This is a genomic window from Pontibacterium granulatum (assembly GCF_029961155.1).
GTDB lineage: Bacteria > Pseudomonadota > Gammaproteobacteria > Pseudomonadales > Balneatricaceae > Pontibacterium > Pontibacterium granulatum.
Map to the genome: position 1 here is coordinate 1 of NZ_JASBRH010000024.1, position 57,671 is coordinate 57,671.

A 57,671-nucleotide genomic window follows, 5' to 3' on the forward strand; every position below is an offset into this window, starting at 1 on the left:
AAAACGGCTAAAAAACCACCAATACCAAACCAATACCAAACCAATACCGGTCATTAAGCAACCAACCCTGAACGACAGGCACAAAAAAGGCGCCTTTCGGCGCCTTTAAAGATCATTGGTGAGTGATGTTAGTCGCGATGGTTTGTTTCCTCTTCATGCATCGCGTCTTCGAATTCTTCATCGAACTCGTCGTCATCTTCATCCTTGTTTTTTTTGACCAGGATACGTCCCATCAGAATACCCAGCTCAAAGAGCAGCCACATCGGTACTGCAAGCAAACTTTGGGAGATGATATCCGGTGGAGTCAACAGCATGCCCAACACAAAGCAACCAACCACCACATAGGCACGCTTTTCCGCCAGACTGTTAGGCGTGGACACGCCGGTCCATATCAGCAACAGGGTAGCTATCGGGATCTCAAACACGATACCGAACGCAAAGAACAGTTTGAGCACAAAGTTCAGGTAACTGCTGATGTCGGTCATTACGTCGACATTCTCAGGGCCAACACTGGTGAAGAACCCAAAGATCAGTGGGAATACAACGTAATAGGCAAACGCGATCCCGGCGTAGAACAGGAACACACTGGATACCAACAAGGGTACCGCCAGACGTTTTTCATTCTGATACAGCCCCGGTGCAATAAAGCCCCAGATCTGGTGCAGAATCACTGGCATCGCCAGGAAGATGGAAGCAACCAAAGTTAACTTAAACGGCGCGAAGAACGGCGAGGTTACATCCGTCGCGATCATACTGGTCCCTTCCGGCAACAGCGCAGTCAGCGGTGCGGAAAGGTAGGTGTAAAGATCATTAGCGAAATAGAACATCGCCAGGAAAATCAGAAGGACAACCAGCAGGACGCGCATCAGACGCTGACGCAATTCCAAAAGATGAGAGATTAGCGGTTGTTCCTGATCCTGGTCGGGCAGATGATTTGTGTCGGTCATTATTTCTCTGCCTTGGTACCGGGTTCAGAGCTGCCGGTGTCTGCACCGGAGGACGGAGTCGTTCCCTGCGCAGGCGGCGCAATACTGTTTTCAGAGGAAGGCTCGTGCTCTGCCCTTTGTTGCTTGGACTGCAACTCTTCCGAACTGGAAACACTGTCACCAAACGGTGAGTAACTGGATTCGGAGCCAAACGGCGTACGCATCTCTGCCAGCTCTTGTTCCAGCTCCTCTTTCTTGATCGCTGCGGTGCGGCGCATCTCGTCGATACGTAGTTCTTCCGAGATCTCGCTTTGAATACCACTCAGGGTACGGCGAATGCGACCGATCCACAGACCCGCCGCCCGCGCCGCCGTTGGCAGCTTTTCGGGCCCAAGGACCACAAGCGCCACCACGGCAACGATCAGCAGTTCAGCAAAGCCGATATCAAACATTTATGTCCGCCGGCTTATTTGTCAGACTTGGTTTCTTCTTTCTTCGCCGCAGCGGAGTCCGCTTCGTTGAAGTTAGCGTCTTCTTTGTCGAGCTGCTTAGGCTGCTCGTCTTTTTTCTCGTCTTCGTTGACCGCTTTCTTGAAACCTTTGATTGCGCTACCCAGGTCACCGCCCATACCACGCAGTTTCTTGGTACCGAACAGAAGAACAATGATCAGCGCTATGATCAACAGCTGCCAGATACTGATACCACCAAAGCCCATACTAAAACTCTCCGATTTTTTCTTATATCGCGGGCAGTTTTCCGCCGCCCATCAGATGAAAATGGATATGGCAAACCTCCTGACGCCCACCCCGTCCGGTATTGGTCACCGTACGGTAGCCATCAGTCAGACCGTTCTCTCGCGCTATTCGCGGAAGGGTCATCATCAGGTGGCTGATCAAATCAGCGTCAGCCATCTGCAGGTCATCTAAATTCCGTATATGTTTTCGCGTTATCACCAACAGGTGGATAGCCGCTTTTGGCGCCCTGTCCCTGAACGCCACAAGGTGCTCATCCTGATACACAATCTTTGCAGGCGCGTTACCTGCGGCGATTTGGCAGAAGATACACTCCGCCATCTGCTTACTTATTGGTGCGGGATGCTTTTTCTTCAAGGCCTGACATGTCAAAACGACGCGCCAGCTCATCCAACACTGCCTGTGGGCTTTCCCCCAGATGGGAGAGCATCACCAGGCTATGGAACCAGAGATCTGCCGTTTCGTAGATCACCTCTTTATTGTCACCACTGTGCTTGGCATCCTTGGCGGCAATAATCGCTTCCACAGACTCTTCACCGACCTTTTCCAGGATCTTATTCAGACCTTTGGCATGCAGGCTTGCCACATAGGAGCTTTCAGAGGAGGCGTTTTTACGCTCTTCCAGAATTACACCCAACTGGGTTAATACATCACTCATCAATGCAGCCTACTTTTTGTAAATGTTATCTGGGTCTTTCAGTACCGGTTCAACCGGCACCCACTCTTCATCTTGCAGCACGCTGTAAAAGCAACTTTGACGGCCGGTATGACAGGCGATACCCCCCAGCTGCTCTACCTGCAGCAGGATCACATCAGCATCACAGTCCAGGCGGATCTCATGCAGTTTCTGCACATGGCCAGACTCTTCACCTTTGCGCCACAACTTCTTGCGGGATCGGGACCAGTAGATGGCTCGCTGTTCCTGAACGGTCAGCGAAAGCGCTTCTTCGTTCATCCACGCAACCATCAGAATACGGCCGGTTTCATGATCCTGGGCGATGGCTGGAACCAACCCGTCGCTATTCCATTTAATCTGCTCAAGCCAAGGTGCTGACATCTGCTTACTTCTTTAGAGAGTGCTAATTCAAAGCCGAAAGCATACCGCAACAGATACACTTCCACCATCCTTTACCGTTTATGCCCGGAGTAACAGGACGCTAGCGTCGTAACGCCAACCAGCCTCCAATCGCCACCACCAACCAACTGCTTGCCGGCAACTCACTCAACCACTGCAAGCTCTGCTCATTCCCGGCCAGTAGCGCCACGGCAATCAGGCCAATACCGATATAACGGCCTGGTCGACGCTTTTGCTCCAATTCTGCTTTTGCCGCAGCATAAGCACGCAGGTCACGGGTTCGGTTATCGTCCAGACGACGCACTTGGTTGAGAGCATCAAACACCAGCTGTGGCATATGAGGCATCTTCTCGAGCCAATCTGGCGCCTGCTGCTTGATGGTACGGTAGACTGCTTTAGGCCCCATCCGTTCCTTCATCCAGCCTTCCAGGAATGGCTTGGCGGTCTTCCACAAATCCAGCTCCGGATAGAGCTGACGCCCCAGACCCTCAATGTTGAGCAGGGTTTTCTGCAGCAATACCAGCTGAGGCTGTACTTCCATATTGAAGCGACGTGCAGTCTGGAACAACCCCAGCAACACCTGACCGAAGGATATCTCCTTCAGCGGCTTCTCAAAAATCGGTTCACACACACTGCGGATCGCCGTTTCAAAGGCATCTACATTGGTGTCAGACGGCACCCAACCGGAGTCCACGTGCAGCTGTGCCACCTGACGGTAGTCACGCTGGAAGAACGCCAGAAAGTTGCGCGCCAGATAGCTCTGGTCTTCCGGCGTCAGAGAACCCACGATACCAAAATCAACGGCGATATACTGCGGTGACTGCGGATTCTCGCGGGACACAAAAATATTGCCCGGGTGCATATCGGCATGAAAGAAGCTGTCGCGGAACACCTGGGTAAAGAAGATCTCTACACCGCGTTCGGCCAGCTTTTTCATATCGGTGTTCTGTGCCAGCAGCTGATCCACATCAGCCACAGGGATGCCGTGAATACGCTCCATCACCAACACGTTGGCGCGGGTATAATCCCAGTAGATTTCCGGCACATAGAGGATATCGGAACCGGCAAAGTTACGGTGCAGCTGGGAGCCATTGGCGGCTTCCTTACGCAGGTCCAGCTCGTCGAAGATGGTCTGCTCATACTCCGCAACCACCTCAACCGGACGCAGGCGACGACCATCCGCCCAGATTGCCTGCACGATCTCGGCTACGCCGTAAAGCAAGGCCACGTCTTTCTGGATGGTACGCTCAATACCCGGCCGGATAACTTTTACCACCACATCACGGCCATCACCCAAAGTCGCTTTATGGACCTGAGCAACCGACGCGGAGGCCAGCGGCTGCTGTTCAAACTTGGCAAACAGCTCACTCACCGGCTGACCTAGCGACTGCTCGATAATCCGTTGCGCTTCGGCACCTGCGAACGGCGGCACCTGATCCTGCAGTTTTTTCAGTTCTTCCGCCACATCATCCGGCAACAGGTCTCGGCGGGTGGAGAGCATCTGACCAAACTTGATGAAGACAGGCCCCAGCGCTTCCAGCGCAAGACGTAAACGCTCACCGCGTGGCTTGTCCGCTGCGATCAGATAGCGCCACGGCAACATCATCAGCAAGACGCGCAGGTAGATAGGCAGGTTCAGGCCGTCAAAAAACGTATCAAGACGGTAGCGAGCGACGACCCGCAGGATTTTAAAACTTCGCAGCAGACGTTTCACAAACAGGAGATCCCGTAATTCAGCTAATTCGGCGCGACAATGCTACACCATTCCCGCAGAAATGCATTGTCGGATATCAGCCGATCAAGACCTGGTTACGGCCGTTGGCCTTGGCTTTATAGAGCAGTTCGTCGGCACGGCTGAACAACGACTCGCCGTTATCCCCCTCCAGGGCTTCGGTCACCCCAAAGGACATGGTCACACCCACTGGCTTACCGTGGAAGTTGAACGGACTTTTGCTCACCGCCTGACGGATTTTGTCGATCGCTTTGTGTGCTTCGACCGCAGAGGTGGAAGGCATGATAATGACAAACTCTTCGCCGCCGTAACGGGCGATAAAGTCAGCGCCACGCAGCTTCAACCTGATAACCTTGGCGATAAGGCGCAATACCTTGTCTCCCGCCAGGTGGCCGTAGCTGTCGTTGATACGTTTGAAGAAGTCCAGGTCGCCCACGGCAACAGAGAAATGTGTTTCGTAGCGGCGCCAGCGCTCCACCTCTTCGGTGATACGCTCGTCGTATGCAGCACGATTGGGCAAGCCGGTCAGCGCATCGGTGGTTGCGCGGGCTTTTTCCGCCTCCATATGCGCCCGCACCTCGCGGGTCTCCTTTTCCATCTGCTCGACTTTATCAAGCAGATTTTCATAACGTTCACGCAGGCGCTGCTCGCGCTGGTCTTCGTCACGTTTGAAATCATCCATCGCCTGAACCACGTGCTGCAACTTCCCGGCAACGGCTCTTTTCAGTTCGTTCAGGTCATGGGTACTTTTCACAGTTTCGTGCAGCTGCTGCACATTGGTACGCACCTGTAGGTCCAGCTTGCGCTGGTTCTCACCGATACTGTTCTGTTCTGACTGACTGTCCTTGATGAAGTTTTCCACTTCACTCAGCTGAGAACTCAGGTCCAGCAGGTAGGATTCAAATTCTTCACTGCCGCTGCTGTAGCTTTTGCCCACCAGCTTGATCACCTGGCGCAAAATTTTTGGCAGATCTGAGAGCATAATGCCATCATCAATACTGCGTATCAGCTTGCGGTTTTCTTCAGCGTCTTCGCGTGCCAAAGACAAACCGGAGAGCAACGTATTCAGCTCTGTAGCTATAGCTTGCAACAAGCGGACCTGTTCTTCGGCGGAGTCGCCTTCGACTGTAGCAGGGGTAGTACTTTCTGACGGTTGCGGAACAACATTAAGGTCAGCAGAAATACCTGCCTGCAGCTCAACCAGATCACTCAATAGGGACGGTAGCTCGTATATCGCCGTGGTCAGGTTGTGGCTACGCTGCTCACAACCATCAAGCAGGTTTTGAACAGTGCTTTCATCTGAGGAGTAACGCAGCTGGCGAATCCAGCGCTGTACTGCCTCGAGGATAGAGCTGGCGTGTTGCTCGCGGGATTCGTCGCGATGACGCAGGTGTTTATCGAGACCTTTGGCAATACGCTTAAGTGCACGGGTGTCATCCGTATGCACCAGATTGGCTTTCAGTTCATTCAGCTCCAGATCCAGCTTGGCATCTTCCCCTTCCAGGCCCAATACCATGCTACCGATAATCTGGTTGAGAACACTCTCCTGTTTTTCAAATCGGGACTGATTGTCCTCGATTTCAAGCGCTAACTCCCTGTATTTCTGCTTCCAGTCTTCTTTCTGTGCTGACACAGTCCACTCCAGTCGAAACAGCTGCACAATCTATAACACGTATCTCCCTATGGTAGAGGAAGCGTGAGCCCAACTCTAGCGATATAAAACAACAAAACGGCACTCAGACATAAAAAAACCGCCCATAAAGGACGGTTTTTTCAAACAGAGGAGATCGATTACTGATTACTGCGCAGCCTTGCGCTCTTTCTCCACCAGGAAGTCTACAACTTCCAGCATCTTCTGGTGACTCCCCGCCATTTGCGCTGTAATGCGGTACTTGCCGTTTACAACCATGGACGGCACGCCATCCACGCCGTAACCACGAATCTTGGAATCACCCTGACGCAGTTTCATGGTGACCGCGAAGGAATCAAACATCTTGCTGAACTTCGCTTTATCCACGCCCAGCTGACCGTAGAAATCTGCCAGCTGTTCTTTATTACGGAAACGACGACGCTCTACATGCACCGCATTAAAGGTAGGCACATGCGTTTTTTCGACCGTTTTCATCAGTTCAGAGCTGTAGTAAGCACGGGCAAACGGCTCCCAGCTGCGCCCAAATACCACCGGAATGCGCACGAAATTCACATCGTCCGCATTCTTCTTTTCCCAGTTCTGGATCAGTGGCTCAAAGCTGTTACAGTGTGGGCAGGGGTAACCAAACGCCTCAACCACTTCAACACGGCTCGCATCGCTCGTTTTCACCGGAAACGGCAATGAAACGTAATGAACCCCTTCTTTAAATTGTTCCGCAGTTGCAACTCCAGACACCAGAGGCAGCATCAGGGCAACCAGCATCATTCCTAGTTTTTTCAGCATTTTTAACTCCACAACACACTCGGGCAGCAATCTGAGACCATGCCCGTTATCAATAAGTTCGATTCTGCCAATAAAAAAGGCAGCTTACGCTGCCTTTTCTTTATCAAGCCTGAATGTCGCTTAGTTCAGACCCTGAATGTAAGCAGCAACCGCTTTGATTTCGGCATCACTCAGTTTAGCAGCGATATCGCGCATCATGCTGTTAGGATCGTTAGAACGCTCAGCGTTGCGGAATGCCTTCAGCTGTTTCTCAACGTATGCAGCGTGCTGACCGCTAACGGCCGGGAATGCAGCAGATGCGTTACCCGCACCGTTCGGATTGTGACACGCCGTACAAGCCGCTACACCCTTGTTCGCGATGCCCGCACGGTAGATTTTCTGACCGGCTTCAACCTGATCTTTTGCTGCGTGACCGATCTGAACACCCTGCTTACCAAAGTAAGCGGCAATATCAGCCATATCCTGATCGCTCAGGTTATCCAGCAAACCGGTCATCTCTACAACCGGACGCACACCGTTTTTAATGTCCTTCATCTGCTTAACCAGATACTTTTCGTTCTGGCCAGCCAGCTTAGGGAAGTTAGCGATTGCACTGTTACCATCGGCACCGTGGCAAGCTGCACAAACTGCAGCTTTCGCCTGCCCGGCAGCAGCATCACCTGCCGCGTGAGCTACACCAGTGATACCCAGGGTCAACAGCATGCTGATCAGTAGTTTATTCATCGACGAGAACCCAGACTCTTGATTTTAATAAGTTTTTTGACGAGAACCGACAGTGTTCAGGACTGTTTTACGGCACCCGTGAGAACCTCACTTGCCTGCGACACTAGAGCCTTTCGCATATCGCAGGTAAAATTTGGCGCAATTATAACCTAATATCCATACAAACTGGAACGGCAATCTCCGGTCCAACAAGATGCGAACTCCTATCCATGTCAATAAAACGCTCTCCGATCAGCTACAACTCAGCACGTTTTAATAAAAGTGCGGCCAAACTCAGCCAGTGTCCGGAGGACATCGGCGCGGAGGTAGCGTTTGCCGGTCGCTCCAACGCGGGTAAGTCCAGCGCTATCAATACCTTGACCAACAACAGCAAGCTGGCCAGAACCTCGAAAACCCCGGGTCGTACGCAGTTGATCAACTTTTTCGACCTGAATATCGAGAACCTACGCATCGTCGATCTGCCCGGTTACGGCTTCGCAAAAGTGCCGCTGGAGATGAAACTGCACTGGCAGAAACACCTGGATAACTACCTTCAGAAACGCGAATGTCTGCGTGGGGTAGTACTGGTGATGGACATCCGTCACCCGATGAAGGAATTCGACCAAATGATGACGGAATGGTGCAAAGCCACCGGCATGCCGATGCACGTATTGCTTACCAAAGCCGACAAACTGAAGAAAGGCCCGGCCCAGAGCACCATGCTGAAGCTGAAGAAACAGCTGAAAGCCGAACTGGGTGACAAAGTGACCGTACAAACCTTCTCCGCCCTGAAACGCCAGGGCATCGACCAACTGACCCAACGTATCGACAGTTGGCTATTGGAGGATATGGAGCAGGAAACGGAAACTCAAGAAACCGAAGAGTGATCGGCGGATTCGTACGGCACACTGAATTTCAGACAAAAAGAAGCCCTGGATACCTGGAAGGGGAACAAGGGGATATCACAGGGCTTCAACGCATGCTTGTTTTTGAGAGCCACTACCATGGCACAGTCTTATGTGACTCACCTATGTGACCGGTACGATTCCGGAAAGTTCAAAAACCGTACAGATTAAAATGGTATTGCTGATAAAACAGGCACTTAGTGTGCCTGTTCCCAGTTGTCACCAATACCGGCATCCACCACCAGCGGTACATCCAAATCAGCCGCAGCCGCCATCTTCTCTTTCACCGCAGCCACAAACGCCTCCACCTGATCTTCGCGCACCTCGAACACCAGTTCATCGTGCACCTGCATGATCATGCGGGCATCCATCTCGCCGCTTGCCAGCCAGCTGTCCACCGCCAGCATCGCTTTCTTGATGATATCTGCAGCCGTACCCTGCATCGGCGCGTTGATCGCCGTACGTTCAGCCGCCTGACGACGCATGGCGTTACGCGCCTTGATCTCCGGCAGGTAGAGACGGCGACCAAACAAGGTTTCGACATACCCCTCCTCAGCAGCCTTGGTGCGGATATCGTCCATGTAGTTCTGCACACCCGGATACGTTTCGAAGTAGTGCTCGATGTACTGCTGTGCTTCGTTGCGCCCCACACCCAACTGTTTGCCCAGACCAAAAGCGGACATACCGTAGATCAGGCCGAAATTGATCGCCTTGGCACGGCGCCGCTGCTCGGCTGTCACGTCCTCTACACGGGTCTTAAATACCTCAGCCGCGGTAGCACGGTGCACATCATCCCCGTGGCTGAACGCATTCAACAGGCCTTTATCCTGGGACAGGTGTGCCATGATACGCAGCTCGATCTGGGAGTAATCCGCTGCCACAATCTTGTAGCCTTCAGGCGCGACAAACGCCTGTCGGATACGGCGGCCTTCGGCATTTCGCACCGGGATGTTCTGCAGGTTCGGATCGGAGGAGGATAGACGTCCGGTTGCCGTCACCGCCTGGTGGTAGGAGGTGTGGATACGACCGGTCTGCGGATTGATCATCAGCGGCAGCTTGTCGGTGTAGGTGGACTTCAGCTTACTCAGACTGCGGTGCTCCAGAATCAGTTTTGGCAGCGGGTAGTCCAGCGCCAGCTCCTGCAACACCTCCTCAGCCGTGGACGGTGCACCTTTGGGTGTTTTCTTCAGCACCGGCAGTTTCTTCTGCTCAAACAAGATAGTCTGCAGCTGCTTGGTGGAACTCAGATTGAACGGTTCCCCCGCCTCATCGTGGGCGGCTTTTTCGATCTCCTGCAGCCGCTCGGCGATCTCCAGGCTCTGCTGCCCCAGCAGGGTGGCGTCCACCAGCGCACCGTTACGCTCGATGTGCGACAGTACTGGAATCAGCGGGCGCTCTATCTCCTCGAACACCGTTTTCACCGCCGGAGTTGTCTCCAGCTTCGCGGCCAACGCCTGGTGCAGACGCAAGGTGATATCCGCATCTTCTGCCGCATACGGCGCCGCCTGTTCCAGCTCAATCTGGTTGAACGTCAGCTGCTTCTTGCCCTTACCGGCAATATCTTCAAAGTGGACGGTTTTTACGCCCAGGTATTTATCGGCGAGGCTGTCCATATCGTGGCGGGTGGCCGTGGAGTTGTAGACGTAGGACTCCAGCATGGTGTCGTATGCCACGCCGCGCAGCTCGATGCCGTAACGTGCCAGCACGTTCATGTCGTACTTGATGTGCTGGCCCACCTTCAGGTGGTCTTCGCTTTCCAGCAGCGGCCTCAGTTTTTCCAGCAGGCGCTCGCGGCTGATCTGTTGCGGCGCGCCCATGTAGTCGTGTGCCACTGGGACGTAGGCCGCCTTGCCCGGTTCCACCGCGAAGGAGACCCCCACCAGCTCCGCTTCCATGTAGTTGAGGCTGGTTGTTTCCGTATCAAAGGCGAACAGTTCGGCCTTCTCCAGAGCCTCCAGCCAACGGTCCAACGCGGCTTCATCCAGCACGGTTTCGTATTCGACATGTTCCGGCGCCTGAGGCTCGGTATCACCTGCAGCTGCATCTTCGGCCGAGGGGGCTTCGCCGCTCAGTTCGCGTACCCAGCTGCGAAACTCGAAGGTGGTGAACAGCTCTTTTAGCGCTGCGGCATCCGGTGCAGGCAGGACAAAGTCTTCAACTTTACAGTCCAGCTCCACGTCGGTTTTGATGGTGGCCAGCAGGTAGGACAGCTCCGCCGCTTCACGGTTGTCTTCCAGCTTCTTCGGCATGGATTTGGAACCGCGGAACCCGAGGGCGGGTATCTTCTCAAGGTTTTCATACAGATCTTTAATTCCCCCCACGCCCTGCAGAAGTGCCAGCGCGGTCTTTTCACCCACGCCCGGCACGCCCGGAATGTTATCGACCTTATCGCCCATCAGCGCCAGGTAATCGATGATCAGGTGCGGCGGAATACCGTACTTCTCTTCCACACCGGCCACGTCCATCACTGTATCGGTCATGGTGTTGATCAGGGTGACATGTTTGTCCACCAACTGCGCCATGTCCTTGTCGCCGGTGGAGATCAGGGTATCCACGCCTTTACGGCTGGCTTCAACGGCCAGGGTACCGATCACGTCATCCGCTTCCACGCCTTCTATCGCAATCAACGGCAGGCCCATCGCCTTAACGATGTTGTGGATCGGCTCTATCTGCAAACGCAGGTCATCCGGCATCGGCGGGCGGTGAGATTTGTAGTCGGGGTAGATGTCGTCTCGGAAGGTTTTTCCCTTGGCATCGAACACCACCACAACCGGGCTTTGTGGATACTGCTTGATCAGGCTGCGCAACATGGAGGTCATCACTCGCACCGCGCCGGTTGGCACCCCGTCGGAGGTACGCAAGTCCGCTTGCTGGGAGGCAAAAAACGCGCGGTATAAATAGGAGGAGCCGTCAACTAGAATGAGGGGGGAGTGTTGTTCGCTCATGGCGGTATCCATGTTGGTTGCAGTTCGATCGGGTTCAGGGCGACAATCATAGTCCATATCGATGCAGCCAAACACATCAAAGGACATATTATGAAACGATTGCTGCTTACTGCACTGTTACTCACCGCACCAATGGCGCAGGCGGAGTCCCTGCCCCAGTTCGATGAAAATGAACCGGAGATCACCATCCGTCACGATGAAGGCTCCACCTTCTACGAATACCGTATAAACGGTGAATTACGTGAAATTAAGGTGGTGCCAAAAAACGGCAAGCCGTACTATCTGGTTCCGGCTGATGGCGATGAATTTATCCGCGAAGATCAGTCAACCCTGTTAATTCCGAAATGGATTCTGTTCCGCTGGTAATTTTGTGGCTGTATATACCGAAGTAACCCCAAACAATCTGGACCTGCTGTTGAAGGACTTTGACCTCGGCACGCAGGTCGCTCTGGAAGGTATCCAGGGCGGTATTGAAAACACCAACTACTTTGTCACCCTCGAGCAGGACAAACAGCAGCAACGTTATGTGCTGACCCTGTTTGAAGAGCTGAGCGAAGAGGAGCTGCCGTTTTTCGTCGAGCTCGCGCAATGGCAGGCAAAGCGTGGTATTCCTCTACCCTACGGTATCACCGACCGCAACGGTATCGCGCAGAAACGCCTGAACGACCGGCCGGCACTGCTGCAGCCCTGCTTCAGCGGCCGTATTATCGATCGCGCTCAGCTGACACCCGAGCACTGTGCCCAGGTGGGCACCGCGCTGGCTCAGTTCCACAAAGCGGGTGAGGATTTCTACCTTAAGCGCCAGGCGCACCGCGGTGTATTCTGGTGGCGCAGCGAAAGTAGCCGTATCCAGTCGCACCTGCCGGAAGAAGACGCCAAGCTGCTGCTGGCCGAGGTTGCTGCCTTTGACGCGCTGCGCGAACACGCCGATAAACTGCCAAGCGGCGTGATCCACGGTGACCTGTTCCACGACAACGTGTTGTTCGACGGTGACCAGCTCAGTGCAATCCTCGATATCTACAACGCAGCGACCGCGTTCTGGCTGTTCGACCTGGCAATTGTGGCCAACGACTGGTGCAGCCTGCCGGACGGCAGCATAGACAGCGAGCGTGAAAACGCCCTGCTGAGCGCTTACCACGCCGAGCGTCCGTTTGTAGAGTTCGAGTACGAAGCCTGGCCAATCCTGACCCGTACCGCCGCGATGCGCTTTTGGCTCTCCCGCCTGCTGCCGGCGTTGGGCCTGGAGGATAACGGCGACAACGACAAGAAGATCAAAGACCCGGACGAGCTGAAGCAGATCCTGCTGAGCCGTATCCGCACCCCTAGCGTGCTGCCACGCTAAGCGCGACGCGTTCGCTTATCCGCAAACGCGGCAATCCAACTGTAAACATATACAGTATCAGAGGGTATAATCGGTACCCTCTGCTTTTAACTTTCACAGACAGCGACAGTTCTATGGACGTTACCCACATCATCGAATCCCTAAATGACGCCCAGTGCCAAGCGGTAACCGCACCGGTGCAAAACATGCTGGTCCTGGCTGGCGCCGGCTCCGGTAAAACCCGCGTACTGGTGCACCGTATCGCCTGGCTGATCCAGACCGAAGGGATATCGCCCTACTCCATCATGGCGGTGACCTTTACCAATAAGGCCGCACGCGAGATGCGGGGGCGTATCGAAGAGTTGCTGGGAATCAACCCCCAGGGAATGTGGGTCGGGACCTTCCACGGCCTGGCGCACCGCCTGCTGCGCTCCCACTGGCAGGACGCAGGCTTGCCGGAAAACTTCCAGATCATGGACAGCGACGACCAACTACGCCTGATCAAACGTCTGGCGAAGGAGATGGGGCTGGACGAGAACCGCTGGCCGGCCCGTCAGTTCCAGTGGTACATCAACGAGCAGAAAGATGAAGGCCTGCGCTCCCAGCATATCGAGCCGTCCGGCGACCAGTTCAACCAGGTGATGCTGAAGATGTACCAGGCCTACGAACAGGCCTGTGAACGCGGCGGCATGATCGATTTCGGCGAACTGCTGCTGCGCTCCCTGGAGCTGTTGCGCGACCGTCGCCCGAACCTGCTCGCCCACTACCAGGAGCGCTTCCGCTATATCCTGGTGGACGAGTTCCAGGACACCAACAGCATCCAGTATGGCTGGTTGCGGCTGCTCGCCGGTAACGACCGCAAGTTGATGGCGGTGGGTGATGACGACCAATCGATCTACGGCTGGCGTGGTGCGAAGATCGAAAATATCCAGAACCTGGAACAGCATTTCCCAGGGCTGGAAACCATTAAACTGGAACAGAACTACCGTTCCACCAACACCATCCTGCAGGCGGCCAACGCGGTGATCCGCAACAATATGGGCCGCCTGGGCAAGGAGCTGCGTACCGACTCCAGCGACGGCGAACCAATCTCGCTGTACGCCGCGTTTAACGAGCAGGACGAAGCACGCTTTGTGGTCGACCAGATCGACCAGTGGGTTCGCGATGGTAACTCACGCCGAGAATCGGCAATCCTGTATCGTTCCAACGCCCAGTCCCGCGTGATGGAGGAAGCGTTGATCCGTGCCGGGATGCCGTACCGCATCTACGGCGGCCAGCGCTTTTACGACCGTCTTGAGATCAAAAACGCCCTCGCCTACCTGCGCCTGATTGCCAATCGCGACGACGATACGGCGATGGAACGGGTGATCAACGTGCCCACCCGTGGCATCGGTACCCGCACCGTAGAGGTGATCCGTGAACACGCCCGCACCGAACAGATCTCCATGTGGCGTGCCGCTACTGAGGTGGTGGGCCTTAGGAAACTGCCGGCCCGTGCCAGCAACGCTCTGGTGGTGTTCCTCGACCTGATCAACGACCTGACGCGCGAAACAGAAGGTACCGAGCTACACGAACAGACCGAACACGTGATCCAGCGTTCCGGCCTGATCGAGCACCATATGAAAGAGAAAGGCGAAAAAGCCCAGTCCCGTATTGAGAACTTGGAGGAACTGACCAACGCCGCCAAGCAATTCCTCAACCAGTGGGACGAGTCTTTTGAAGACGCCTTCACCTCCCCGCTGGCCGCATTCCTCGACCAGGCGGCCCTGGATGCCGGCGATGCCCAGGCGGATGAACACCAGGACAGTGTACAGCTGATGACCCTGCATTCGGCTAAAGGTCTGGAATTCCCGCTGGTATTCCTGGCGGGTATGGAAGAAGGTCTGTTCCCACACAAGATGTCGGTGGAAGAGCCGGGGCGTCTGGAGGAAGAGCGCCGCCTCTGCTACGTAGGTATCACCCGTGCGATGCAGAAACTACACATCACCTACGCGGAATCCCGCCGTCTGCACGGTCAGGAGACCTTTAACCGTCCGTCACGCTTTATCCGCGAGATCCCGGACGAGATGCTGGAGGAGGTGCGCCTCAATGCCACTGTCTCCCGTCCGATGTCCGCCCGTCCGGAGAAATCCAGCCTGTTTGGCGGTGGCAGCTCACTCTCCAGTGCGGAAGTCCCGGCCACCAACCTGGCCTTGGGTCAGCGTGTCCTTCACCAGAAGTTTGGCGAAGGTACCATCACCAACTTTGAAGGGTCCGGCCCCAAAGCGCGGGTGTATATCAACTTCGACTTCGAAGGTCCGAAGATCCTGATCGCCGGCTTTGCCAACCTGCAGCCACTCTGATCAGAGCGCGTAACTAGATAAAGGAGGCTTCATGCCTCCTTTTTTGTCGCTCTTTTTTGCTCCGCTCCAGCAGCAACCCCACCAGCACCGACTGCTCGCATAAGACCAAACCGCTGAAAAAAGAAAACCTTAGGCGGGCAGCCCCCGCGTGCTTTGATCTGAGTCCCATCCTTAGAAAAACTAGGCCTGATCAATTCACACACAGCTATCCCCCAGCACGCAGCTCTTGCGTCAAGTCCCGATCCGCCTCCAGCCGGCAATGATTCTCAAACCGACTTCAAATTCCAACGTTTCCGGCCAAAGTACACCGTGGCAGGCACGACACCGTCGTCACCATGAAAAGATCACACGACTGGATACACAAAACCGCCACCTTTAGCAGCCCAGACAGGACGCGGCCTGCAGCGTTGCCATTAGACAAACTAGGGCATTTCCCCGAAATGCTATTAGAAAATCTCAGCTTTTATAACGCTGCTGACACATTGCGCTCCTAGGATTCCCCCCATCGAATCCCCCCGTAGTGAGGAGCAAAGCACCGTGGGCAAACTCATCATGATCATGATCGACGGCATCAACGCCGATCATTTTGAACAGTACCGTCAGCACCTGCCAAACCTCGACCGTCTGGCACGCACCGGCACGCAGCTGAAGGGAATGCGTCCGGAGATGTGCGGTACCTCCTGCCCGGGGCGCACCTCCATCATCGCCGGCGTTGCGCCATCCGAGCACGGCGTCTACGGCAACTTTATCTTTGCCGACGGCGGTTTCCGCTGGGCCAACCCATACGACGTAAAAGTCGACACGCTACCAGGTCTGGCCAAACAGCAGGGTCTGGATGTGGCCTGTATTGGCTACGGCATGGTGCGCCCGGAAGATTGCACCCTGTACCACGGCCCATGGTGGGCAGACGAAATGCTGATGCGTGGCAAAGACGCCGAACCACTGCCTGCCGATATGCAGTGGCAGCACGCCGGCAAAACCTACGATCCTGAAGGCCGTATCAGTGCGCTGAACTGCGAAACGCCGGAAGCCCCCAACCACAACCCGGACATTAAACTGCAGCTGGGTATGCTGGCTGATCAGCAGCTGCTCGACATCGCAGCCGGACTGGCCTGCTCCGAACAAGCGCCGGATTTCATCCTGCTGGAGATCGCCATCACCGATTACTTCCTGCACAAGTACGGTCCGGATCACGCCCTGACCCGCTGGTCCCTGCGTACGGCAGATGCACAGATCGGTACGTTGCTGGCCCGCCTGGATGCAGCCGGTAAAGGTAACCTGTACAACTTCGCCATTGTCAGCGACCACGGCCATGCCGGTATGCCACAGGGTCTGTACGTTGACCGCCTGCTGGGTGACGACGTGATCTGGTCCAGCGAAGGAGGTGTGCTGCTGGTGAAACCACATGATGCGGTTCATGCACTGGAAGTCAGCGATAAGTTGCTGGCGGAAGGTATGGAGATCTGCAGCACCGACTTTATGCCAGCCGAGCAGCAGGAACAGCTGATCGCCTTCATGGTGCCGGCCGGTTCCGATATCAGCTTTGAAACGGCCGTACCGGGTACCGAAGGGATCTGCGGCCCGTCCAAGTACACCTCCAACCACGGCATGCGCCCGGGCACCTGGGCTGACTTCCGCTTCTGCATCTTCAGCGGACCGGATGTACCCCAGCAGCAACTGGGCATCGCCGACAACACCCGTTTTGCCCCAACCATGGCCCACATCCTGGGTGTGGAGACCCCATGGCAGGCCACGTCCCTGCTGGAACAACCGCCGGAAACCCACGATTTCTCTGAATACCTGTTGCAGTCGCGCTAACGCGGCTGCGCAGTTCAAGTTCGACCGTCCTCGACTCTCAATTTAGACAGACTCTTGAAGTTACAGGAGACCACAATGAAACACCTGATGACCTCCCTGGTCGTAGCGACCTCCCTGATCAGTACTGCAGCTGCTGCCGGTACTTTCCGTCTGGCCCACGACGTAGGTTACGCCGGTGCCGAATCCCTGGACCCGATCTCCCCAAGCCGTTTCTTCTACGCCAACCAGATGCTGTACAGCCGCCTGGTACGTCAGGACGCAAACGGTCAGCCAAGCCCGGACATCGCCACCCAGTGGTCTGCATCTGCCGATGCGAAAACCTGGACGTTTGAACTGCGTAAAGGCGTTAAATTCCATGACGGTTCCGACCTGACGGCAGCCGACGTGAAATACACCCTGGAGCGTATCAAAGACCCTGCGATCGACTCTCCGGTCGCGGCCGTACTGGGTGTAATCGAGAAGGTAGACGTGATCAACGACCACAAGGTTGAGATCAAGCTGTCTGCCCCACACGCGGACCTGCCGCTGCTGCTGATGGACTACCGTGTCCGTATGATCCCGGAAAACAGCGGCAACACCATCGCCAAAACCGGTATCGGTTCCGGCCCGTTCATGCTGGAAGAGCTGGACGCGGAAGGAACCACCGTACTGAAAGCCAACCCGAACTACTGGGAAGGCGCACCTGCGGCGGATGCTATGGAGATCATCGGTATCCCTGACTCCCAGGCGCGTGTACAGGCCCTGATGGCGGGCCAGATCGACTTTGAAGACAGCGTCCTGTCCCAGCAGAAGCGTCTGTTCACCAACAATCCACAGTTCAAGATCCAGAGCATCGCGACCGGAGAGTGGCGCGCCCTGGTGTTCCGTACCGACACTGCGCCATACGACAACGCCAAGGTACGCAAAGCGCTGCGTCTGGCCGTTGACCGCGAAGAGATGATGAAGCTGGTATCCGGCGAAGGTGCAGGCACCGTGACCTGTGACCACCCGGTATGGTCAGGCGACCAGTACCGCACCGAGATCAACTGTGACCAGAGCATCGACGAAGCCAAACGTCTGCTGAAAGAAGCCGGTTTCGAAAACGGTATCGATGTAGAGATCAGCGCTGCAGACAACGAGCCGGAATGGATCCGCATGATCGAGGTGTACCAGCAGCAGGCGAAGAAAGCAGGCATCAACATCAAGCTGAACATGGTGCCGTCTGACGGTTACTGGAGCGACGTATGGATGAAGCACCCGGTGGTAGCGACCCGTTGGTCTCAGCGTCCGGCTGACCAGGTTCTGAACGAAGCGTTCCGCTCTACCGCTGCGTGGAACGAAACCTTCTTCAAAAATGCGAAGTTCGACTCCGCCCTGGACGCTGCACGCAGCGAACTGAACTTCGAAAAACGTAAAGGCCTGTACGCCAACCTGCAGAACACCCTGTGGGAAGAAGGCGGTGCAATGATCCCTTACCATCTGAACCAGACTCGTGTACTGCGTAGCGCGGTAACAGGCCTGGATCCGGTTGAAATCTTCTCTATCCGCTGGAACAAGGTCGACGTGAACTAAGACCCGCCTTAACCCTGCCCGTGATCGAGCTATACCGTCGGTCACGGGCATTTTCATTTTGATCGAGTAGCTATGTTTAAACTGATTCTGCAACGACTTGGCCTGGCAGTATTCACCCTGTTCACTGTCTGTGTACTGGTGTTTGGTGTCACCGAAGCACTGCCTGGCGACGTCTGTACCGCATACCTTGGGCGTGATGCTCAGGGCATCCGTCTGGACAACTGCCGACAGGCCCGCAATCTGGATCAACCCGCACTGCAACGCTTTGCCGACTGGGGCAAGGGTGTATTGCAGGGTGATTTGGGCACGTCCCTGAAACGGGACAAGCCGATCAATGACCTGGTCTCCACTCGGATGCGTAACACCGCAGTATTGGGCTTGGGCGCCGCGCTCATTGGCATTCCCCTGGCGATATTTCTCGGTGTGCTGGCCGCCCTGCGGCGTGACCGCACCCCCGATATGGTGATATCGGGCAGTTCCATCTTCGCCATGACCATCCCCGAATTCGTCACCGCCACGGTGTTGATCTACGTTTTTGCCATCCAGCTGCAGTGGTTCCCGGCAGTTACCACCGTGCGCCACAACGCCCCACTGGAGCAACTGATTCCTAACATCATTCTGCCGATGATCACCCTGGCACTGGTGATGATGGCGCATATCCTGCGCATGATACGCAGCGCCATGATCGATGTGATGGCCGGTGACTTCGTGCAGATGGCGCGCCTTAAAGGTGTACCTTACTGGCGCATCGTGTTCCTGCATGCACTGCCAAGCGCCATGTTGCCGGCGATCAACATTATCGCCCTGACCATTGCCTGGTTGCTGGGCGGCGTGGTGATTATCGAGCAGGTGTTCAACTACCCGGGCATCGGCACCCTGATGATCCGCGCGATTTACGACCGCGACCTGCCGCTGGTGCAGGCGATCGCCCTGATTCTGGCGGCGGTGTATGTGGCCTGCAACCTGCTGGCGGACCTCTCGTCCCTGGCGCTTAACCCACGTCTGCGCAGCGCGCGATAAGCAGAGGAGAACCACGATGACTGCAATTACCGCGAACACCACGCTGCCAGAGGTGCAGACACAGTCCCGCTGGAAACAGGTGTGGAAAAATATGCGCCGCTCTCCGGCCGGTATGGTCGGCCTGTTTGTGCTCTGCGCCCACCTGATCATTGCCGTGCTGGCACCGTATATCGCACCCTACGATTGGACCCTGCAGAACGGCTACATCATGCTGCAGGCACCGAGCGCCGAATACTGGTTCGGTACCGACAACATGGGCCGCGACCTGTTCAGCCGCACCCTGATGGGCGGCCGTGAAGCGATCATGGTGACCCTGCTGGGCACCCTGCTGGCCATTGTCTGGGGTGGCCTGGCCGGAATCACCCTGGGGTTTGTCGGCGGCAAAGTCGATGAGTGGTTGATGCGTATCGTTGACGCTTTATTAGCCATTCCTTGGTTGCTGTTCCTGCTGCTGATCATCGCTCTCACCGGACAGCAGAGCTGGACCCTGATCCTGACTCTGGGTTTCTTCTACGGCATCGCGGTGATCCGCGTGGTACGTGGCGCCACCCTGGAATATGTGCCACGCGACTTCATCGTGGCCGCCAAAACCCGTGGCGAATCCCGCCTCACCATCGTGGTAAAAGAGCTACTGCCCAACGTACTGGATGCCCTACTGGTTGAAGCCGCGATGCGCTGGGCCTGGATGCTGCTGGCGTTCAGCTCCCTCTCCTTTTTGGGTTTTGGCGTTGTACCACCCACCCCGGACTGGGGCCTGATGATCGCCGACACCCGCGGCATGATCTCCATCGCTCCGTGGGCGGTAATGTTCCCGGCCCTGGCACTTTCAACCCTGATCATCAGCATCAACCTGACCGCGGACTCGTTTGCCAAAGCGATCGGTCTGGACCGTGCCAAGGCACCGGTTTAATTGGGGAGGACACACAGAATGACAAGTAAGATGATTCTCGAAGTAAAAGATTTCTCCCTCGGTTACACCGCTGCCAACAGCCAGTTGGTGAGTGTGCTGCGTAACGTGTCCCTGCAGATCAAAAAAGGGGAAGCGATCGGCCTGGTGGGTGAATCCGGCTGTGGTAAAAGCACCCTGGCACTGGCGATGATGGCATTTCTGCGCAGCGGCTCCCAGGTACAGAATGGTGAGATCCGCTACCACGGCGACAACTTGTTTGAAAAATCAGAGAAAAAGCTGGGAAAACTGCGCGGTGGCCTGATCGGCCTGATCCCACAGAACGCCGGCCAGTCGCTGACCCCGACCATGAAGATCCGCACTCAGCTGTTCGAAGCGCTGCAACTGCACTCCGATGTGCCCCGCAGCCAGTGGCAGCAACGTGCTATCGAGCTGCTCAAGCAGGTACGCCTGCCCGCACCGCAAGCGATGCTGAACCGCTATCCACACCAGCTCTCCGGCGGTCAGCAGCAGCGTGTAGCGATCGCCATGGCGTTGGCGGGCAGCCCGGACCTGCTGGTACTGGACGAACCAACCACCGGTCTGGACGTGACCACCCAGGCACACATTCTGGAACTGCTGGGTAACCTGCGTGCTGAGCTGGGCATGACCATGGTCTTCGTCAGCCATGACTTGGGCGCCGTCGCCCGTATCAGCGACCGCATCGCCGTAATGTATGCCGGTGAGATTATCGAGCTGGGCACCTGTGCCGACGTGCTGCGCACCCCGGCCCACCCGTATACCCGCGGCCTGCTGGGTTCGATCCCACGCCTGGATCAGACCGGCCTGCCGCCGTCATTGCCGGGTTACCCGCCCAAAGTAGGGTCTGTTAAGCAGGGCTGTGCCTTTGCTCCACGTTGCAAACATGCCAAAGATCACTGTGTGGCGGAAAATGCCCCGGTAATTGCACACGACAGCCATCAGGTACGTTGCCATCTGGCGGACGAGCTGCCAGAAACTGGCAACAACGTTACCGTACTCAAGCCGGTAACCCGCAGCACCGACGAAACCCTACTGGATATCCAGAAGCTGCAGATCAGCTACCACAAGCCGGGCTTATGGGCGCAGCTGCGCGGCACCGAACCACCGGTGGCGACCGTGGATGATATTGATCTACTGCTGAAGCGTGGCGAGACTCTGGCCCTGGTGGGTGAATCCGGCAGCGGCAAGTCCACCATCATGCGCGCCATCAGCGGTATCCAGCCGCCCCGACAGGGCAAGATCAAGCTGCTCAAGGAGAATTTGAACGAGCCGGTGGAAAAACGTGACAGCCAGCTTAAACGTCGCGTGCAGATGATCTTCCAGAACCCGGACGCCTCTCTAAACCCACGTCATACCGTGGCGCAGATCCTGCAGCAGCCACTCAAGCTTTACTACGGACTGGACGCCCAGGCCTGTCGCCAACGCGCCGCCGAACTGCTGGATCTGGTGCGCCTGGCGCCGCACTACCTGGACCGCATGCCGGGCCAGCTCTCCGGCGGTGAAAAGCAGCGTGTGGCGATCGCCCGCTGTTTTGCCGGTGATCCGGAGCTGATCCTCTGTGACGAGGTGACCTCGGCGCTGGACGTCTCCGTGCAGGCCGCAGTACTGAAACTACTCAAGGATCTGCAGCAGGACAAAGGGGTGACCTACCTGTTTATCGCCCACGACCTGGCGGTGGTCAAAGCGATTGCCGATCAGGTGGCGGTCTTGTATCAGGGCCGTCTCTGTCAGGTCGGCCCGGTAGATGAGGTATTCAACGGCTACCACCACCCGTATACCCAGGCGCTGCTGAATGCAGTACTGGAACCCGATCCGGATCATGTGCCCCAGCTGTCCGGTGACGATGCCTCCGAACAGCACCCACCGGCACAGGGTTGCGCCTATCAACGCCGCTGTCCGATGGCGACCCGTATGTGTAACGAGTGGACACCACCGTGGCAGGAAGACGGCAACAACCGCATCCGCTGCCATTACACACTGCGCGAGCTGGAACGGGGTGACGAAGAGGCGCAACTGATCAGGTTCGCCAACGCCTGAGTTGTACAACAACACACCGTTTTATGATTTGAGACTCTGACGAAGGAAGACCCATGGCACTGGTTATTTACGATCTGGACGACACCCTGTTGAACGAGGATGCATCCAGACTCTGGCTGCAGTTTATCGGCGATCGCGGCCACGCCTGCCGCGACACCCTGCTGCAGGAAGAAGCCCGCCTCGATGCCCTCTACAAACAGGGCAAGCTGGATATGTGCGACTACCTACTGATGCAACTGGGCCCCCATATCGGCCAGTCGCTCGATGCAGTATGCGCAGAGATCGACAGCTTTATCAGTGACTACGTCATGCCCCATGTGCGCCCGGCCGCACTGGACAACATCCGCGAACACCAGGCCAACGGTGACCGCTGCCTGGTGATATCCGCCTCCACCGCCTTTCTGGTAAAACCGATCGCCAAACGCCTGGGCATCAACGATGCCATCGGTGTTGAGATCGAACTGGACGACGGCGTGATCACCGGCCGTCCGGACGGCGTGATCAGTTACCAGGAGGGCAAGATTATCCGCCTTCAGGAGTGGTTGGAGCAGGAGCAGGAGGCACTTGCAGATAGCTGGTTCTACAGCGATTCCCGCAACGACCTGCCACTGCTGGAGCTGGTTTGCAACCCGGTCGCGGTCAGCGCCGATCCGCACCTGCGTGCCGTGGCCAGCGAACGCAACTGGCGCCAGGTCGAGTGGCACTTTTAAGGGGCTGCTAAATCTCGTTCCATGCTCTGCGTGGGAATGCCTACAGTTTTTGTTATTGGCGTATTTGTAGGGCAGCGTTCACGCTGCCGGCAGTCTGAAGGACTGCCCTACACGGTCCAGTGTGAACCACCTCACCAAATTCCAGGCACCAAAGGGTGAGATCCACCGGATCTCGCCCTTTTCTATTTATAGGCAGTCACATTCGTCAGGTTACATCCGGATATACTGCTCTTCGCTTTCCAGGGTAGCCTGCAGCCAGTCTCGGAACGCAATCACTTTGGGTGATGGCGGTTTGTTGGGCAGCACCAGGTAGTGGGCGCCGGACGCCTTCAGGGTATAGGAGTGTGCCTGCACCAGGAGGCCGCGATCCATCATCGGTTTCAGGTTGAAGCTGCGTGCCAGCAACAAACCAATGCCATTGCAGGCCGCATCAAACGCCGAGGTGCTGGTATCACACTCCAATACCGGCATCGGCATCAGGTTGCTCAGGTTCTGCTTGCGGAACCATTGCTGCCAGTTTTCACGATCACCGATAATGCTGATCAGCGGCAGCTGCAGGATCTTCATCGCATCGTCGTTGATCTCGTAGCGTTCCAGGAACGCCGGGCTACCCACTACGATCAGGTTTTCCCGCGTCAGGCGCTCCACCTGCATGCCGGTCCAGTCGCCAAAACCGTTGGAGATCTCAACATCCGCTTCCTCCACCTCGTTCTGCGACGGCCAGACAGAGGACATCAAACGGATGCGGATACCCGGATGCTTGGCATAAAAGTCGCTTAAACGCGGCACCAACCACTGCTGCATAAAACTGGTACCGCACTTAATCGTCAACAACGCGCGGTGATCGGTCCCAAACAGCTCGTTGGTACTGGCCAGCAGGTTATTAAACGCATCGGTCAGCACCGGCAGGTAAGCACGCGCCGCATCGGTCAGCTCCAGGTTGCGCGGTTTGCGAATCAGCAGCTGTGTATCCAGGTACTCCTCCAGCAGTTTGACCTGCTGGCTCACCGCCCCCTGAGTCACATGCAGTTCCTCCGCCGCACGGGTCAGACTGCGCAGGCGCGCAGCGGCCTCAAATGCTTTCAGTGCTTTAAGCGGTGGCAGGGGTTTGCGGTTATTTTTCATGGGGACACTTCGATACTATCTGGATGAAGACTGCGCAGGGACAGGCTGGATGCCGGCAGGATAGCGTTACAGGCGTTCGCCGCAAGAGCCCACATCCAGCCTCATAAAAAAGCTGTCTTCTTATAACAGAGCAAGATGACAGAAATACTGCAGCAGCCCCAATCGCCAGAAGTAAAAAAGCCCCGGTTTACACCAGGGCTTCTTGTCTGAATCTGCGATCTTAGCAGGACAATCCCACCATCAACGGCGGCAGGCTTTCATGCTGCCAGCGCTGTATGCAGTATCCTTCAACCACCACCACTTCGCATTCGTCCCCATTGTTGAGTCTGCCCTGCATATGGCCTTTCAGGATATCAATCAGCTGGTCGGTATCTTCTGCGCACACGAAGCGGTTCACAAAATGACTGAAACCATAAGCGTCATCGTAGATACTCAGCACCACCCGGTTTACCGCACGCACGCTTGGCGCATGGCTGAAAATATCCTGCTTGCGATCGAAGTCACCCTGATGAATCCATAAACAGGGTTCCGGATCGAGAATCTCAAGCCCATGCTTGGTGGTCATCATGTATTCCCAGAGACGGAAGTTTTCCATCTCCACGAGTCGCATCCGCTGCTCCCCTTCGCCGTTTGAAGTGAAACACTGCACCAGCTTCTGGGACTGCTGATATTCCAGAAGAGGTAAGGTATTCAGTTCTGCCTCAAACGCTGTTTTCTTCGTAGTACTCAAGACGAAGTCTCCTATTGAATCTTCCGGCAGGTCGTCCTGACCTCACAGGGTGCCAAACAGTCTAGGTGCTGAAGGGTATATCCGCAATCCGTTGACCTCACCGGGAGTGACCAGCATCAAACAACCCCGGTATTCACCTTACCATATCATATTCAAGTAGCAGATTAAGGGGGCGTACAGATGCTGTTTGCACGGATACAAAGGAGAGGTGCGTCAAAACGCAGAGATGGCCATTGGGGACACCCTTGCCAGGTTATCCCCAACGCATAGACGCTTAGCCGAAGTTGATGGCACGGATGTGCCCGTGGCCGTCGATCGCAACCTGCACACATTCGGCTTCGGTCACCTTACGCAGGTCGCTACCATCCGGGCAACGCCCCCAAACCTCAACGCGAATGCGCAAAGAGCTGCGGCCGGATTCCAGCACGCGGGTATAAAAGGAGAGTACAGTGCCCACCAGAACCGGTGACATAAACTCCATGTTGCCGACTGACACTGTGGCAACACGGCCACTGGTTACCTCAGCCGCCTTAATTTCGGCCGCCAGCACGATTTGGGAAGCCACCCAGCCGCCATATACATCACCAAACATGTTGGTGGCCTGGGGATCTGCAGGCAGGGTCAGGGTCAACTGACCTTCCGGTGACAGAATCTGATCTTCTTTTTTATCTACCATGGTGCAGTTTCCACTCAAACTACATTTATAGGATTCGTCAGCACCGGCGTTAAACATGTCCGGTACACAGCATTTTACCGCTCTAACAGAAGAGCTTTCTATATAGACAGCAAGACCCGCGACTTTACTGAGTCCGGATATTGATTGTGCTGCAACGGTATCATTCGGTTACAACTTAAGTCTACCGATTATATACCGCCACAACGGTGCGTAGGATCAGTTCTTTTTACACAAGCCAAAAATTGGATGCGCCGCTGTCACAACTCTGTCACAAAGCACTTCTATAGTAGGCCCCATATTATTACTTCAAACCAAAAACTTCTCTCTCTGGAGATAAAGATGAAACCAATGAAGAAGCTGTTTGCAGCTGTTGCTATCTCTGCAACCTGCATGACTGCAAACGCTGCAGACCTGCTGGACAAAAACCTGCCTGTTTACCAGAAAGCTTCCGGTGTATCCGGTAACCTGTCTTCCGTAGGTTCCGACACTCTGGCGAACCTGATGACTCTGTGGGCTGAAGAGTTCAAGCGTAACTACCCTAACGTTAACATCCAGATTCAGGCTGCCGGTTCTTCTACTGCTCCTCCAGCGCTGACCGAAGGTACTTCTAACCTGGGTCCTATGTCTCGTAAGATGAAAGACAAAGAGATCGAAGCGTTCGAGAAGAAGTTCGGTTACAAGCCAACTCCAGTTGCTGTAGCAATCGACGCACTGGCTGTATACGTACACAAAGACAACCCAGTTAAAGGCCTGACTATCCCTCAGGTTGACGCAATCTTCTCCTCCACCCGTAAGTGTGGCGGCGCTGAAGACATCACTTCTTGGGGTGGTGCTGGCGTAGAAGGTTCCCTGGCTTCTAAGTCTATCCAGATCTTCGGTCGTAACTCCGTATCCGGTACTTACGGTTACTTCAAGAAGAAAGCTCTGTGTAAAGGCGACTACAAGAACAACGTAAACGAGCAGCCTGGTTCTGCTTCCGTTGTACAGTCTGTTTCTACTTCCCTGAACGGCATCGGTTACTCCGGTATCGGTTACAAAACTTCTTCCGTACGTGCAGTACCACTGGCTAAGAAGCCTGGTCAGAAGTTCGTAGAAGCTAACCCAGAGAACTCTCTGAACGGTTCTTACCCACTGGCTCGTTCCCTGTACGTATACGTGAACAAGAAGCCAGGTCAGCCTCTGTCTCCACTGGAGCGTGAGTTCCTGAAGATGGTTATGTCTAAAGTGGGCCAGGAAGTTGTTGTGAAAGACGGCTACATCCCACTGCCAGCTAAGCTGGTTGAAAAACAGATGTCTGCTCTGGGCCTGTAAGCCCGCAGAAAATCTGACGAGATCGTAGGGTCTCAATGAATCAGGGGGGGTCCGAAAGGATCCCCCCATTTGCGTTAGTGACGTCTCTGTAACATAAGCGTAACAAAATTGCCTTATTGTACGCCCGACGCTAATTTCAGGACCTCTCAGGACCTTTGTGCCATGAGCATTGATAACACAAACCTAGCCACTGAACTCGATTTCGACACACCAGCGGCCAAACGTCTGCGCAAGTTCCGCGCCTTTAAAGACAAGTCGGCCTCTGTAGGTATCGCCTTCGGCGGTATCAGTGTCATCATCGCTATCCTGCTGATCTTCTTTTACCTGCTGTATGAAGTAGCTCCGCTGTTCCACTCTGCCGAGATTAAGCCTTGGCAGGTAAACGGTAAGGCTGCAGCACCCTACGAAGCACCAGGGCGCGGAAAAACCGTTTATTTAACCATGGAAGAGCAGGCTGAAATCGGTCTGCGTGTCACGGATCAGGGAGAGATCATCTTCTTTGATACCCGCAGTGGCGACGTGTTGCAGCAGTCCAGCATCCCGGTTCCCGCCGGCGCTGAGATCACCAGCTTTGCCCTGGCATCCGATGCCAGCCACATCTTTGCGGCAGGCCTGAGCACCGGTGAAGTACTGGCGATCAAGCATAGCTACAAAGCGACCTACCCGAATGGCACGCGTGTTATTACCCCGTTCATCGAATACCCATTTGGTGAAGCGCCACTGGCGGTCACCGACAGTGCCATCACCGAGCTGGCGCTGAACGGTGGCGAAGAGGCCTGGAGCATTATTGCCAAAACCGAGCAGGGACTTGCCGTAGCCAACCTGTCATTTGAAGAGAATTTCCTGACCGGCGAAGTGGAAACCAGCATCGACACTGAGATGCTGCCACAGCTGAACATGCCGGTTAAGAAGCTGCTGCTGATGCCGGATCGTCGCTGGTTGCTGATCTCCGGTAACAACAATAAGCTGGCCGTGATGGATCTGGCGTCCGCCGACACCGAAACCACTCAGGTTCTGGAAGCCTCCTCCGGCAACATCACAAGCTTCCAGCTGCTGCTGGGCGGCAACTCCCTGATGGTTGCGGACGACAAGGGCAACATCAGCCAGTGGTTCCTGGTACGTGATGATAACAACGTATGGCGCCTGACCAAGATCCGCGAATTTGAAAGCGGCTCCAAACCGGTTAACGCAATGTCCATGGAGCACCGCCGCAAGGGCTTCGCGACCGTAGACAGCGAAGGCACTCTGCGTCTGTACAACTCCACTGCGAACCGCAACGTTCTGGTTGAGCAGGTTGCTCAGGGGCAAGCCGATTCTATCGCCCTGTCGCCACGTTCCAACGCGCTGTTGGTTGAGAAAGACAACACGCTGGCGTTCTGGCTGATCAACAACGAGCACCCGGAAGTGTCCTGGGATGCCCTGTGGGGTAAGGTTTGGTACGAAGGTTACCAGGAGCCGGAATTCACCTGGCAGTCCTCTGCGTCTACCAACGACTTTGAACCCAAATACAGCCTGATGCCACTGGCATTCGGCACCCTGAAAGCAGCCTTCTACGCTATGCTGCTGGCGACCCCGCTGGCGATCTGCGGTGCGATCTACACTGCGTACTTCATGGTGCCGGCGCTGCGCCGTAAGGTGAAGCCGTTCATCGAGTTGATGGAAGCGCTGCCAACAGTAATCCTGGGCTTCCTGGCAGGCCTCTGGCTGGCTCCATTCATGGAGACCAACCTGGCCGGTATCTTCGTCTGCCTGTTGCTAATTCCGCTTGGTATCCTGGCGTTTGCATTCGCCTGGGCACGTGCACCTAAACACGTCCGTTACATGATCCCGGAAGGTTGGGACACCGTGATGCTGATCCCTGTTGTGATCCTGACCACCCTGTTGGGTCTGTGGATTGCGCCGGGCGTGGAAGCGGTACTGTTTGCTGGCGATATGCGTCAGTGGGTAACCGACGACCTGGGCATCGCCTATGACCAGCGTAACGCTCTGGTGGTGGGAATCGCGATGGGCTTTGCAGTAATCCCGACCATCTTCTCCATCACCGAGGATGCGATCTTCGCCGTACCTAAGCACCTGAGCTACGGTTCCCTGGCGCTGGGCGCAACCCCGTGGCAGACCCTGGTACGTGTGGTAATGCCAACGGCCAGCCCGGGTATCTTCTCTGCGGTGATGATCGGTATGGGCCGTGCGGTAGGTGAAACCATGATCGTACTGATGGCGACGGGTAACACCCCGATCATGGATATCAACATCTTCGAAGGTATGCGTACTCTGGCGGCGAATATCGCGGTCGAGATGCCGGAATCCGAGGTGGGCAGTACCCACTACCGTATTCTGTTCCTGGCAGCTTTCGTACTCTTCCTGTTTACCTTCATGGTGAACACCCTGGCAGAGACGATTCGTCAGCACCTTCGTAAGAAGTATGGCTCTCTGTAACACGGCTTGATTGAGGAATAAAACCGATGCGAGTTTCATTAAAAGAATGGACCAAATCCGGCGAGCCGTGGGTATGGTTGAACGCTGGTGCCGTCGCGATCTGTATGATCATGGTTGTTGGCCTGCTGTCCCTGATTGCAGTGCGCGGTCTGGGTCACTTCTGGCCGGCGAATGTCTACCAGGCAGACCTGGTCGAAAACGGCAACACCATCCGTCTGGCGGGTGAGCTGGTCGACTCCGAAAATGTACCGGCCGCCCAGCTGCGCGACAGTGGTGTCGCGGTACCAGAAGGCGCTGAATTCATGCAGCGTGACCTGCTGAAGATCGGCAACCGCGATGTAGGCGGCTCCGACTTCATCTGGGTGCTGGATGAGTTTCTGGAAAACCGTAGCCAGCCTGAGATGATGTTTGCGGCAGAACGTCGCGAATGGGGTAACTTCTACGGTTACCTGCGCAGCCTGAAGGAAAACGGTCAGGTTGTAGCAAGCTACGACGGCTACGAGAAAAACGCCGAGTACATGCAACTCTGGAACCGCTTCCAGGAAAGCATCGATCGCGCGCTTGAGCTGCACGACGAGATTGTTGAGATCGAGAAACACGAGATCGGCGCAATCAACTACGAGCTGGAGCGTCTGCGTCTGAAAGAGCGTTCCCTGCAGCTGAAAGAAGTAACTGACCAGTCCCGCTACGCGGAGATCGATCAGCGTCGCAAAGAGCTGGATGCCGAGTACGAAGTCCTGCAGAAACAACTGCTGGACCTGTACACCCAGTTCAACCGCGACTCTTTCACCGCTGAAACAGCAGGCGGTAAAACCCTGGAGATTGGTGTGTCCAAAGTTGTACGTGCATTCCTGCCGAACAACATGAGCATCACCGAGAAGGTTGTACACTACTTCGCGAAGATCTGGGAATTCATGTCCGACGAACCGCGTGAAGCGAACACCGAAGGGGGTATCTTCCCGGCTATCTTCGGTACCGTGATGATGGTAATCCTGATGTCCGTGATGGTTACCCCGTTTGGCGTGGTTGCCGCAGTTTACCTGCGTGAATATGCCAAGCAGGGTTTTGTGACCCGTCTGATCCGTATCGCGGTAAACAACCTGGCAGGTGTACCTTCCATCGTATACGGTGTATTTGGTCTGGGCTTCTTCGTTTACTTCCTGGGTGGTCACATCGATGACGCCTTCTTCCCGGAAGCTAAACCCGCGCCAACCTTCGGTACGCCTGGCCTGATGTGGGCATCCCTGACCCTGGCACTGCTGACCGTGCCGGTGGTTATCGTGGCGACCGAGGAAGGCCTGTCCCGTATCCCACGTGCAGTACGTGAAGGTTCCCTGGCACTGGGCGCAACCAAAGCGGAAACGCTGTGGAAGGTGGTACTGCCGATGGCATCCCCGGCAATGATGACCGGTGTAATCCTGGCGATTGCCCGTGCTGCGGGTGAGGTCGCACCGCTGATGCTGGTCGGTGTCGTGAAGCTGGCGCCAAGCTTGCCGCTGGATGGCAACTACCCGTACCTGCACCTGGATCAGAAATTTATGCATCTGGGCTTCCACATCTACGACGTAGGTTTCCAAAGCCCGAACGTTGAAGCGGCCCGTCCGCTGGTATACGCAACCGCGCTGTTGCTGGTTATCGTAATCGCCCTGTTGAACATGTCTGCGATTGCAATTCGTAACCACCTGCGTGAAAAGTACAAAGCACTTGAAATGTAACGCTGGATAGCGGAATTTATTAGAAAGGTTTTAAGCCATGACTAGCGAAGCAAAAACCCACGCCATTGATATTTCTGCCATGCAGCGAGATAACCGTATTCTGCGACTGGAAGACGAAACCTGCACACTGCAAGTGAAGGACCTGCGTCTTTCCTACGGTGAGAAGGAAGCCCTGCACGGTATCGACATGACGATCCCGAAGAACCGCGTAACGGCGTTCATCGGGCCATCCGGTTGCGGTAAGTCTACCCTGCTGCGTTGCTTCAACCGTATGAACGACCTGGTGGATAGCTGTAACATCACCGGCCAGATCCTGATGGACGACCAGAACATCTACGACCGCAGCGTCGACGTAGCCGAGCTGCGTCGCCGTGTCGGTATGGTGTTCCAGAAGCCAAACCCGTTCCCGAAATCGATTTACGAAAACGTTGCCTACGGTCTGCGTATCCAGGGCATCAAGAAAAAGCGTGTGATCGACGACACCGTAGAATGGGCTCTGCGCTCTGCGGCACTGTGGGATGAAGTGAAAGACCGTCTGCACGAAAGTGCACTGGGTATGTCCGGTGGTCAGCAGCAGCGTCTGGTTATTGCCCGTACCATCGCAGTAAAACCTGAAGTACTGCTGCTGGACGAACCGGCATCCGCACTGGACCCGATCTCCACGCTGAAGATCGAAGAGCTGATCCACGAGCTGAAGAAAGACTTCACCATCGTGATCGTAACCCACAACATGCAGCAGGCAGCACGTGTATCCGACTACACCGCCTTCATGTACATGGGTGACCTGATCGAGTTTGGTGTAACAGATACACTGTTTACCAACCCGAGCAAGAAACAGACCGAAGACTACATCACCGGTCGTTACGGTTAAGGTCCAACGTGATATTCCTGGGGGATGGTCTATCATCCCCTATCGTCTATTACAGATTCACTCCTTATTACGGAGAGTTCAGACGTGAATTTTGAAGATAATTACTCAACCCATATCTCTCAGCAGTTTAACGAAGAGTTGGAACAGATTCGTACTCAGCTGCTGACCATGGGTGGCATCGTTGAGCGCCAGGTTCACGATGCTGTTGAAGCATTGCTGAACGGCGATGCTGACCTGGCTGAAAAGTCTCGTCGTACCGACCAGCAGACCAATGAAATGGAGCTGATGATCGACGAGCAGTGCACCACAATCATCGCCCGCCGCCAGCCTGCTGCCAGCGACCTGCGCCTGATCACTGCGATTTCCAAGGCGACTTCTGACCTGGAGCGTATCGGTGACGAAGCGAGCCGCATCTGCCGCCACGCCATTGACCTGGCAGAAGATGGCAATTCCCAGCGCGGTTACCAGGAAGTCCGTCACATAGGTACGCTGGTACGCGACATGGTTAAAGATGTTCTGACCGCATTCGCGCGCAGCGATACTGAGCTGGCATACCGTGTTGCTAAACAGGACAAAGCGGTTGACCAGGAGTACCGTACCGCGATGCGCTCCCTGATCACCTACATGATGGAAGATCCACGTGCGATCTCCAGCAGCCTGAATGTGATCTGGGTCCTGCGTAGCCTGGAGCGTATCGGTGACCATGCCTGCAACATGGCGGAGCATCTGGTGTACCTGGTAAGTGGTACCGACGTACGTCACGCCTCCCTGAAAACCATGAAAGCAGCAGTGCAACAGGGCGACGACTCCCCTGCTGAATAAGCCCCTCTCCGACGTGCGTTTACCTGGTTAAAGATCAAGTAAACGCACGTTTCATGCCCTCTCCCACTTGTGGTAACGTTGCCCTAAAGCCCAGCTGACTTCGGGAATCAACATGCTGCGATACGTGGTTTACGCCGATCTTAACTGCCCTTTCTGCTACGCGCTGCAGGAGCAACTACACGCGCTGAATCTGCTGGACCAGGTCGACTGGCGGTTGATCGAACACGCCCCCGACACCAGCGTCTTCAACACCACCCCCGAAAGTCAGGCTGAACTGGCCAGCGAAGTTTTCACCGTGCGCAGCCGCGCCCCACAGGTACAGGTTGCCCTGCCGCCCGTGCGCAGTGACAGCCGCTTCGCCAACCTCTGTGTGATTGCCGCCCGTGACATCGACGCGGACAAGGCCCGCCAGCTGCTGGTCAACCTGTACCGCGCCCTCTGGATTGAAGGGAAGGACATCAGTTCCACCGCCGTGATCTACGACTGCATCGTGGCTGCCGGCCTGCCGGGTGAACTGTCTATCGAAGAACCGCACGAGCACTGTCTGCATAACTGGCAACACCAGTGGGAGCGCGGCAGCTACAACCTGCGTATCCCGGTGCTGACCAGCAGCGGCGAGGATGAAGTACGTACCCTGCGGGGTCTGCCAAGCCAGGAACATATCAGCGCCTTCTTCGGCGGTGAGCAGCCTGCCGGACCGATCGGCAGCTTCGACCAGTGCCACGGCCGCGACCGACAAACCATCGCTTTCTATGGCCACGACGGTGTGCAGTCGATCTGGAACGTGATCGCCGCTGTACGTGACAACTACAACATCCTCCTGCCGGCCTCCGTACAGGAGCTGCGCAAGATGCTGAACCAGCCGGGCGAATCCCCGGATCTGATTCTGCTCAACAGCATCAACCATTTTCAGTCGATGCTGGAAGACACCACCGAGCTCGTGCACCAGGCCGCCGAAAGCCACACCCCGGTCGCCCTGGTGGGTGATCCGCTCAGCGATACGGAAGAGATCAAGGTATACGAGACCGGCGCCGCCGACTATCTGATCAAGGACCGCGCCAACGGCATCCTCCAGGCCCGTATCCGCACCCTGCTGATGCTGAAGCGCAGCCACGACCTGCTGGAGCGTGCCGCCCGTATCGACGGCCTGACCCAGATCTACAACCGACGCGAGTTCGAACGTAGTCTGGAAGTGGAGTGGTTACGCGGCCAGCGGTCCAAACAGCCGCTGAGCCTCATCATGCTCGATGTGGACCACTTTAAGGACTACAACGACCACTACGGCCACCTCACCGGTGACGGCTGTTTACAGCACGTGGCGACCGCCATTACCGAGAGCGTTCAACGCGCCCAGGATATGGTATGCCGCTTTGGCGGCGAAGAGTTTGTGGTGTTATTGCCGGAAACCAGTGCAGAGGGAGCCAAGGTGCTGGCGGAGAAGATCCGCAAAACGGTGGAAAACCTGACCATCGAGCACGCCCGCTCATCGGCGGGTCACCACGTTACCATCAGCCTGGGGCTCGCCAGCCTTAATCCGGCGGACAACAACAACCCACGCGCACTGATCCAGCTGGCCGACGAAGCCCTCTACCGCGCGAAACGCCACGGTCGCAACTGCGTCGCCGAATAACTCAAAAGAGGTGATTGAATTCGGGACTCGTTAGTTCCGGATATAGTCTGCAAATGGCGGGAAACGTGCGATCAGGCCGTCCCGTCCCAGCTCCCGCATCAACGCCATATTGCGCTCCGGGATCTCATCGGGATCACCGTAGTTCATCAGCACACGGCTCATCATCCCCTCACGGATCAGATGGAAGGACGGGAACGGGGAACGGTTGGTCCAGTTGGTGATGTCATCCGCCTCGACACCGGCAAACTGGTAGTTGGGGTGGAAACTGGCCAGCTGAAAGACGCCGCCCAGCCCGGAACGGTCCAGCAATCCCTGCAGAATATCCAGCATATCCAGATACTGCTCAAAGTCCGGCAGGGCATTTGGCGTCACCAGCAACGTGGTGGCCAGTTCATCCTCCTCACTCGCCTGAATCCGATCCAGCTCCGCCAGAAAAGCCTGTATCACCGCTTCATCTTTGTCACCCATCTCAATGGCGTAATGGATGGTCGCCTGTTTCACAACGGGGGCGGCAAACGGACAGAGGTTCATGCCAACCACCATCGCATCCACCCATGCTTGGGTGAGGGCTGCGGCATTCTCTGGAGAGTATTTGAGTGAGTGTGTGGTATTCATAGCGGCGATGCTACCTGAAGGCCCCGAACAGGCAAAGGCCGGATCACCAGAGTGTTGACGTACAGCAGACTTTTGCGGTCCGGCGGTGATAACATACGCGCAGTTTTTGAAGGAAACAGACCCGTGCCCATTGCCCGCGCCCTCACCGAACCGAACTTCGACACCCGCTGGACCTCCCTGCGCCGCCCTAGTGTCACCCAGACGCCGCACATCTGGCGCAATTGGTTGACCGATGCCGGCTCCCTCACCAAGCGTCTGGTGGCGCTGAGCGAAGGCGACTTCGAGGTTAAGGTGGTGCGTCAGGGCTGGCAGACTCCGACCCGCTCCGAAGCTAAGGCGCTGCGTATGGGCACCCGGGAAAAAGCACTGGTGCGCGAAGTCCAGCTGGTTGTTAAAGGCGAACCCCTGGTGTATGCCCGTACCATCATTCCGGCGACTACACTGACCGGACGGCAGCGAACCCTGAAGCTGCTGGGGAACCGCTCGCTGGGTTCCATGCTGTTCTCCGACCCCACCATGCGCCGCAGCCCATTGCAGTTCAGCCGCCTGCGCCTGCAGGACAAACGCACCGATGTCTGGGCCCGCCGCTCACTGTTCTACCTGTCAGAGAAACCGCTGCTGGTGTGCGAGGTTTTTCTGCCGGCCCTGCAGCAGTTAAAATAACGGCATCGAGTTAGAGAAACAGTGAAGATGCAGTCACAGGCCCATCAGACCCTTACCCTAAAAGAGAAGCTGACCGCGTACGTGCAACTGATGCGGATGGATAAGCCGATCGGCACCTACCTGGTGATGTGGCCGGCGCTGTGGGCACTGTGGATCGCCGCAGAAGGTGTGCCGAATCTGAAACTGTTGTTTATCTTTATCGCGGGCGCATTCCTGACCCGTTCCGCCGGTTGTGCCATCAACGACTTTGCCGACCGCAAGGTAGATGGCCACGTTAAGCGCACCCAGCACAGACCGATCCCCAGCGGCCGCGTTTCACCCAAGGAAGCGGTACTGCTGTTTGCCGGTTTTATGATACTGGCCTTCGTACTGGTACTGTTCACCAACTGGCAGACCATCTTGCTGTCGTTTGGCGCCGTCGCCCTGACCGCCGTGTACCCCTTTATGAAGCGTTACACCCACCTGCCACAAATTGTGCTGGGTGCAGCGTTTGCCTGGGCGGTACCGATGGCCTTCAGCGCCGTGACCGGCACCGTGCCTTGGTATGCCTGGCTGCTGTATGGCGCCACCCTGCTCTGGACTATAGCCTACGACACCCTTTACGCGATGGTTGACCGTGACGACGACCTGAAGATCGGGGTGAAATCCACCGCTATCCTGTTTGGCAATGCCGATAAGCTGGTCGTTTCCATCCTCAAGATCCTCACCCTCACCCTGCTGGTCGGGCTGGGTCTGCATCTACAGCTGTCGGTCTGGTATTACTTGGGCCTGGTGGGCGCGGCGATCCTGTTCATCCGCCAACAGTACCAGGTGCGTAACCGCGAGCGTGAACTGTGTTTCAGCGCCTTCCTCAACAACCATTATGTGGGTTTGCTGGTCTTTGCCGGTATCCTGGCGCACTATCTGAGTACGTAACCCCTCTGATCTGACTGGATTTCCACCGAATGCGCACCTGCATTAAGGAAATGGCGTGCGCGTCATATTAGTGTAACAATATTGTCTTGTAATAATGCCGTCTTTTATTAACCCCAAAAGAGGCAGACGTCATGTCTTCTACGAAAAAGGTGCTGATCGTTGACGACGAAGCACCGATTCGCGAAATGATTGCGGTCGCACTGGAAATGGCCGGTTACGAGTGTCTTGAAGCAGAAAACGCCAATCAGGCACATGCACTGATCGTAGATAGCAAACCGGATATGGTGCTGCTCGACTGGATGATGCCAGGTACCAGCGGTGTCGACTTCGCCCGCCGACTGCGCAAGGATGAACTGACCGCCGACATGCCGATCATCATGCTGACCGCCAAAGGCGAAGAGGAAAATAAGATCAAAGGTCTTGAGTCCGGCGCCGATGATTTTATCACCAAGCCATTCTCACCGCGTGAGCTGGTTGCCCGCCTGAAAGCAGTATTGCGCCGCACCACACCAAAAGGTGTTGAAGAGCCGGTGTCTGTTGATGGCCTGACCCTGGATCCGATCTCTCACCGTGTGACGGCGGAAGGCGCTCCAATAGAACTTGGTCCGACCGAATTCCGTCTGTTACAGTTCTTCATGACCCACCAAGACCGTGCATACTCCCGTGGCCAGCTACTGGATATGGTGTGGGGTGGTAACGTTTATGTTGAGGAACGTACAGTGGACGTACACATTCGTCGCCTGCGCAAAGCGCTGGGTGAACGTCACGACTACTTGGTACAAACCGTACGCGGCACCGGCTACCGCTTCTCTGCCAATGTAGCCTGAGGGTATAACATGCAGCACAACCGCCACTCAATGCTAAGTAACCTGTTTCTGTTTGCCGGAATTGGGTTGTTTGTGGGGTTTGTGTTTGGTTATCCGGCAGAACTCCTATCTGCCGGTTTGTTGACCTGGTCTCTGCTACAGGTGAAACAGTTTAGCCGCCTGAATGAGTGGTTACACCGCGACAAATCAGATGCCGAACCGCCTGAGTGCACCGGTCACTGGGGTGATCTGTTTGATGATTTTTCCCGTCAGCAGAAGCGCACCGCCTCCCGCGAAGCATTCCTGCGCAGTGTGATCAAACGCTTCCAGCAGTCCTCCGCAGCACTGCATGACGCGGTGGTAATCATTAATGACCAGAATAACCTGGAGTGGTGGAACCGCTCTGCCGAGCGCCTGCTGGGCTTCAAAACCACCACTGACCGCGGCAAGCCAGTCATTAACTTACTGCGTGATCCGCGCTTTATCCGCTACTACAAGCGGGACAGCTACGAGGAACCGCTGCAGCTGCCTTCACCGGTCAACCACGAGATCGAGCTACAGTACCAGATTACCCGTTTTGGTAAAGGGGACCGCCTGCTGGTTGCGCGCGATATCACACAGATGCTGCGTCTTGAACAGACCCGACAGGACTTTGTAGCCAACGCCTCCCACGAGCTGCGCACGCCGTTGACCGTAATTCTGGGGTACCTGGAAACCTTCCTGGATCAGGAGCTGCCACGTCCGCTCCATCGGGGTATGACCCAGATGCAGCAGCAGGCGCGTCGTATGCAGAACCTGGTTTCCGACCTGTTGCTGCTCTCCCGTCTAGAAGCGACCCGTCAGGTCACCGATGAGCATCCGGTACAGATCCAGAGCCTGATCCAGAACATCCACGACGCCGCCACCGAGCTGGCACGCGGCAAAGGTCATGAATTTGAGCTGGACCTGGACCCACAGCACGACCTGCTGGGTCAGGAAGTTGAGCTGCACAGTGCCTTCTCCAACCTGGTGTACAACGCTGTGCGTTATACCCGCGAAAACGGCAGGATCAGCATCCGTTGGTGGGTGGATCAGGAAGGCGGTCACTTCTCGGTAACGGACAACGGCATCGGTATCGATGCGATCCATATCTCCCGTCTGACCGAACGTTTCTACCGCGTGGACGAAAGCCGTTCCTCCGAAAGCGGTGGCACCGGCCTGGGTCTGGCGATTGTGAAGCACGTTCTGTCCCGTCACGGTGGCCACCTGACGATCAAGAGCAAGAAAGGCGAAGGCAGTACCTTCACCTGTCACTTCCCACTGGACCACCTGATGCTGGTATCAGTGAGTGAGGACGATGATTTGCAGGATGCGGGCTGAGCCCCAAGCCGATTCTCCAGACAAATAAAAAAGGCGCTCCAGATGGGCGCCTTTTTAGTTAAGTCCGTCCCGTCCTGAATAACGTTGACACTTTTCGAGGCTCATTCATTGTAGGGTAGGCTCTGCGTCATCTTTGGTGATCAGCCTACCGGCAGCGTGATCACCTTCGATGACGACGACGCTGCCCTACAGTAGTCCGGAGAAGGCGGACCGATCAGAGATTGATAAGAGGAGTTCAGCAACTCCCCTTATCTCGCCCAAGTAAGGTTTATAGGGGCATTAATTGATGCAGAGTGTGATCAACGATCCAGCCGAGGCCGTGCTGAGTTCTCAGCGCCCAAATGATCACCGATATGCTCCTCCACCCAGTAGCAGGTTGCCCCCACCACCGCCGCAGGCATCAGCACCAGGTTCAGTACCGGAATCATCATCCCCAGTTGCACCAGACCACCAAAACCTACCGAGGTCAGGCGACGTGCCTTCAGCAGCTCTTTCATCTGCTTGAAGCTCACCTTGTTGTTATCCATCGGGTAGTCGCAGTACTGGATCGCCATCATCCAGGCCCCAAACAGGAACCACAGAAACGGCGCCGCGATATTGAGCACCGGGATAAAGGTCAGTACCAGCAGAAGAACAAAGCGCGGCAGGTAATACGCCAGCTTCGACAACTCGCGGCCGATAGCACGCGGCACCAGCGCAATAATCGCCTGCCAGCCCTCATCAGTCACCACTTCACCACGCAACTTGCGTTCCACCTTCTCAGACAAAAAGCCGTTGAACGGCGCCGCGATCAGGTTTGCCACCAAGGTAAAACTGTAATAAACCACCACCAGCACCATCAGTGCGAACAGCGGCCACAACAGAAACTCCAGGAACGAGGCCCAGTCCGGCAGGTAGCCCAACAGGAAGTCGATCCAGACATCAAACTGGGTGATCAGCAGCCAGATGGCGCCCACAAATAACAGAATATTTACGATCAGCGGGATCAGCACAAAGGGGCGGATGGCCGGGTCCGGCAGCATCGACAATCCCTTCAGCAGATAACCCGCGCCTTTAGCGGGATTTCCTTTCATAACACCTATCAACTCATAAAGTATGCGTACAGACGCAGCACAACGGCTACGATCATCATACTAAGACCTGCACGGTTCACTTTAAATTCCACAACATTGAACTCAATATTCGGCTGCCAGAACATCAGCACAGATTTGAAGTCCTTGGTCCGTCCTGCGTAGAGCGCCAGAGACACCAGAAACACCGCCAGTCCGCCCCAGAACAACAACTCTTCGATCATTGCCAGATACATCATACTCGCCTTACGTCCACTTTCTGCTAAGTTTCTAGAGGCAACAAGCCTAACAAAAATTAGATGTAACGGCTGCAATCCCTAGGTCCAAGGCACCCTGTTTGCACCCTGAGTCGCACCTGCGATGGAGAGACAGATGAGAGCGATACAGATCCACGAATTTGGCGATACCAGTAAGCTGAAGCTGGAAGAGGTGGATTCCCCTAAGCCCCAACGCGGCGAAGTTCTGGTTCGAAATGAGGCCTGCGGGGTTAACCCGATCGACTGGAAAACCTGCGCCGGAGGGGGTGCAGCACCGTTTATTGGCGAACTGCCGTTTATCCCGGGCTGGGAGTTTGCGGGAGTGGTCGATAAGCTGGGCGAAGGCGTCAGCGGTTTCACTCCCGGAGACAAGGTATTTGGCATGATCCGTTTTCCGGAACGGGCGGGGTGTTATGCAGAGTTCATTGCTGCGCCTGCCGCTGAGATCGCCAAACGAGGCGAGGGCCTCGACAGCATTACCGCAGCAGGCATCGCCACCGCCGGCCTGACCGCTTGGCAGGCACTGTTTGATAAGGGCAGCCTGCAAGCGGGCCAACGGGTGCTGATTCTGGGTGCGGCCGGCGGTGTGGGTCACCTGGCGGTACAACTGGCCGCTTGGGCCGGAGCCGAGGTCTATGGAACCGCATCGGGCCGCAACCACAGCTTTCTACGCAGTCTGGGCGCGCATAAGCTGTACGACTACCATCACGACGACGTCACCCAGGCACTGAGTGACATTGACCTGATCATTGATGCCGTAGGCGGTGACACTGCGATTAATGCCCTCCCCTGCCTGAAACCGGGCGGTGTGATGGTCACCCTGCCCTCCGTTACCAAGGATCAGGTAATCGCGGCCGGTGACGAGGTTGGCCATGCGGTGCTGCCGATCCGCTGCGAAGCCAACTCCGACCAGCTCGCCGAGCTGGTGACATTGCACAAAGCAGGTAAATTAAGGGTTGCGCTGGCTGAAGCTTTACCGTTAGAGCAGGTGGCCGAAGCGTTCCGCCTCAGCCAGGAGGGCCACGTACGGGGCAAGTTAGTGCTTACTCTCTAAATATCGCAGTAAAAAGGCCGCAATAGCGGCCTTTTTACTGCATGACGACGTGCAGCAATTTAACCAAGCTTCATCAGGATCTTCACCGATTCGCGCAGACGCTCGAACGCTTCAGCCAGACGCTGGATTTCATCGTTGGAGTTGATAGTGATTGCGGTCTCCACCTCCCCCTTACTCAGCTTGTCAGCCGCCTGGGTCAGGTAGATCAGTGGACGGGTCAGGGAGCGGGACAAGGTTTTGGCGATCACGAACGCCATCACCACCGCGACAACCACAAACACCCCCAAAGCAATCACGAAGTTATCCAGCAGCTTCAGGACCACGGACTTGGGTGCAATTGCTACCAGACGACCCATCACGTGTTGCTGCTGCTCGTCTGCATACAACGGTGTCACCGCCACCAGATCATCACTCAGGTCAACCTGAGCGCTGCCACTGACCGCCAGGACCTCACGCGCCAACAGCGGACGATCCACCGGCATCGACTTGCCGTGGTTCAGGTCACGGGTGCTGCCCCACTCCAGTTCGGCATTGCTGTTCGCCAGGTAGTAACCGTGGTCATCCACCAGCGCAAACTGCACACCACCCGGGGTAGAAGCATCCTTGATCTGATTCAGGAAGGCGTTGGCATCCACATTCAGGATCAGCACACCCACCAGACGATTGCCCACCGCGAAGATTGGCGTGGCAAAGCGGATGGTTGGGCGGATCGGGTCTTCCAGTTCGCCGTCTTCACGGTTCAGGTCGACCGGGGATACGTACGTCTGCCCAAACTCCAGCTTGGACGCTTCACGGAAGTACAGGCTGTTGCTTTTGTTGCGCAGCTGATCCGGCTGTAAAACACGGCTGTAACCTTGCTCTTCGTTGTGCTCGACACGGATCAGCTCCTGCCCGTCGGCAGCGACAAATCGCAGCTGATTGTAGATGCGGCGGTTCTTGGCCAGGCTCAGGAAATCACGTGCCAGGGCGCGGCCGTTCACATCCAGATTATTCTGATCCTTGATCACCAGGGCACGGCCGTACTGGAACATGGACGCGGAATCACGCAGGTAACTCAGATCACCCGGGACATGTTTCAGCACCCCAAAAGCGGAGCCGGACAGCAGCTGAACCTGACGTTCCAGGTTGCTCACACTGGCACTTTTCAGGGCATCAGTGGTGGAGTAGTAGACGTAACCCGCCAGTACCAGCACCGGCACCAAGGCAACCAGTATCAGGGCACGTTCAACTTTCGACTTGATCGTTTTCACCGCGTTTCTCCGTCTTATCCTTTAGGCAGTGATGCGTTGGCACGGCGGAGGAACTCCGCTCGTTTCTGTTTGTTATCGATAAATTCAGCCAGACGGATGCACAGACCGGTCAGCGGTTCGCCCGCCGCCTGCCAACTGTTTTGTGCACGCCCAAAGACCACCCGTGCTGCCGGACCGATCTGTTCGGCCAGCAACAGCTTGAGCTTCTCCAAATGCACATCCAGCACTTCCGCCGGCATCGCCTCCGATGCGCTGGACAGCGGCCCCCCGACTGGCTCGTCGCCTGCAGTTCCCTGCACCGCCGCAACGGGAGCCGCTGCAGGTGCCGAGTCTGTCGAGACCACACTTTCGTTCAACGTGGCCAGCAGCTTCGCCGTCGCAGAACGGACCGCGGTCTTGATCAACGCAAGGTTGATGTTTTTCTCTGCCAGAAGCGCGAGGATTGCGCCGTTTTCCAGGCGGTACCCGATCAGCAAGTTGTCTTCGAGTTCCACGTGAATTTCGCGATGGTTACGTTGCATCCCCTCAACGCCCATAAAAATCTGGGTCATCACCTTGGCGACACCGGTGAGGTTGTCGTTGAGGATGCTCGGGAAGGTGGAGGCCTGTACTTGATCCTGATGAATCACACAGCCGTGCTGTACCCCCCCCCAGGATCTCAAGATCTTTCAGTATGCTTTGCATCGCCTGTTATCCCCACTGCAGCAGGTCATCGAGCTGCTGGCGCAAAATACGGACGGAGGTGCGGTTGGACGATACAACCCCCAGGACCTGTTCCTCTTCTACATACACCGACAGGTTTTCGCTGGTGTCGCTTTTCAGCACCACACTCTGCACCTGGCCAAGATCGGATACCTGTTCAAAGACCGGCACGATGCCCGCCATAAAGCCGATAAAGTCATCCAGCTCGGTATCGTCCAGTGACGAGGTCACGATATCGCCCATCGCGGTCGCCAGTGCCGCGCCCTCTACGCCTTTGATGTTCAAGACGTCATCCACTATGGAATCTTTCATGACGATGTTCTCTCCAAGGTAATCGCTGACCTGAGACGGTGCCTGCTCAACCGCAGGTAGGGACCGCTCGGGCGCGTTTTCGGCATCGGCCAGCAGCTGCGACCAGTCCGCATCCACGCGGTCACCGATAAAACGCTGCAGCAATGTCAGCACGTCGCTTTTGCGGCGTGCATCCAAAAAGACCACCTCTGCGGTGAGCCCCAGCTCCTCCACCCAGCTTTCGTATTGGGCGCGCTCGGGTTCGGCCCGCAGATCTGAGCGGGTCACACCGATGATCAGCTTCTTACGTGTAATCAGGTTGGAAAACTCCTGCGCATAGTACTTCAAGTCCCGTAAGGGGGACGCCCGACTGTTGTCAATCAACAACACCAGGCCTGCGCAGTCTGCCGCCAGTTCGTTAGCCAGCAGTTCCCACATAAAGCGAAAACGCATCTGCCCGGGGGTACCGTACAGGTGGATTTTCTGGGTTTCGTTTAGAGCCAGACATCCATAGTCCATCGCGACGGTGGTGGTCGCCTTGCGCGACGCCGTAACATCGGAAACCGCTTTGTCTGTGTTCAGGCTGGGTTTATCACTGAGGACATTGATGGCCGTGGTTTTGCCTGCACCGACCGGTCCTGCAAAGATAAGTTTGAGATCTGACATACGCCTGTGTAATTCCGCTTGCGGTCCGACACGGGGCATTCCTCTGCCCCGCGAATGAAAATCAAGAACGCAATGGAACCACCGGGATGTGACGTTAGTATGACGTACAACCAGCGATCAGTTGTGCACCCCAGATATGAGGCGCAATACAGAAGAAAGCTACAAATTACTGCAGCTAAAGGAGAGCGTTACCCCAAGGCGTTGCTTGGGTTACGCCAATCGACGGTTTAAGAAAGCGGCTGGGGATTAGCCGCGATGAACCAGTTCGCGGGTCATCACCACGGATTCTTTCAGGAACTGCTCGCGCTGGTCGCCAGACAGTTCCGCCGCTAGCAACTTGAGCAGCGCCGGCAGCTTGTACTTGTTCATGCCGTTCTGGCGCTTCCACTCGTTAAGAATACGGTAGAAGCTGATCGCACCGGAGGAGCCCAGCAGGTCGACCATCTTGTCGCACAACTTGTTCATCAGTTCGCTCAGGGCCGCAGCATATTCCTGATCCTGCACCGCTCCCGCCTGGATAAAGCCGGTTTCGCCCACCGGGAACACCGGCTCCAGATCGGACGACGGCAACTCGGCGGACTTGCTGAGCGAGTCGAGGATACGCTTTTTCACCGAACGAACCGACGTGGCCATCAGCGCCATGTTAATCCCTTTACGGGTCAGCATCAGCAGGGTGCATTCATCCGCAAGCCGGTAGGCGAGCAGCAAGTGTCGATCCAGCTCCAGGTGTAATTCAGCGTAGTTATGACCACAGTTGTTAATGCCCGTAAACAGCTGAGCCACCACACTCTGACTGCGGATAAGGTCCTGTTGCAGGTCTGCCGGACAGGTTGAGGCGATCAGATTACCCTGCCAGCTTACCCCACTGTGCTGTGCGCCACTGTAAGCTTCGAGATCATGCAGAATACTTAACACGCTTACCCCCACTGCAGCAGATCGTTCACCTGCTGACGGATCATGCGGGTCGATGTTTTTCGGCTGGAAACCACGCCTAAGGCCATCCCCTCCCAAACAAACACCGACAGGTTGTTTTCGTGGCGGTCTCGGAACACCACGTTGTTCACCTGTCCCAATGATGAGTTCTCACCCTGGTCCGGCACAATGCCGGTGACCAAGGCGATAAAGTTCTCCAGCTGACTGCCCTCCAGCGAGGAGGTCACCAGGTCGCCGTTGGCGTCGGTAGCGGCTAAGCCCAGCACGCCTTCGATATTGAGCAGGCCGTTGACCACGCTTTCCTTGATCACCACCTGTTCGCCCTGGTATTCGTCAATCTCCAGCTCGGCACCGTTGCTGGAGAACTCCATATCCTTCTGTTCGGCTTCGGCCAGACGCTTCAGCGTGGCCCATTCGGAGTAGTCGCACTGCCCTTCAAGGATCAGCTCAACCAGACTGAGCAGATCCGATTTACGGCGACCGTCGATAAAACACACGGCGGCTTCTTTACCCAGCTCCTTCAACAGACCGTGGTATTCCTCCACCGAAGGACGCATACGCAGGTCGGACCGGGTCACTGCAATCACCAAGCGTTTATTGTCGATGACATTGGCAAATTCACGGGCATAGTATTTCAGATCGCGCATCGGGTAATTGCGGGTGTTGTCGATCATCATCACCACACCCGCACAATCTTTGGCGATCTCTTCGGAGAGTAGCTCCCACATGAAGCGGAAACGGGCCTGTCCTGGGGTGCCGTACAGATGGACACGGGACTCTTCGCTCAGGGTCAGGCGGCCGTAGTCCATCGCCACGGTGGTGGTTTGCTTGCGGCGCCCGGTCACGTCAGACACCTGCGCTTCGGTATCAAGGCAGTCGATGTCGCTGATCGAGCGGATGGCGGTGGTCTTACCTGAACCCACAGGTCCGATAAAGAGAACTTTATGGTTTTCCATGCAGAATCTACTTCTCAAACATGCTCTATTTCTCCACGGATGGAGCGCTTACACACCGGTCACCCGCAAGGGCTCTGCCCGTTCCAGTCTGAACCAGAGCACCCTCTTCCCCTATTAATACTAGTCATTTGCGTCTGATCCAGATACTACAGGAATATGGGTTAAGTCATGTTGAGAGAGGTCAGTTTGCCACCAGCTTAGGGGCTGCAAAACAGCTGCTGCTGGCGCATCAGTAAACGGCAATTGTCGCCGCGAATGTTTTTGTCCAGGCAGTAGTCTTTGGCCCACTCTTTATCGTCTTCGCTGGGTTTCTCGCGAAATTCCGGTACACCGTCGCAAAAACCTTCACTGGAAGTGGCCTTGCTCAGACAAGCCTTCAGGAAACGCCCGGACGCCACGGTGCATTGATAACCCAAGCAGCCGTCGAAGTCCGCCAGTGCCTGATCCAGGCACTGCTTCTGGTTGGCACGCGTGCCGAACTGCAAACCTGCTTCGGTGCGCTCCTGCAGCACCCGGTTCTGCTCGGCATTAAAGTCATCCACCCAACCGGTGTTATACATCCACGCCAGCACCAGTCCGCCGAGTACAACCAGCGCCAGCAGCGCCATCCATAGTTTCTTTTTCATCGTGAAAATCCTTAGAGCTTTCCTAGGAGTCGGTTGGGCTTAACCAATCGTTAAGTGTGACCGGCTCCTTTACTTAGCGGGCGCGGGTGTATAAACCGGCCAGGCAGCAGAACAGGCCCACCACGGAGAGAAGCATGCCGCCATTCACCAACAGCGGGTTGCGCACCATAAACGGGCTAAAGGCGTGCGTTTGCGTCTGATCGCAGACCGCATTGACGTAGTCGTAGGAACCTCCGGCGCCGAGGCATTCCTTCACTGCCGAAAGTTCATTCAGATAAAGCCCCATCATGACCACGCCGGGCACAATCAGCAGTAACAATCCAATTCGCAGTATCATTCGCTGTCAGTGATCCCTATGTTGCTGAAGCCTTCGTTGTGCGCCAGCTCTCTCAGCGCAGCGATGAGGTCTTTATTTGGCTTTTTGCTGGCGGTCACACGCTCCAGCACTTCCTCCTGAAACGCCTCTTCCTGCTCCATCATCTCGTGGGTATTGATCAGGCGAACCACCTCTTCGTCGGAGAGCTGATCGTCCGCTTCGCTGATCTCGATAAAACTGGCCACACATTCACGGGACAGGAGAGCCACGTTGGCGGCCTCTTCCGGATCGGCCGCCAGGATAATATTCAGAGTGGAGAACAGAGCGACCACTGCATCGTTAGCAGGCAACGCACCGTACATGGTGAACTCTTCCAGGTCCGGAATATTGGCTTCCACCTTGTCCAGTTGCACCTCGAAGTTCATCTTGGCACCCGTGTTACCCAGCTTGTCCCATACGCCATTGAGGATCTGGCGCAACTGCTGTGCGTTGCCAAATTCAACCAGGCGCGAGAAAAGCGCAAAGTTAGGGAACATACGTTCACTCAGGGCTGCACTGAAGGCAACCAGCTGCCAGTCTTGCAGCTCCGCCAGCTGCTTTTTCATAGACTGATCGGACATAGTCTCTGCTCTCCACCGATAGGGACTCATTAGTTCCGCCTATTGTACGGTTTTTCCAGCAAATATCCGAATAAGATCCAGTTACGTGATACTACGAATGCCGCTAAATTGAGCAAAATTGTTATACTTCCGAGCTAACAATAAAAAGCTTCATAGGGTAATCAACCGTATGACCTCCTCTAACACCTCAGCTCTAAGCACGATTGTGCGTCTGATTGATGCGATCAGTGAGTGGTCTGGCCGGGCTATCTCCTGGTTGACCCTGGCCATGGTGCTGGCCACGTTTACCATCGTGGTAATGCGTTATCTGTTTAACGTGGGCAACGTTGCCCTGCAGGAATCTGTGATCTACATGCACAGTTTCGTATTCCTGCTCGGTGCGGCGTATACCCTGAAACACGACGGCCATGTGCGCGTCGATATCTTCTACCGACCAATGAGTGAAAAGGGTAAGGCGATCATCAATATGTTCGGCACCCTCTGCCTGCTGATTCCGGTAGCGGCATTTATCTTTTATATCTCCTGGGAATATGTAGCGACCTCCTGGGAATTGAGCGAAGGCTCGCAGGAAGCCGGTGGTATCCCACTGCGCTACGTCCTGAAAACCAGCCTGTTGCTGATGCCGGCGATGATCATTCTGCAAGGTATCGGTGAAGTCCTGCGCAGCATTCTGGTGCTGACTGGAAAAGGACATCTGTTAGAGGAAGAGGAGGGCCACGCACTATGATGGAGTTTCTGCCGCTGCTGCTGTTTATCGGCGCTGTTGTTATCCTGTTGCTGGGCTACTCGGTTGCCTTCTCCCTGGCAGGTACCGGCCTGCTGTTTGCCGCGATCGGGGCGTACACCGGCCACTTCGATTCCGTCTTCCTGGAGGCGATCCCCAACCGCCTGTTTGGCATCATGAACAACGAGGTACTGATCGCGGTACCGCTGTTTGTGTTCATGGGCGTGATGCTGGAGAAATCCAAGATCGCCGAAGAACTGCTCGACACCATGGCGCTGCTATTTGGCCCGATGCGTGGGGGCTTGGGTATCTCCGTGACTCTGGTGGGCATGCTGCTGGCCGCCTCGACCGGTATCGTGGGTGCGACCGTTGTGACTATGGGTCTGCTATCCCTGCCAACCATGCTGCGCCGAGGTTACGATCCGTCGATCGCCACCGGCACCATCTGTGCCTCCGGCACACTGGGTCAGATCATTCCTCCGTCCATCGTTCTGGTACTGCTGGGTGATGTTATCTCCTCCGCCTATCAGCAGGCACAGCTGGATCAGGGCATCTTCTCGCCGGATACGGTAACCGTGGGTGATCTTTTCCTGGGCGCGTTGATCCCGGGCCTGCTGCTGGTTGCCGCCTACGTGCTGTACCTGGTGTTCAAGGCGATCACTAAACCGGATTCCGTACCGGCAATTCCGGAAGAGGAACGTGCAGCGGTCGAGAACCTCACCGGGCGAGTGATGCGTGCACTGGTACCGCCGGTGCTACTGGTTGCACTGGTACTGGGTTCCATCCTGGGTGGTCTGGCAACGCCAACCGAAGCGGCCTCTGTGGGTGCAGTGGGTGCCATTGTGCTGGCAATGCTCCGTAAGAGCTTCAGCCTGAGTATTCTGCGTGAAGTAATGCGTTCCACCACCCAAGTGAGCTCCATGGTGTTTATCATCCTGGTGGGTGCATCGATTTTCTCGCTGGTGTTCCGTGGCTACGGCGGTGACGACATGGTACGTGACTTCCTGCACGACCTGCCGGGCGGTGTATTTGGCGCGATGCTGCTGGTAATGCTGGTGATTTTCCTGCTCGGCTTCTTCCTCGACTTTATCGAGATCACCTTCGTGGTGGTGCCGATCGTTGCCCCTATCCTGCTGAACATGGGCCTCGATCCGGTGTGGCTGGGTGTGATGCTGGCGCTGAACCTGCAAACCTCCTTCCTGACACCGCCGTTTGGTTTCGCCCTCTTCTACCTGCGTGGTGTGGCACCGGACAGCATCACCACCATGCAGATCTACCGGGGTGTGATACCGTTTATCATCATCCAGCTGGCCGCTCTCGCTCTGCTGGCTTACTGGCCAAGCCTGGCAACCTGGTTGCCGGAAGTGGTGTACGGCTAGATCCATTTTGCCGCAGCATCTAGCGGGTGCTGCGGCTTCTACGGACATAAAAAAAGCAGGCTAAAAAGCCTGCTTTTTTATTGCACGAGACCTCACTTACAGGGTACGTGCGTTCAGGTAAGCCTGCTCGGATACTGCGTGCCATGCAGTCGCCTGCTCGCGGAACTTGATGAAAGAGTCATACACTTTCTGAGCCATCGGATCTTTCGCCGCTTCCTCTTTCACCACCTCATCGGACAGTGCTTTCAGCTTGGTCAGTACTTCGTCTGGGAACTTACGCAGTTCCACGCCGTGCTGATTAACCAACTGATCCAGCGCACGGTTGTTCTTCGCTGTGAAGTCAGCCAGCATGTCCTGGTTTGCGACGCGGATCGCGTTGCGTACTGCAACCTGCAGGTCTTTTGGCAGCGCTTCGAACGCTTCTTTGTTGATGAAGCTTTCCAGGGTAGTGCCCGGCTCGTGCCAGCCTGGGTAGTAGTAGTACTTAGCCGCTTTATACAGGCCAAACGCCAGGTCGTTGTATGGACCTACCCACTCGGTTGCGTCGATTGCACCGGACTGCAGCGCAGGGAAGATCTCACCACCTGGCAGCAGTACAGGGGTACCACCGGCACGTTTCAGGACTTCACCACCCAATCCCGGCATACGCATCTTCAGGCCTTGAAGGTCTTCCAGGCTGTTGATCTCTTTGTTGAACCAACCACCCATCTGTACACCGGTGCTACCCGCAGCCCCCGGTACCAGACCAAACTTCGCGTACAGCTCTTCCCACAGCTCCATACCGCCACCGTGGTACAACCAGCTGTTCATCTCCTGAGCGGTCAAACCGAACGGTACCGCTGCAAAGAACTGTGCCGCTACGCTTTTGCCTTTCCAGTAGTAGGCTGCGCCGTGGCCCATCTCTGCAGTACCGCGGGAAACCGCGTCAAAAATCTCCAGCGCACCTACCAGTTCTTTGGCACCGTACACTTTTACCTGTACACGGCCACCGGTCATCTCACCGATCAGTTTTGCCAGATAGTTGGCACCGGTCCCCAGCCCTGGAAAGTTCTTTGGCCAGGTGGTGACCATTTTCCATTTAAATTCAGGTGCTGCCTGGGCAGTGCCGGATGCCAATGCGCCCGCTGCAAGTGTTGCAGCGCCTGCGCCTTGTAGAAATTGACGACGTTTCACTAGCCTACTCCCTTAACATTATTTTTCTTCATCGGTTTGAAAAAATAGCACTGCAGAGGCTTGCCCGCAATTGGCTTAAAACAGCGATCTTTCAGAGATACCGAACTGGTACCACCGTAATTCAACAAATTGTGTTACATAAATGACACATGGAGACTCCAAAGCGCCGTTAAGGAGGGTCCCTAATGTACGTAAGCTTGTTATACTTTTGCCGTTTGTTGTTCCGTGGGGAAAAACGTTGAACTCCTTTAACCTGTTGAAGTCCATTGCCGATGCCCGCCCTAAGCTGCGTAAGTCAGAGCAGAAGGTGGCCGACTTTGTGCTGGCACATCCCAATGACGTGATCCACATGCGTATCGTTGACCTGGCCTCCGAAGCCAATGTCAGTGAGCCTACCGTGGTCCGTTTTTGCCGTGCGCTCAACTACGATGGCTTCCAGGATTTTAAGCTCACCCTGGCACAGGGTGTAGCGACCAATCCCAACTTCGAGCAGTTCTCCCTCAACCGCACCGACACGGTCACCGAGTTCAAGACCAAGATCTTCGACTCGATGATCGGCAACCTGATGAATATCCGTGAACAGTTGGATCCGCAGATCCTGGAAGATGCGATCGCGGTACTGGCCAAGGCCTCCCGGGTTGAATTTTACGGCTTTGGCGCGTCGGCACCGGTCTGTACCGACGCCCAACACAAGTTCCACCGTATGCAGATCAACGCGACCTCATACTCCGACCCGCATATGCAGACTATCTCGGCGGTGACGCTGAAAGAGGGCGATGTGGTGGTGGCGATATCCCAGACCGGTCGCACCAAGGACCTTCTGCACACCGTTAAGCTGGTGAAAGAAACCGGTGCCACCGTGATCTCCCTCTGCCCGGGCGGTACACCGCTGGCGGAGATGGCGTCCATCGCCATTCCGATCGATCTGGAGGAGGATAAGGACCTCAGCACCCTGATGTCCTCCCGCGTGGTCCATCTGGTGGTGATCGATGTCCTGGCAGTAGGTGTAGCGATGAAGCTGGGACCGGGCTTGCTGGATCACCTGAAAACCATCAAACGCAGCCTGCGCTCCCTGCGCCAGAACGACAAGCGGCCACCGATCCGACGCACCGATCGAAGCACACTGGATCGCGGCTAAGACCTGATATGCAGGTGATTCCGTGCAGTCACCTGCAGCTTACCCGCCAACCTCATACTAAGGTCTATTCAGTTCTCTCAGGCTTTCATTTTTCTGCAATGGAGAGCCTTTAGCATCCCTTCCTGTCTCGCGGATTGATTGATATTTGTTCATATCTGCGATAAAAGAAAAACTAAGGGATGACTGCTTCCGCTGATTTCCCCATACGCCAAGGGCGTATCTGCTTGGAACGGACCAGCGTTGTTATCCCTTTCTGTAGGCTGTCTCAGTGAGATCCCCGGTCGCCCGGGAGGGCAACAGATATCTGGCGATCTCCTGACTGTGATGATCTAGGAGCTAGAGTTATGCTGGTTAGAAAAGAGCAGGACCTCAATCAAATTCAGACGGAAGTCTTCGATCTATTGGTCGGTTTCGACGAAGAAGAGAAACTGAGTCGTAAACGTGTCGCGTCCCGCCGCTCCCTGCGAGCCCGTCGCGCAATCGAGCAGCACTTCGAAGAGAAAAAGCTGCACGACGAAATTTCCGAGCGTTGGTACGACGAGTAAGCCAAGATAAAAAAGCCAGTCCTGTTTCCAAGACTGGCTTTTTTAGTTTTTGACCGCTCAGTATTCCGGATAGAGGATATTCAACGGTACCGAGCGACTGCCTTCCACCACGATAGCCGCGTGCTGGCGCCGCAACCTGCGCGGTTCTGCCACACCACATGAGTGTGCGATCATCTCGACCTCATGCACCAAATGATCGTGGTAGTTGGCTACACGCTCTGCCTTGTCCTCCGGAACCAATCCCCGTTGCAGGTCCGGATCATGGGTGGTGATCCCGGTTGGACAGGTATTCTTATTACACTGCAGTGCCTGGATACACCCCAGCGCAAACATATATCCACGTGCAGACACCACAAAATCCGCCCCCATACAGATCGCCCCTGCCACATCGGTTGGGTTGATCAACTTGCCAGATGCAATCACTCGAATACGGTCACGCAGATCGTGTTCAACCAGCTTGTTGACCAGAATCGGCAGGCTTTCACGCAGCGGCAGGCCCACGCTGTCCATCAGCGGCATCGGCGCAGCACCGGTGCCGCCATCTGAACTATCGAGAGTAATAAAATCAGGTGCGGCTTCGATCCCCCGCGCTTTGACTTTCTCACAAAACTCGTCCAGCCAATTCGCATCGCCAATCACCAGCTTGAAACCACAGGGTTTACCGGTCACCTCACGTACCCGTGCCACCATATCCAACAGATCATCAGCACAGGCAATATCCGGATGGCGGTTCGGACTGAGGGAGGCTTCTCCCACCGGGATGCCGCGAATCGCGGCGATCTCTTCATTCACCTTCTCTGCCGGCAGGATACCGCCTTTGCCCGGCTTCGCGCCCTGACTGAGTTTGATCTCAAACATCTTCACTTGGGGCAACGCCGCTTTCTCGCGCAATTTGTTATCGTCCAGTAGGCCCTGCGCGTTGCGTACGCCATATTTGGCGGTGCCAATCTGATATACGATGTCGCACTTCCCTTCCAGATGGTACGGCGACAGGCCTCCCTCACCCGTGTTCATCCAGCAACCAGATTTTGCAGCGCCATTAGCCAGTGCCAGGACTGCAGACTTTGATAACGCACCGTAACTCATGCCGGAAATATTGAAGAATGAAGGTGCATCATACGGCTGACGGCAGAACTGCCCGATGCGCATCGGCTGTGTGGCACTGGCATCCTCTTTTAGCGTGGGGAACGGACAGTTGAGAAACAGGTAGGTGCCGGGTACACGCAGATCACGCGTGGACCCAAAGGCGATCATGTTGTCGATATTCTTGGCTGCGCGATAAACCCAGGAGCGCTGGGCACGGTTGAACGGCATCTCCTCGCGATCCATGGCGAAGAAATATTGGCGAAAGAATTCGCCAATATGCTCAAAAAGATAACGAAAACGCCCCACCAGTGGATAGTTACGCCGGATCGCCTGCTTTGTCTGGTGTTTGTCTACCTGATAGATCACCACTGCGGTGATCAGTCCACCGACAACTAGTAGCAGCATCAACGCGCCGGTAAAAGCGATAAAGTTGATGGCAAAATTGGTAACCGCTTCGTTCATAACCCCTCCCCACGGGGAACTCACCGTTCCCAAGCCTTGTGGCTCTATTCATTATTGTTTTGGCAGTGTAACCGATCACGGCAGACAGGCGCATCAGCTAACTACTGGCACGGATCAGCAGCCCAATAGTTGCACCATCAGATGATTTATCCCTGAAAATTAGTGGCCCAAGTTTCTATTGCAGAAACGTTGATAATCCAACCTCTTTTATTAATGTCTCTTGGTATGTTTTAAGCCTGCAGGGTTGCCGACATAACCAAGCGGTAGGCGCGACCGCACCTCATTTACCTCGTTCGCAAAAGAATTCATGCCGACTGTTTGACGCCTTAACTAAGACGTTTAACATCACTGTATTAAATATTCAGATATCAATGGCATATAGGGTATGGCTGTGGTTAATAAATTGCGCAGGAAGTTGCTGAAATCCATCGCAATGGTTACGTCGTTAGCGACCTCTCACTCATTCGCTGCACTGCTTAAGCCCGCCGCACCGACAATCCATATATCAACACTACAAAGCTTTTTGGATGTACTCATTCCAAGAGATTCCACCCCTTCTGCAAGCGACATCAATATTGATCAAAAGCTAATTAAAAAAGCGTCTGGCATCGATAATTACCACCAGCTACTTGTTGAAGGTACCCAATGGTTAAATGTTCAGTCACTCAAATACTGGAGGTTACCTTTCCATGAGCTCTCAGACGACAAAAAAGAGAAATTGGTCGATGCAGCCTTTAACGCTCCAGTTGGTACTTTGCCTCAAGTCTTTATGACATGGGTTAGAGATGACGCCATGCAATTGTACTACTCTGATCCCAGAAGCTGGCCAGGCCTTGCCATTTCCACCCCTCCTCAACCAAACGGATATCCCACCGCACACCTCAAACCGCGAGATAGTCTATGAAGTATGATGTTGTCATTGTGGGTTCAGGGGCGGGCGGCGGAGCATCAGCCTGGGCCCTGAGTCGTGAAGGCAAAAAAGTTTTAGTCCTGGAAGCAGGACCGCATTATGAGGCTGCAACAGATTATAAGTTACATACATCACACTGGGAGTCACCTTTCCCCTACAAAACACAACACCACACCAATTACTCAGTCACGGGGCTGCAAACGCTGGATGCCCGTAACAGCGATATACGATCTTGGAATCATATTTCGGGACAGCTTAATCCCAATGCTCATCGCGTGTCATACGGGTACCACCACGTGCAAGGTGTCGGTGGCAGCTCATTGCACTTTACGGGTGAAGCACACCGCCTGAACAGCCGCTCAATGAAGTTGAAGTCTGAGTACGGTGTCGGTGCGGACTGGCCGCTTACGTATGACGATCTGGAACCCTACTATGTTACGGCAGAAAACTTTGTGGGAGTTGCCGGACCAAGGAATACACCGTTTCGGCCCAGGTCGACCCATTACCCGGAAACACCTCATCCTTTGAATTACGCCAGTCAGACACTGCAGTCAGGATTCACCGCTCTTGGTATGAGCACCGTCCCCAATTCGCTGGCGGTTCTTTCCTCACCCCGTGATGGGCGTGGCAATTGTAATCACTGCGGAGGATGTTTGCGGGGCTGCCCGATTGGCGACAAAGGCAGCATCGATATCACTTACCTGCGCGCAGCGGACGCAACGAACAGCTGTACGATTAAAGCAAACTGCACGGTTACTCGAATCGAGACCGATTCACAGGATAGGGTTAAAGGCGTACATTTCGTTGAGAACGGCGAACACCGTTATCTTGAAACGCCGCTGCTGATCATCGCAGCAGGCGCGATTCAAACACCACGCCTCCTGCTAAATTCGAAAGACACCTCGTCACCAAATGGGCTGTGTAACGAGTCCGGGGAAGTAGGCAAAAATTTCATGGAAACGCTTTTGTGGACAAGCACGGGACAACATAAAGAAAATCTCGGCAGCCATCGGGGGTTACCCGTCGATATGATCTGTTGGGACTATAACGCTCCCGATGCGATCCCTGATGCGATCGGTGGATGCCGGTTCGGACCTGCACAAGGCGAATCTGATTTAGTTGGACCGGTAAATTACGCGAAACGCGTGATTAAGGGGTGGGGACGATCCCATAAACAAAATATGCGTACGCAGATCGGTACCGTCTTGTCGGTAGCCGGTATCTCAGAAAGTTTGCCCCACCCCCAATCGTTTATACGTTTGTCCGCAAAGAAAGATAAATTTGGGGTACCCTTGGCAGAGATTCATAGCTATGTAGATGACATGGCTGTCCGCCGTATCCGTTTTATGGCGAACACGGCGCGAGCCGTATTAAAAGCAGCAGGTGTTGAGCGTATTATTGAAGAGTTCAGCTCTTACGATATTTTCAGCTCCACCCATGTTTTTGGCACATGTCGCATGGGTTTGAATGCGAATGACTCCGTGGTAAATGAGTGGTGTCAAAGCCATCGCTGGAAAAATCTGTACATAATTGATGCAAGTGTTTTCCCCAGCTCGGGTGGCGGTGAATCTCCAGGCTTAACGATTCAAGCCCTTGCCTTACGAGCTGCTGCACATATTAACGGGACAAAACCATAGCAAGGAAGGGAAATAGATGTCTTTCCGCACTTTAAAGCTCGGGCGTTACACACATCTGTCACAGGGTGCAATCACGACCCCCGTCGCGGATCTTCTTTGTGTCGGAGGCATCTCGATAGTGGTGATGGTGGTGATTTCCTCTATTTCGCTATGGAATTTCACAACGGGAAATCCCCCTCAGGACAAGATCAATTTTATCGACCTGTTCGTCCTGCAAACACTGATCAATTGGCCACACTTTGTCGTTTCATACAAATTACTGTATGCCAAAAGGGATAACCTAACATCCTATCCCATGGCCACGCTCGGCGTCCCGGGGGTATTACTACTCGTTTGCCTTACCAGCCTTTTTTACGGCACGAATGCAGATGTACCCGCCTATGTGGTTAATCAGCAGATGGCTTATGTTCTCTGGCTGATCGCTGCTCTGTATCTGGCCTGGCACTATACAGGTCAAACCTGGGGCATGATTGCGACATTCTCTCATCTATCCGGACTGGCACTACGCCCCTGGGAACGGCATGTTTTACGCAATGGCTTACGTGCCCTTATTTTCTGGCACGTCATTTGGGGAGTGGAAACGCTACCCAAAAACGCGTTCACGGCTCCACTTCAGGCAGACTATATAATGTACCTCGCCAATGCACTGGCGATATGCGCATTTGTCGCTGGGCTCTATGTATTTGTCCGCATCTTCGCACGCCAGGGGCGGATTGATGCCCGGGTACTCGTGCCCTGGTTAACCGTGTACATGTGGTACTTCGTACTCTTTCTTGAACCCGGGGCCTATATGTTTGTACAACTTTCTCATGCCCTCCAATACATGATTTTCCCAGCCCGGGTTGAATTGAATGCTATGAGAGCGCGCAACCCAGACAATCCCCAGCTTACGCCTGCGAAGATTGGGAAGCTGCTGACTTATTATCTGATCACCATCGTCTGTGGCTTGGGCATCTTCTACTTACCGGACCTGTTGATAGGAAATACAAACGGTCTCATGACCA

The 57,671-nt window shown here is 55.4% G+C and carries 55 protein-coding genes (1 of these 55 running past the window's edge); 28 read left to right on the top strand and 27 right to left on the bottom strand.

Going from position 1 to position 57,671, the window contains the following annotated elements; translation table 11 throughout:
- Positions 1-128 precede the first annotated feature (128 nt).
- The 10 genes from tatC to QKW35_RS17245 form a co-directional block, all read right to left on the bottom strand.
- Entirely contained in the window at positions 129-947 is an 819-nt protein-coding gene (gene tatC, locus QKW35_RS17200; RefSeq protein WP_282355143.1) for a twin-arginine translocase subunit TatC, read from the bottom strand.
- Positions 947-1,378, bottom strand: a complete 432-nt coding sequence (gene tatB / locus QKW35_RS17205; protein WP_282355145.1) for a Sec-independent protein translocase protein TatB — start codon at positions 1,376-1,378, stop codon at positions 947-949. The genes tatC and tatB overlap by 1 nt, the downstream gene beginning before the upstream one ends.
- A 14-nt stretch (positions 1,379-1,392) precedes the next feature.
- The gene (gene tatA, locus QKW35_RS17210; RefSeq protein WP_282355148.1) at positions 1,393-1,641 is read right to left on the bottom strand and encodes a twin-arginine translocase TatA/TatE family subunit; all 249 of its coding nucleotides are present in this window, start codon (positions 1,639-1,641) and stop codon (positions 1,393-1,395) included.
- A 22-nt stretch (positions 1,642-1,663) separates the two neighbouring features.
- Positions 1,664-2,068 carry a histidine triad nucleotide-binding protein gene (locus QKW35_RS17215; RefSeq protein WP_345774503.1) on the bottom strand — a complete coding sequence of 135 codons (405 nt, stop codon included), beginning with the start codon at positions 2,066-2,068 and terminating at the stop codon, positions 1,664-1,666.
- Entirely contained in the window at positions 2,004-2,336 is a 333-nt protein-coding gene (locus QKW35_RS17220; protein WP_282355151.1) for a phosphoribosyl-ATP diphosphatase, read from the bottom strand. Before QKW35_RS17220 ends, QKW35_RS17215 begins: the two co-directional genes overlap by 65 nt.
- A gap of 9 nt (positions 2,337-2,345) precedes the next feature.
- On the bottom strand, positions 2,346-2,735 hold the full coding sequence (hisI, locus tag QKW35_RS17225; protein ID WP_282355154.1) for a phosphoribosyl-AMP cyclohydrolase: 390 nt from the start codon (positions 2,733-2,735) through the stop codon (positions 2,346-2,348).
- Positions 2,736-2,835: 100 nt separating this feature from the next.
- A complete protein-coding gene (ubiB, locus tag QKW35_RS17230; protein ID WP_282355156.1) occupies positions 2,836-4,467 on the bottom strand; it encodes a ubiquinone biosynthesis regulatory protein kinase UbiB in 1,632 nt (543 codons plus the stop codon).
- Positions 4,468-4,543: 76 nt separating this feature from the next.
- Positions 4,544-6,118: a GGDEF domain-containing protein gene (locus QKW35_RS17235; RefSeq protein ID WP_282355157.1), complete on the bottom strand. Its 1,575-nt coding sequence runs from the start codon at positions 6,116-6,118 to the stop codon at positions 4,544-4,546.
- Between the two features lie 165 nt (positions 6,119-6,283).
- Complete coding sequence (locus QKW35_RS17240; protein WP_282355158.1) at positions 6,284-6,919, bottom strand: thiol:disulfide interchange protein DsbA/DsbL; 636 nt, start codon at positions 6,917-6,919, stop codon at positions 6,284-6,286.
- Between the two features lie 120 nt (positions 6,920-7,039).
- Complete coding sequence (locus QKW35_RS17245) at positions 7,040-7,642, bottom strand: c-type cytochrome (protein WP_282355159.1); 603 nt, start codon at positions 7,640-7,642, stop codon at positions 7,040-7,042.
- A gap of 209 nt (positions 7,643-7,851) precedes the next feature.
- Here QKW35_RS17245 and yihA point away from each other — a divergent pair, with 209 nt between their 5' ends.
- Complete coding sequence (gene yihA / locus QKW35_RS17250; protein ID WP_282355160.1) at positions 7,852-8,508, top strand: ribosome biogenesis GTP-binding protein YihA/YsxC; 657 nt, start codon at positions 7,852-7,854, stop codon at positions 8,506-8,508.
- A gap of 215 nt (positions 8,509-8,723) precedes the next feature.
- Here the strand turns inward: yihA and polA are convergent, their stop codons facing one another.
- Positions 8,724-11,471, bottom strand: a complete 2,748-nt coding sequence (polA, locus tag QKW35_RS17255; protein WP_282355161.1) for a DNA polymerase I — start codon at positions 11,469-11,471, stop codon at positions 8,724-8,726.
- 90 nt (positions 11,472-11,561) lie between these two features.
- Between polA and QKW35_RS17260 the strand changes: the two genes are divergently transcribed.
- The 9 genes from QKW35_RS17260 (at position 11,562) to QKW35_RS17300 (ending at position 23,198) form a co-directional block, all read left to right on the top strand.
- Positions 11,562-11,837: a DUF2782 domain-containing protein gene (locus tag QKW35_RS17260; protein WP_282355163.1), complete on the top strand. Its 276-nt coding sequence runs from the start codon at positions 11,562-11,564 to the stop codon at positions 11,835-11,837.
- A 4-nt stretch (positions 11,838-11,841) separates the two neighbouring features.
- Positions 11,842-12,813, top strand: a complete 972-nt coding sequence (locus tag QKW35_RS17265; protein ID WP_282355165.1) for a homoserine kinase — start codon at positions 11,842-11,844, stop codon at positions 12,811-12,813.
- 113 nt (positions 12,814-12,926) lie between these two features.
- Positions 12,927-15,134: a DNA helicase II gene (gene uvrD / locus QKW35_RS17270; RefSeq protein WP_282355167.1), complete on the top strand. Its 2,208-nt coding sequence runs from the start codon at positions 12,927-12,929 to the stop codon at positions 15,132-15,134.
- Positions 15,135-15,671: 537 nt separating this feature from the next.
- Positions 15,672-16,952, top strand: a complete 1,281-nt coding sequence (locus QKW35_RS17275; protein WP_282355168.1) for an alkaline phosphatase family protein — start codon at positions 15,672-15,674, stop codon at positions 16,950-16,952.
- Positions 16,953-17,027: 75 nt separating this feature from the next.
- Complete coding sequence (locus tag QKW35_RS17280) at positions 17,028-18,503, top strand: ABC transporter substrate-binding protein (protein ID WP_282355169.1); 1,476 nt, start codon at positions 17,028-17,030, stop codon at positions 18,501-18,503.
- A 72-nt stretch (positions 18,504-18,575) separates the two neighbouring features.
- Positions 18,576-19,523: an ABC transporter permease gene (locus QKW35_RS17285; protein WP_282355170.1), complete on the top strand. Its 948-nt coding sequence runs from the start codon at positions 18,576-18,578 to the stop codon at positions 19,521-19,523.
- Positions 19,524-19,539: 16 nt separating this feature from the next.
- Positions 19,540-20,433 (top strand): ABC transporter permease, encoded by an 894-nt coding sequence (locus QKW35_RS17290; protein ID WP_282355171.1) that lies wholly within the window; start codon positions 19,540-19,542, stop codon positions 20,431-20,433.
- Between the two features lie 18 nt (positions 20,434-20,451).
- Complete coding sequence (locus QKW35_RS17295; RefSeq protein ID WP_282355172.1) at positions 20,452-22,488, top strand: dipeptide ABC transporter ATP-binding protein; 2,037 nt, start codon at positions 20,452-20,454, stop codon at positions 22,486-22,488.
- A 53-nt stretch (positions 22,489-22,541) separates the two neighbouring features.
- Positions 22,542-23,198, top strand: a complete 657-nt coding sequence (locus QKW35_RS17300; protein ID WP_282355173.1) for an HAD family hydrolase — start codon at positions 22,542-22,544, stop codon at positions 23,196-23,198.
- Between the two features lie 210 nt (positions 23,199-23,408).
- On the opposite strand, the gene QKW35_RS17305 is transcribed toward QKW35_RS17300, so the two are convergent.
- The 3 genes from QKW35_RS17305 to QKW35_RS17315 form a co-directional block, all read right to left on the bottom strand.
- Positions 23,409-24,323 carry a LysR substrate-binding domain-containing protein gene (locus QKW35_RS17305; RefSeq protein WP_282355174.1) on the bottom strand — a complete coding sequence of 305 codons (915 nt, stop codon included), beginning with the start codon at positions 24,321-24,323 and terminating at the stop codon, positions 23,409-23,411.
- Between the two features lie 220 nt (positions 24,324-24,543).
- Positions 24,544-25,053: a hypothetical protein gene (locus QKW35_RS17310; RefSeq protein ID WP_282355176.1), complete on the bottom strand. Its 510-nt coding sequence runs from the start codon at positions 25,051-25,053 to the stop codon at positions 24,544-24,546.
- 274 nt (positions 25,054-25,327) lie between these two features.
- Positions 25,328-25,729 carry an acyl-CoA thioesterase gene (locus tag QKW35_RS17315; RefSeq protein ID WP_282355178.1) on the bottom strand — a complete coding sequence of 134 codons (402 nt, stop codon included), beginning with the start codon at positions 25,727-25,729 and terminating at the stop codon, positions 25,328-25,330.
- 339 nt (positions 25,730-26,068) lie between these two features.
- Between QKW35_RS17315 and QKW35_RS17320 the strand changes: the two genes are divergently transcribed.
- The 6 genes from QKW35_RS17320 to QKW35_RS17345 all read left to right on the top strand — a co-directional run bounded on the left by QKW35_RS17320 (position 26,069) and on the right by QKW35_RS17345 (position 34,514).
- A complete protein-coding gene (locus QKW35_RS17320) occupies positions 26,069-27,040 on the top strand; it encodes a PstS family phosphate ABC transporter substrate-binding protein (RefSeq protein WP_282355181.1) in 972 nt (323 codons plus the stop codon).
- A 162-nt stretch (positions 27,041-27,202) separates the two neighbouring features.
- The gene (locus QKW35_RS17325; RefSeq protein ID WP_282355183.1) at positions 27,203-29,476 is read left to right on the top strand and encodes an ABC transporter permease subunit; all 2,274 of its coding nucleotides are present in this window, start codon (positions 27,203-27,205) and stop codon (positions 29,474-29,476) included.
- 26 nt (positions 29,477-29,502) lie between these two features.
- Complete coding sequence (pstA, locus tag QKW35_RS17330; protein WP_282355185.1) at positions 29,503-31,191, top strand: phosphate ABC transporter permease PstA; 1,689 nt, start codon at positions 29,503-29,505, stop codon at positions 31,189-31,191.
- A 37-nt stretch (positions 31,192-31,228) separates the two neighbouring features.
- Positions 31,229-32,062 carry a phosphate ABC transporter ATP-binding protein PstB gene (pstB, locus tag QKW35_RS17335; protein ID WP_282355187.1) on the top strand — a complete coding sequence of 278 codons (834 nt, stop codon included), beginning with the start codon at positions 31,229-31,231 and terminating at the stop codon, positions 32,060-32,062.
- 84 nt (positions 32,063-32,146) lie between these two features.
- Entirely contained in the window at positions 32,147-32,884 is a 738-nt protein-coding gene (phoU, locus tag QKW35_RS17340) for a phosphate signaling complex protein PhoU (RefSeq protein ID WP_282355188.1), read from the top strand.
- 112 nt (positions 32,885-32,996) lie between these two features.
- Positions 32,997-34,514, top strand: a complete 1,518-nt coding sequence (locus tag QKW35_RS17345; protein ID WP_282355190.1) for a diguanylate cyclase — start codon at positions 32,997-32,999, stop codon at positions 34,512-34,514.
- Positions 34,515-34,544: 30 nt separating this feature from the next.
- On the opposite strand, the gene QKW35_RS17350 is transcribed toward QKW35_RS17345, so the two are convergent.
- Entirely contained in the window at positions 34,545-35,129 is a 585-nt protein-coding gene (locus tag QKW35_RS17350) for a DUF1415 domain-containing protein (RefSeq protein ID WP_282355193.1), read from the bottom strand.
- A gap of 123 nt (positions 35,130-35,252) precedes the next feature.
- On the opposite strand from QKW35_RS17350, the gene QKW35_RS17355 reads away from it, so the two are divergent.
- The 4 genes from QKW35_RS17355 to phoR all read left to right on the top strand — a co-directional run bounded on the left by QKW35_RS17355 (position 35,253) and on the right by phoR (position 38,872).
- The gene (locus tag QKW35_RS17355) at positions 35,253-35,792 is read left to right on the top strand and encodes a chorismate--pyruvate lyase family protein (protein WP_282355195.1); all 540 of its coding nucleotides are present in this window, start codon (positions 35,253-35,255) and stop codon (positions 35,790-35,792) included.
- A gap of 27 nt (positions 35,793-35,819) precedes the next feature.
- The gene (gene ubiA, locus QKW35_RS17360) at positions 35,820-36,707 is read left to right on the top strand and encodes a 4-hydroxybenzoate octaprenyltransferase (RefSeq protein ID WP_282355236.1); all 888 of its coding nucleotides are present in this window, start codon (positions 35,820-35,822) and stop codon (positions 36,705-36,707) included.
- Positions 36,708-36,838: 131 nt separating this feature from the next.
- The gene (gene phoB / locus QKW35_RS17365; protein ID WP_282355197.1) at positions 36,839-37,534 is read left to right on the top strand and encodes a phosphate regulon transcriptional regulator PhoB; all 696 of its coding nucleotides are present in this window, start codon (positions 36,839-36,841) and stop codon (positions 37,532-37,534) included.
- Positions 37,535-37,543: 9 nt separating this feature from the next.
- On the top strand, positions 37,544-38,872 hold the full coding sequence (gene phoR / locus QKW35_RS17370) for a phosphate regulon sensor histidine kinase PhoR (protein ID WP_282355198.1): 1,329 nt from the start codon (positions 37,544-37,546) through the stop codon (positions 38,870-38,872).
- A gap of 299 nt (positions 38,873-39,171) precedes the next feature.
- Here the strand turns inward: phoR and cysZ are convergent, their stop codons facing one another.
- Positions 39,172-39,945 (bottom strand): sulfate transporter CysZ, encoded by a 774-nt coding sequence (gene cysZ / locus QKW35_RS17375; protein WP_282355199.1) that lies wholly within the window; start codon positions 39,943-39,945, stop codon positions 39,172-39,174.
- An 8-nt stretch (positions 39,946-39,953) separates the two neighbouring features.
- A complete protein-coding gene (locus tag QKW35_RS17380) occupies positions 39,954-40,181 on the bottom strand; it encodes a hypothetical protein (protein WP_282355200.1) in 228 nt (75 codons plus the stop codon).
- 133 nt (positions 40,182-40,314) lie between these two features.
- Here QKW35_RS17380 and QKW35_RS17385 point away from each other — a divergent pair, with 133 nt between their 5' ends.
- A complete protein-coding gene (locus tag QKW35_RS17385; protein ID WP_282355202.1) occupies positions 40,315-41,253 on the top strand; it encodes an NADP-dependent oxidoreductase in 939 nt (312 codons plus the stop codon).
- 59 nt (positions 41,254-41,312) lie between these two features.
- Here QKW35_RS17385 and QKW35_RS17390 read toward each other — a convergent pair whose 3' ends face one another.
- The 8 genes from QKW35_RS17390 to QKW35_RS17425 all read right to left on the bottom strand — a co-directional run bounded on the left by QKW35_RS17390 (position 41,313) and on the right by QKW35_RS17425 (position 47,613).
- Positions 41,313-42,503: a HAMP domain-containing protein gene (locus QKW35_RS17390; RefSeq protein WP_282355203.1), complete on the bottom strand. Its 1,191-nt coding sequence runs from the start codon at positions 42,501-42,503 to the stop codon at positions 41,313-41,315.
- 14 nt (positions 42,504-42,517) lie between these two features.
- On the bottom strand, positions 42,518-43,132 hold the full coding sequence (locus QKW35_RS17395) for a DUF8082 domain-containing protein (protein WP_282355204.1): 615 nt from the start codon (positions 43,130-43,132) through the stop codon (positions 42,518-42,520).
- Positions 43,133-43,193: 61 nt separating this feature from the next.
- A complete protein-coding gene (locus QKW35_RS17400; protein WP_282355205.1) occupies positions 43,194-44,162 on the bottom strand; it encodes a GTP-binding protein in 969 nt (322 codons plus the stop codon).
- 246 nt (positions 44,163-44,408) lie between these two features.
- Positions 44,409-45,077, bottom strand: coding sequence for a hypothetical protein (locus QKW35_RS17405; protein WP_282355207.1), 669 nt, complete (start codon positions 45,075-45,077; stop codon positions 44,409-44,411).
- Between the two features lie 2 nt (positions 45,078-45,079).
- On the bottom strand, positions 45,080-46,051 hold the full coding sequence (locus QKW35_RS17410; protein WP_282355208.1) for a GTP-binding protein: 972 nt from the start codon (positions 46,049-46,051) through the stop codon (positions 45,080-45,082).
- Between the two features lie 197 nt (positions 46,052-46,248).
- Positions 46,249-46,677 carry a hypothetical protein gene (locus QKW35_RS17415; RefSeq protein ID WP_282355210.1) on the bottom strand — a complete coding sequence of 143 codons (429 nt, stop codon included), beginning with the start codon at positions 46,675-46,677 and terminating at the stop codon, positions 46,249-46,251.
- Between the two features lie 73 nt (positions 46,678-46,750).
- Positions 46,751-47,014, bottom strand: coding sequence for a hypothetical protein (locus QKW35_RS17420; protein WP_345774504.1), 264 nt, complete (start codon positions 47,012-47,014; stop codon positions 46,751-46,753).
- Positions 47,011-47,613 carry a YjaG family protein gene (locus QKW35_RS17425; protein WP_282355212.1) on the bottom strand — a complete coding sequence of 201 codons (603 nt, stop codon included), beginning with the start codon at positions 47,611-47,613 and terminating at the stop codon, positions 47,011-47,013. The genes QKW35_RS17420 and QKW35_RS17425 overlap by 4 nt, the downstream gene beginning before the upstream one ends.
- Positions 47,614-47,782: 169 nt before the next feature.
- On the opposite strand from QKW35_RS17425, the gene QKW35_RS17430 reads away from it, so the two are divergent.
- Both QKW35_RS17430 and QKW35_RS17435 read left to right on the top strand, forming a co-directional pair.
- On the top strand, positions 47,783-48,340 hold the full coding sequence (locus QKW35_RS17430) for a TRAP transporter small permease subunit (protein ID WP_282355214.1): 558 nt from the start codon (positions 47,783-47,785) through the stop codon (positions 48,338-48,340).
- Positions 48,337-49,716, top strand: coding sequence for a TRAP transporter large permease (locus tag QKW35_RS17435; protein WP_282355216.1), 1,380 nt, complete (start codon positions 48,337-48,339; stop codon positions 49,714-49,716). Before QKW35_RS17430 ends, QKW35_RS17435 begins: the two co-directional genes overlap by 4 nt.
- 96 nt (positions 49,717-49,812) lie before the next feature.
- Here QKW35_RS17435 and QKW35_RS17440 read toward each other — a convergent pair whose 3' ends face one another.
- Positions 49,813-50,889, bottom strand: a complete 1,077-nt coding sequence (locus QKW35_RS17440) for a TRAP transporter substrate-binding protein (RefSeq protein ID WP_282355217.1) — start codon at positions 50,887-50,889, stop codon at positions 49,813-49,815.
- 238 nt (positions 50,890-51,127) lie between these two features.
- Here QKW35_RS17440 and QKW35_RS17445 point away from each other — a divergent pair, with 238 nt between their 5' ends.
- Both QKW35_RS17445 and QKW35_RS17450 read left to right on the top strand, forming a co-directional pair.
- Positions 51,128-52,027: an SIS domain-containing protein gene (locus QKW35_RS17445; protein WP_282355220.1), complete on the top strand. Its 900-nt coding sequence runs from the start codon at positions 51,128-51,130 to the stop codon at positions 52,025-52,027.
- A 344-nt stretch (positions 52,028-52,371) separates the two neighbouring features.
- A complete protein-coding gene (locus QKW35_RS17450) occupies positions 52,372-52,572 on the top strand; it encodes a PA3496 family putative envelope integrity protein (protein ID WP_282355222.1) in 201 nt (66 codons plus the stop codon).
- A gap of 57 nt (positions 52,573-52,629) precedes the next feature.
- On the opposite strand, the gene QKW35_RS17455 is transcribed toward QKW35_RS17450, so the two are convergent.
- The gene (locus QKW35_RS17455; protein WP_282355224.1) at positions 52,630-54,120 is read right to left on the bottom strand and encodes an FMN-binding glutamate synthase family protein; all 1,491 of its coding nucleotides are present in this window, start codon (positions 54,118-54,120) and stop codon (positions 52,630-52,632) included.
- 385 nt (positions 54,121-54,505) lie between these two features.
- Here QKW35_RS17455 and QKW35_RS17460 point away from each other — a divergent pair, with 385 nt between their 5' ends.
- The 3 genes in view from QKW35_RS17460 to QKW35_RS17470 are tightly spaced (at most 16 nt apart) and all read left to right on the top strand, a layout consistent with a single transcriptional unit that may run on beyond the window.
- Entirely contained in the window at positions 54,506-55,024 is a 519-nt protein-coding gene (locus QKW35_RS17460) for a gluconate 2-dehydrogenase subunit 3 family protein (protein WP_282355226.1), read from the top strand.
- Positions 55,021-56,667, top strand: a complete 1,647-nt coding sequence (locus QKW35_RS17465; RefSeq protein ID WP_282355227.1) for a GMC family oxidoreductase — start codon at positions 55,021-55,023, stop codon at positions 56,665-56,667. Before QKW35_RS17460 ends, QKW35_RS17465 begins: the two co-directional genes overlap by 4 nt.
- Positions 56,668-56,683: 16 nt before the next feature.
- Positions 56,684-57,671, top strand: partial view of a hypothetical protein gene (locus tag QKW35_RS17470; RefSeq protein WP_282355228.1) — the 5' portion only. It continues 131 nt past the right edge of the window; only the first 988 of its 1,119 coding nucleotides appear in the window; it begins with the start codon at positions 56,684-56,686; its stop codon lies beyond the right edge, outside the window.

Coding starts and splice junctions, on each gene's coding strand:
- QKW35_RS17260 (WP_282355163.1), top strand. CDS start 11,562: ATGAAACGATTGCTGCTTACTGCACTGTTACTCACCGCACCAATGGCG.
- pstA (WP_282355185.1), top strand. CDS start 29,503: ATGCGAGTTTCATTAAAAGAATGGACCAAATCCGGCGAGCCGTGGGTA.
- phoB (WP_282355197.1), top strand. CDS start 36,839: ATGTCTTCTACGAAAAAGGTGCTGATCGTTGACGACGAAGCACCGATT.
- QKW35_RS17420 (WP_345774504.1), bottom strand. CDS start 47,014: ATGATACTGCGAATTGGATTGTTACTGCTGATTGTGCCCGGCGTGGTC.
- yihA (WP_282355160.1), top strand. CDS start 7,852: ATGTCAATAAAACGCTCTCCGATCAGCTACAACTCAGCACGTTTTAAT.
- QKW35_RS17385 (WP_282355202.1), top strand. CDS start 40,315: ATGAGAGCGATACAGATCCACGAATTTGGCGATACCAGTAAGCTGAAG.
- tatB (WP_282355145.1), bottom strand. CDS start 1,378: ATGTTTGATATCGGCTTTGCTGAACTGCTGATCGTTGCCGTGGTGGCG.
- ubiA (WP_282355236.1), top strand. CDS start 35,820: ATGCAGTCACAGGCCCATCAGACCCTTACCCTAAAAGAGAAGCTGACC.
- QKW35_RS17285 (WP_282355170.1), top strand. CDS start 18,576: ATGTTTAAACTGATTCTGCAACGACTTGGCCTGGCAGTATTCACCCTG.
- QKW35_RS17325 (WP_282355183.1), top strand. CDS start 27,203: ATGAGCATTGATAACACAAACCTAGCCACTGAACTCGATTTCGACACA.
- phoR (WP_282355198.1), top strand. CDS start 37,544: ATGCAGCACAACCGCCACTCAATGCTAAGTAACCTGTTTCTGTTTGCC.
- QKW35_RS17435 (WP_282355216.1), top strand. CDS start 48,337: ATGATGGAGTTTCTGCCGCTGCTGCTGTTTATCGGCGCTGTTGTTATC.
- QKW35_RS17465 (WP_282355227.1), top strand. CDS start 55,021: ATGAAGTATGATGTTGTCATTGTGGGTTCAGGGGCGGGCGGCGGAGCA.
- QKW35_RS17380 (WP_282355200.1), bottom strand. CDS start 40,181: ATGATGTATCTGGCAATGATCGAAGAGTTGTTGTTCTGGGGCGGACTG.
- QKW35_RS17315 (WP_282355178.1), bottom strand. CDS start 25,729: ATGGTAGATAAAAAAGAAGATCAGATTCTGTCACCGGAAGGTCAGTTG.
- QKW35_RS17345 (WP_282355190.1), top strand. CDS start 32,997: ATGCTGCGATACGTGGTTTACGCCGATCTTAACTGCCCTTTCTGCTAC.
- QKW35_RS17425 (WP_282355212.1), bottom strand. CDS start 47,613: ATGTCCGATCAGTCTATGAAAAAGCAGCTGGCGGAGCTGCAAGACTGG.
- QKW35_RS17240 (WP_282355158.1), bottom strand. CDS start 6,919: ATGCTGAAAAAACTAGGAATGATGCTGGTTGCCCTGATGCTGCCTCTG.
- QKW35_RS17245 (WP_282355159.1), bottom strand. CDS start 7,642: ATGAATAAACTACTGATCAGCATGCTGTTGACCCTGGGTATCACTGGT.
- QKW35_RS17220 (WP_282355151.1), bottom strand. CDS start 2,336: ATGAGTGATGTATTAACCCAGTTGGGTGTAATTCTGGAAGAGCGTAAA.
- QKW35_RS17430 (WP_282355214.1), top strand. CDS start 47,783: ATGACCTCCTCTAACACCTCAGCTCTAAGCACGATTGTGCGTCTGATT.
- QKW35_RS17290 (WP_282355171.1), top strand. CDS start 19,540: ATGACTGCAATTACCGCGAACACCACGCTGCCAGAGGTGCAGACACAG.
- hisI (WP_282355154.1), bottom strand. CDS start 2,735: ATGTCAGCACCTTGGCTTGAGCAGATTAAATGGAATAGCGACGGGTTG.
- polA (WP_282355161.1), bottom strand. CDS start 11,471: ATGAGCGAACAACACTCCCCCCTCATTCTAGTTGACGGCTCCTCCTAT.
- QKW35_RS17450 (WP_282355222.1), top strand. CDS start 52,372: ATGCTGGTTAGAAAAGAGCAGGACCTCAATCAAATTCAGACGGAAGTC.
- cysZ (WP_282355199.1), bottom strand. CDS start 39,945: ATGAAAGGAAATCCCGCTAAAGGCGCGGGTTATCTGCTGAAGGGATTG.
- QKW35_RS17400 (WP_282355205.1), bottom strand. CDS start 44,162: ATGTCAGATCTCAAACTTATCTTTGCAGGACCGGTCGGTGCAGGCAAA.
- QKW35_RS17320 (WP_282355181.1), top strand. CDS start 26,069: ATGAAACCAATGAAGAAGCTGTTTGCAGCTGTTGCTATCTCTGCAACC.
- QKW35_RS17415 (WP_282355210.1), bottom strand. CDS start 46,677: ATGAAAAAGAAACTATGGATGGCGCTGCTGGCGCTGGTTGTACTCGGC.
- QKW35_RS17460 (WP_282355226.1), top strand. CDS start 54,506: ATGGCTGTGGTTAATAAATTGCGCAGGAAGTTGCTGAAATCCATCGCA.
- uvrD (WP_282355167.1), top strand. CDS start 12,927: ATGGACGTTACCCACATCATCGAATCCCTAAATGACGCCCAGTGCCAA.
- QKW35_RS17295 (WP_282355172.1), top strand. CDS start 20,452: ATGACAAGTAAGATGATTCTCGAAGTAAAAGATTTCTCCCTCGGTTAC.
- QKW35_RS17280 (WP_282355169.1), top strand. CDS start 17,028: ATGAAACACCTGATGACCTCCCTGGTCGTAGCGACCTCCCTGATCAGT.
- tatA (WP_282355148.1), bottom strand. CDS start 1,641: ATGGGCTTTGGTGGTATCAGTATCTGGCAGCTGTTGATCATAGCGCTG.
- QKW35_RS17305 (WP_282355174.1), bottom strand. CDS start 24,323: ATGAAAAATAACCGCAAACCCCTGCCACCGCTTAAAGCACTGAAAGCA.
- QKW35_RS17300 (WP_282355173.1), top strand. CDS start 22,542: ATGGCACTGGTTATTTACGATCTGGACGACACCCTGTTGAACGAGGAT.
- QKW35_RS17215 (WP_345774503.1), bottom strand. CDS start 2,068: ATGAGCTGGCGCGTCGTTTTGACATGTCAGGCCTTGAAGAAAAAGCAT.
- QKW35_RS17455 (WP_282355224.1), bottom strand. CDS start 54,120: ATGAACGAAGCGGTTACCAATTTTGCCATCAACTTTATCGCTTTTACC.
- QKW35_RS17410 (WP_282355208.1), bottom strand. CDS start 46,051: ATGGAAAACCATAAAGTTCTCTTTATCGGACCTGTGGGTTCAGGTAAG.
- tatC (WP_282355143.1), bottom strand. CDS start 947: ATGACCGACACAAATCATCTGCCCGACCAGGATCAGGAACAACCGCTA.
- QKW35_RS17350 (WP_282355193.1), bottom strand. CDS start 35,129: ATGAATACCACACACTCACTCAAATACTCTCCAGAGAATGCCGCAGCC.
- pstB (WP_282355187.1), top strand. CDS start 31,229: ATGACTAGCGAAGCAAAAACCCACGCCATTGATATTTCTGCCATGCAG.